The 55585-nt window shown below is 64.1% G+C and carries 57 protein-coding genes (2 of these 57 running past the window's edge); 10 read left to right on the forward strand and 47 right to left on the reverse strand.

Annotated elements, in window-relative coordinates; all coding sequences use genetic code 11:
* The 3 genes in view from Q4T40_10515 to Q4T40_10525 are tightly spaced (at most 15 nt apart) and all read right to left on the reverse strand, a layout consistent with a single transcriptional unit that may run on beyond the window.
* Positions 1 to 147, reverse strand: partial view of a thioredoxin family protein gene (locus tag Q4T40_10515; GenBank protein MDT8901676.1) — the 5' portion only. 90 nt of this gene lie to the left of the window's left edge; the window shows 147 of its 237 coding nt (coding positions 1–147); it begins with the start codon at positions 145 to 147; its stop codon lies off the left edge, out of view.
* Between the two features lie 15 nt (positions 148 to 162).
* Positions 163 to 1110 (reverse strand): permease, encoded by a 948-nt coding sequence (locus Q4T40_10520; GenBank protein ID MDT8901677.1) that lies wholly within the window; start codon positions 1108 to 1110, stop codon positions 163 to 165.
* Between the two features lie 5 nt (positions 1111 to 1115).
* Positions 1116 to 1601 (reverse strand): MarR family transcriptional regulator, encoded by a 486-nt coding sequence (locus Q4T40_10525; protein ID MDT8901678.1) that lies wholly within the window; start codon positions 1599 to 1601, stop codon positions 1116 to 1118.
* A gap of 115 nt (positions 1602 to 1716) precedes the next feature.
* On the opposite strand from Q4T40_10525, the gene Q4T40_10530 reads away from it, so the two are divergent.
* The 4 genes from Q4T40_10530 to Q4T40_10545 all read left to right on the forward strand — a co-directional run bounded on the left by Q4T40_10530 (position 1717) and on the right by Q4T40_10545 (position 3433).
* The gene (locus Q4T40_10530; protein MDT8901679.1) at positions 1717 to 2334 is read left to right on the forward strand and encodes a sigma-70 family RNA polymerase sigma factor; all 618 of its coding nucleotides are present in this window, start codon (positions 1717 to 1719) and stop codon (positions 2332 to 2334) included.
* 79 nt (positions 2335 to 2413) lie between these two features.
* Positions 2414 to 2671 carry a carboxymuconolactone decarboxylase family protein gene (locus Q4T40_10535; protein MDT8901680.1) on the forward strand — a complete coding sequence of 86 codons (258 nt, stop codon included), beginning with the start codon at positions 2414 to 2416 and terminating at the stop codon, positions 2669 to 2671.
* Positions 2672 to 2702: 31 nt separating this feature from the next.
* A complete protein-coding gene (locus Q4T40_10540) occupies positions 2703 to 3176 on the forward strand; it encodes a putative zinc-binding protein (GenBank protein ID MDT8901681.1) in 474 nt (157 codons plus the stop codon).
* Between the two features lie 20 nt (positions 3177 to 3196).
* The gene (locus tag Q4T40_10545) at positions 3197 to 3433 is read left to right on the forward strand and encodes a hypothetical protein (protein ID MDT8901682.1); all 237 of its coding nucleotides are present in this window, start codon (positions 3197 to 3199) and stop codon (positions 3431 to 3433) included.
* A gap of 192 nt (positions 3434 to 3625) precedes the next feature.
* Here the strand turns inward: Q4T40_10545 and Q4T40_10550 are convergent, their stop codons facing one another.
* From Q4T40_10550 to lgt, 16 genes are all read right to left on the reverse strand, one after another.
* Entirely contained in the window at positions 3626 to 4555 is a 930-nt protein-coding gene (locus tag Q4T40_10550; GenBank protein ID MDT8901683.1) for a D-alanine--D-alanine ligase, read from the reverse strand.
* Between the two features lie 194 nt (positions 4556 to 4749).
* Positions 4750 to 6000, reverse strand: coding sequence for a UDP-N-acetylglucosamine 1-carboxyvinyltransferase (murA, locus tag Q4T40_10555; protein MDT8901684.1), 1251 nt, complete (start codon positions 5998 to 6000; stop codon positions 4750 to 4752).
* A 76-nt stretch (positions 6001 to 6076) separates the two neighbouring features.
* Positions 6077 to 7459, reverse strand: a complete 1383-nt coding sequence (gene murC, locus Q4T40_10560; protein MDT8901685.1) for a UDP-N-acetylmuramate--L-alanine ligase — start codon at positions 7457 to 7459, stop codon at positions 6077 to 6079.
* A 78-nt stretch (positions 7460 to 7537) separates the two neighbouring features.
* The gene (murG, locus tag Q4T40_10565; GenBank protein MDT8901686.1) at positions 7538 to 8659 is read right to left on the reverse strand and encodes an undecaprenyldiphospho-muramoylpentapeptide beta-N-acetylglucosaminyltransferase; all 1122 of its coding nucleotides are present in this window, start codon (positions 8657 to 8659) and stop codon (positions 7538 to 7540) included.
* Between the two features lie 251 nt (positions 8660 to 8910).
* Positions 8911 to 10014 (reverse strand): stage V sporulation protein E, encoded by a 1104-nt coding sequence (spoVE, locus tag Q4T40_10570; GenBank protein MDT8901687.1) that lies wholly within the window; start codon positions 10012 to 10014, stop codon positions 8911 to 8913.
* 11 nt (positions 10015 to 10025) lie between these two features.
* Positions 10026 to 11381: a UDP-N-acetylmuramoyl-L-alanine--D-glutamate ligase gene (gene murD, locus Q4T40_10575; protein ID MDT8901688.1), complete on the reverse strand. Its 1356-nt coding sequence runs from the start codon at positions 11379 to 11381 to the stop codon at positions 10026 to 10028.
* 2 nt (positions 11382 to 11383) lie between these two features.
* Complete coding sequence (gene mraY / locus Q4T40_10580) at positions 11384 to 12355, reverse strand: phospho-N-acetylmuramoyl-pentapeptide-transferase (GenBank protein MDT8901689.1); 972 nt, start codon at positions 12353 to 12355, stop codon at positions 11384 to 11386.
* A gap of 182 nt (positions 12356 to 12537) precedes the next feature.
* Entirely contained in the window at positions 12538 to 13899 is a 1362-nt protein-coding gene (gene murF, locus Q4T40_10585) for a UDP-N-acetylmuramoyl-tripeptide--D-alanyl-D-alanine ligase (GenBank protein ID MDT8901690.1), read from the reverse strand.
* Positions 13899 to 15386, reverse strand: coding sequence for a UDP-N-acetylmuramoyl-L-alanyl-D-glutamate--2,6-diaminopimelate ligase (locus tag Q4T40_10590; GenBank protein MDT8901691.1), 1488 nt, complete (start codon positions 15384 to 15386; stop codon positions 13899 to 13901). The genes murF and Q4T40_10590 overlap by 1 nt, the downstream gene beginning before the upstream one ends.
* A 166-nt stretch (positions 15387 to 15552) precedes the next feature.
* Positions 15553 to 17688: a stage V sporulation protein D gene (locus Q4T40_10595; protein MDT8901692.1), complete on the reverse strand. Its 2136-nt coding sequence runs from the start codon at positions 17686 to 17688 to the stop codon at positions 15553 to 15555.
* Positions 17689 to 17713: 25 nt separating this feature from the next.
* Complete coding sequence (locus tag Q4T40_10600) at positions 17714 to 18157, reverse strand: cell division protein FtsL (GenBank protein ID MDT8901693.1); 444 nt, start codon at positions 18155 to 18157, stop codon at positions 17714 to 17716.
* A 42-nt stretch (positions 18158 to 18199) separates the two neighbouring features.
* Positions 18200 to 19132: a 16S rRNA (cytosine(1402)-N(4))-methyltransferase RsmH gene (rsmH, locus tag Q4T40_10605; GenBank protein ID MDT8901694.1), complete on the reverse strand. Its 933-nt coding sequence runs from the start codon at positions 19130 to 19132 to the stop codon at positions 18200 to 18202.
* Positions 19133 to 19144: 12 nt separating this feature from the next.
* Entirely contained in the window at positions 19145 to 19576 is a 432-nt protein-coding gene (mraZ, locus tag Q4T40_10610) for a division/cell wall cluster transcriptional repressor MraZ (GenBank protein ID MDT8901695.1), read from the reverse strand.
* A 358-nt stretch (positions 19577 to 19934) separates the two neighbouring features.
* Positions 19935 to 20756 (reverse strand): polysaccharide deacetylase family protein, encoded by an 822-nt coding sequence (locus Q4T40_10615; protein ID MDT8901696.1) that lies wholly within the window; start codon positions 20754 to 20756, stop codon positions 19935 to 19937.
* Positions 20757 to 20927: 171 nt separating this feature from the next.
* A complete protein-coding gene (locus Q4T40_10620; GenBank protein ID MDT8901697.1) occupies positions 20928 to 21386 on the reverse strand; it encodes a YbaK/EbsC family protein in 459 nt (152 codons plus the stop codon).
* 13 nt (positions 21387 to 21399) lie between these two features.
* The gene (gene lgt / locus Q4T40_10625) at positions 21400 to 22173 is read right to left on the reverse strand and encodes a prolipoprotein diacylglyceryl transferase (GenBank protein MDT8901698.1); all 774 of its coding nucleotides are present in this window, start codon (positions 22171 to 22173) and stop codon (positions 21400 to 21402) included.
* A gap of 616 nt (positions 22174 to 22789) precedes the next feature.
* On the opposite strand from lgt, the gene Q4T40_10630 reads away from it, so the two are divergent.
* Positions 22790 to 23020 (forward strand): DUF1858 domain-containing protein, encoded by a 231-nt coding sequence (locus Q4T40_10630; GenBank protein ID MDT8901699.1) that lies wholly within the window; start codon positions 22790 to 22792, stop codon positions 23018 to 23020.
* Positions 23021 to 23075: 55 nt separating this feature from the next.
* Here Q4T40_10630 and abc-f read toward each other — a convergent pair whose 3' ends face one another.
* The 6 genes from abc-f to Q4T40_10660 all read right to left on the reverse strand — a co-directional run bounded on the left by abc-f (position 23076) and on the right by Q4T40_10660 (position 29782).
* Entirely contained in the window at positions 23076 to 24701 is a 1626-nt protein-coding gene (gene abc-f / locus Q4T40_10635; protein ID MDT8901700.1) for an ABC-F type ribosomal protection protein, read from the reverse strand.
* 242 nt (positions 24702 to 24943) lie between these two features.
* Positions 24944 to 25183 (reverse strand): FeoA family protein, encoded by a 240-nt coding sequence (locus tag Q4T40_10640; protein ID MDT8901701.1) that lies wholly within the window; start codon positions 25181 to 25183, stop codon positions 24944 to 24946.
* A gap of 66 nt (positions 25184 to 25249) precedes the next feature.
* Entirely contained in the window at positions 25250 to 27169 is a 1920-nt protein-coding gene (feoB, locus tag Q4T40_10645; GenBank protein MDT8901702.1) for a ferrous iron transport protein B, read from the reverse strand.
* A gap of 174 nt (positions 27170 to 27343) precedes the next feature.
* Positions 27344 to 27667, reverse strand: coding sequence for a thioredoxin (gene trxA, locus Q4T40_10650; protein MDT8901703.1), 324 nt, complete (start codon positions 27665 to 27667; stop codon positions 27344 to 27346).
* 34 nt (positions 27668 to 27701) lie between these two features.
* Positions 27702 to 28100, reverse strand: a complete 399-nt coding sequence (locus tag Q4T40_10655) for a CoA-binding protein (GenBank protein ID MDT8901704.1) — start codon at positions 28098 to 28100, stop codon at positions 27702 to 27704.
* Between the two features lie 83 nt (positions 28101 to 28183).
* On the reverse strand, positions 28184 to 29782 hold the full coding sequence (locus tag Q4T40_10660) for a peptide ABC transporter substrate-binding protein (GenBank protein ID MDT8901705.1): 1599 nt from the start codon (positions 29780 to 29782) through the stop codon (positions 28184 to 28186).
* 122 nt (positions 29783 to 29904) lie between these two features.
* Between Q4T40_10660 and Q4T40_10665 the strand changes: the two genes are divergently transcribed.
* Positions 29905 to 30708: a serine hydrolase gene (locus Q4T40_10665; GenBank protein ID MDT8901706.1), complete on the forward strand. Its 804-nt coding sequence runs from the start codon at positions 29905 to 29907 to the stop codon at positions 30706 to 30708.
* Positions 30709 to 30726: 18 nt separating this feature from the next.
* Positions 30727 to 31635, forward strand: coding sequence for a C40 family peptidase (locus Q4T40_10670; GenBank protein ID MDT8901707.1), 909 nt, complete (start codon positions 30727 to 30729; stop codon positions 31633 to 31635).
* Positions 31636 to 31680: 45 nt separating this feature from the next.
* Here Q4T40_10670 and gluQRS read toward each other — a convergent pair whose 3' ends face one another.
* The 3 genes from gluQRS to Q4T40_10685 are packed head-to-tail and all read right to left on the reverse strand — an operon-like array spanning position 31681 to position 34648.
* The gene (gene gluQRS / locus Q4T40_10675; protein ID MDT8901708.1) at positions 31681 to 32634 is read right to left on the reverse strand and encodes a tRNA glutamyl-Q(34) synthetase GluQRS; all 954 of its coding nucleotides are present in this window, start codon (positions 32632 to 32634) and stop codon (positions 31681 to 31683) included.
* 39 nt (positions 32635 to 32673) lie between these two features.
* Positions 32674 to 33849 carry an MFS transporter gene (locus Q4T40_10680; protein MDT8901709.1) on the reverse strand — a complete coding sequence of 392 codons (1176 nt, stop codon included), beginning with the start codon at positions 33847 to 33849 and terminating at the stop codon, positions 32674 to 32676.
* A gap of 13 nt (positions 33850 to 33862) precedes the next feature.
* Positions 33863 to 34648, reverse strand: a complete 786-nt coding sequence (locus Q4T40_10685; GenBank protein ID MDT8901710.1) for a GNAT family N-acetyltransferase — start codon at positions 34646 to 34648, stop codon at positions 33863 to 33865.
* 187 nt (positions 34649 to 34835) lie between these two features.
* Here Q4T40_10685 and Q4T40_10690 point away from each other — a divergent pair, with 187 nt between their 5' ends.
* Positions 34836 to 35924 (forward strand): ATP-dependent 6-phosphofructokinase, encoded by a 1089-nt coding sequence (locus Q4T40_10690; protein ID MDT8901711.1) that lies wholly within the window; start codon positions 34836 to 34838, stop codon positions 35922 to 35924.
* A gap of 45 nt (positions 35925 to 35969) precedes the next feature.
* On the opposite strand, the gene Q4T40_10695 is transcribed toward Q4T40_10690, so the two are convergent.
* The 14 genes from Q4T40_10695 to Q4T40_10760 all read right to left on the reverse strand — a co-directional run bounded on the left by Q4T40_10695 (position 35970) and on the right by Q4T40_10760 (position 48822).
* A complete protein-coding gene (locus Q4T40_10695) occupies positions 35970 to 37304 on the reverse strand; it encodes a TIGR00341 family protein (GenBank protein ID MDT8901712.1) in 1335 nt (444 codons plus the stop codon).
* A 56-nt stretch (positions 37305 to 37360) separates the two neighbouring features.
* Positions 37361 to 38305 (reverse strand): DMT family transporter, encoded by a 945-nt coding sequence (locus Q4T40_10700; GenBank protein MDT8901713.1) that lies wholly within the window; start codon positions 38303 to 38305, stop codon positions 37361 to 37363.
* Positions 38306 to 38719: 414 nt separating this feature from the next.
* Entirely contained in the window at positions 38720 to 39982 is a 1263-nt protein-coding gene (locus tag Q4T40_10705) for a DUF1343 domain-containing protein (protein MDT8901714.1), read from the reverse strand.
* A gap of 170 nt (positions 39983 to 40152) precedes the next feature.
* The gene (locus Q4T40_10710; protein ID MDT8901715.1) at positions 40153 to 40416 is read right to left on the reverse strand and encodes an HPr family phosphocarrier protein; all 264 of its coding nucleotides are present in this window, start codon (positions 40414 to 40416) and stop codon (positions 40153 to 40155) included.
* A 16-nt stretch (positions 40417 to 40432) separates the two neighbouring features.
* Positions 40433 to 41188 (reverse strand): carbohydrate deacetylase, encoded by a 756-nt coding sequence (locus Q4T40_10715; protein ID MDT8901716.1) that lies wholly within the window; start codon positions 41186 to 41188, stop codon positions 40433 to 40435.
* Positions 41189 to 41199: 11 nt separating this feature from the next.
* A complete protein-coding gene (locus Q4T40_10720) occupies positions 41200 to 42519 on the reverse strand; it encodes a 6-phospho-beta-glucosidase (protein ID MDT8901717.1) in 1320 nt (439 codons plus the stop codon).
* A complete protein-coding gene (locus Q4T40_10725) occupies positions 42516 to 42848 on the reverse strand; it encodes a PTS lactose/cellobiose transporter subunit IIA (protein ID MDT8901718.1) in 333 nt (110 codons plus the stop codon). The genes Q4T40_10720 and Q4T40_10725 overlap by 4 nt, the downstream gene beginning before the upstream one ends.
* A complete protein-coding gene (locus Q4T40_10730; GenBank protein MDT8901719.1) occupies positions 42845 to 44101 on the reverse strand; it encodes a PTS sugar transporter subunit IIC in 1257 nt (418 codons plus the stop codon). Before Q4T40_10730 ends, Q4T40_10725 begins: the two co-directional genes overlap by 4 nt.
* A gap of 155 nt (positions 44102 to 44256) precedes the next feature.
* A complete protein-coding gene (locus tag Q4T40_10735; GenBank protein ID MDT8901720.1) occupies positions 44257 to 44562 on the reverse strand; it encodes a PTS sugar transporter subunit IIB in 306 nt (101 codons plus the stop codon).
* Positions 44563 to 44656: 94 nt separating this feature from the next.
* The gene (gene murQ, locus Q4T40_10740; GenBank protein MDT8901721.1) at positions 44657 to 45559 is read right to left on the reverse strand and encodes an N-acetylmuramic acid 6-phosphate etherase; all 903 of its coding nucleotides are present in this window, start codon (positions 45557 to 45559) and stop codon (positions 44657 to 44659) included.
* Between the two features lie 52 nt (positions 45560 to 45611).
* Complete coding sequence (locus tag Q4T40_10745) at positions 45612 to 46550, reverse strand: BadF/BadG/BcrA/BcrD ATPase family protein (GenBank protein MDT8901722.1); 939 nt, start codon at positions 46548 to 46550, stop codon at positions 45612 to 45614.
* A 270-nt stretch (positions 46551 to 46820) separates the two neighbouring features.
* Entirely contained in the window at positions 46821 to 47642 is an 822-nt protein-coding gene (locus Q4T40_10750; GenBank protein ID MDT8901723.1) for a D-alanyl-D-alanine carboxypeptidase family protein, read from the reverse strand.
* Between the two features lie 102 nt (positions 47643 to 47744).
* Positions 47745 to 48443: a polysaccharide deacetylase family protein gene (locus Q4T40_10755; protein MDT8901724.1), complete on the reverse strand. Its 699-nt coding sequence runs from the start codon at positions 48441 to 48443 to the stop codon at positions 47745 to 47747.
* Between the two features lie 151 nt (positions 48444 to 48594).
* Positions 48595 to 48822: a hypothetical protein gene (locus Q4T40_10760; protein ID MDT8901725.1), complete on the reverse strand. Its 228-nt coding sequence runs from the start codon at positions 48820 to 48822 to the stop codon at positions 48595 to 48597.
* Positions 48823 to 49001: 179 nt separating this feature from the next.
* Between Q4T40_10760 and Q4T40_10765 the strand changes: the two genes are divergently transcribed.
* Together Q4T40_10765 and Q4T40_10770 are read left to right on the forward strand one after the other, a co-directional pair.
* Positions 49002 to 49520 (forward strand): YeeE/YedE thiosulfate transporter family protein, encoded by a 519-nt coding sequence (locus tag Q4T40_10765; protein ID MDT8901726.1) that lies wholly within the window; start codon positions 49002 to 49004, stop codon positions 49518 to 49520.
* Positions 49517 to 50083 (forward strand): YeeE/YedE thiosulfate transporter family protein, encoded by a 567-nt coding sequence (locus Q4T40_10770; GenBank protein ID MDT8901727.1) that lies wholly within the window; start codon positions 49517 to 49519, stop codon positions 50081 to 50083. Before Q4T40_10765 ends, Q4T40_10770 begins: the two co-directional genes overlap by 4 nt.
* A 117-nt stretch (positions 50084 to 50200) precedes the next feature.
* Here Q4T40_10770 and Q4T40_10775 read toward each other — a convergent pair whose 3' ends face one another.
* From Q4T40_10775 to Q4T40_10795, 5 genes are all read right to left on the reverse strand, one after another.
* Positions 50201 to 51553, reverse strand: coding sequence for an MmgE/PrpD family protein (locus Q4T40_10775; GenBank protein MDT8901728.1), 1353 nt, complete (start codon positions 51551 to 51553; stop codon positions 50201 to 50203).
* A gap of 5 nt (positions 51554 to 51558) precedes the next feature.
* Positions 51559 to 51954: a cobalamin B12-binding domain-containing protein gene (locus Q4T40_10780; protein MDT8901729.1), complete on the reverse strand. Its 396-nt coding sequence runs from the start codon at positions 51952 to 51954 to the stop codon at positions 51559 to 51561.
* Between the two features lie 17 nt (positions 51955 to 51971).
* The gene (locus tag Q4T40_10785; GenBank protein MDT8901730.1) at positions 51972 to 53627 is read right to left on the reverse strand and encodes a methylmalonyl-CoA mutase family protein; all 1656 of its coding nucleotides are present in this window, start codon (positions 53625 to 53627) and stop codon (positions 51972 to 51974) included.
* Complete coding sequence (locus Q4T40_10790; protein MDT8901731.1) at positions 53620 to 55146, reverse strand: succinate CoA transferase; 1527 nt, start codon at positions 55144 to 55146, stop codon at positions 53620 to 53622. The genes Q4T40_10785 and Q4T40_10790 overlap by 8 nt, the downstream gene beginning before the upstream one ends.
* Positions 55147 to 55366: 220 nt before the next feature.
* Positions 55367 to 55585, reverse strand: partial view of a sigma 54-interacting transcriptional regulator gene (locus tag Q4T40_10795; GenBank protein MDT8901732.1) — the end only. Its footprint extends 1335 nt past the window's final position; only the last 219 of its 1554 coding nucleotides appear in the window; its start codon lies off the right edge, out of view; its stop codon occupies positions 55367 to 55369.

A 55585-nucleotide genomic window follows, 5' to 3' on the forward strand; every position in this document is an offset into this window, starting at 1 on the left:
CGGAGTGCGCAGGATGCCCCGGCTTACGGCTTCCAGTGGGTCGGTCGACCTGGCGACTTCCGGGGCGGCGCCGCTTTGGCCGGCAACCCTGAGGACCAGGTCGTACATGCCACTGCCGCAGCATGCTTCGAAAATCTCGATTTTCACGTTTTCCCTCCTGTATTAGACTAGTGCGTTGAATAGATAGCCGGTGAGGATGACCGATACGGCGAGGATACCGGCAAAAACGGCGATGAGCTTCGGTTTGAGCACGCGGCGGAGGATTATCATCTCCGGCAGGCTGATCGCGCTGACCGCCATCATGAAGGCCAGCGAGGTGCCGAGCGGCAGGCCTTTTTCGATCAGGGCGTAGATGATCGGCACCATGCCGGAGGAGCTGTTGTAGAGCGGTACGCCGAGCAGTACGACGAGCGGCACGGCCAGGGGATTGTCGCGGCCGGCGTATTTGACGATGAAGGCGTCCGGCACGTAGCCGTGGATGATGCCGCCGACCGCCAGGGCGGCGATGATATAGGGGCCGATTTTTTTCAGCAAATCAAGGGTGAAATCTCCGGCCGCCTGGCAGCGTTCGGCGAAGGTTGGCTCGTAGATTTCCGTTTCGCCGCTTTTGATCTGGTATACGTATTCTTCGACAAGGTGCTCAAGCTGCAGTTTGCCGATGACGTAGCCGGCGATGACGGCGATGGTTACGCCGGTTACGGCGTAAATGAGGGCCACTTGCCAGCCGAACATCCCCAGCAGCAGGACGAGGGCGATCTCGTTGACCATCGGCGAGGAGATGAGGAAGGAAAAGGTTACGCCCAACGGCACGCCCGCTTCGATGAAGCCGATGAACAGCGGGACGGCCGAGCACGAGCAAAATGGCGTCATGATGCCGATGAGCGCCGCCAGGATGTTGCCGACGAAGGTGTGACGGCGGCTGAGGAATTTTTTCGTCTTTTCCGGCGGGAAGTAGGAGCGGATGACGGTGATGACGTAGATTGCCACGGCGAGCAGCAGGAAGATTTTCGGGGTGTCGTAGACGAAGAAGTGCAGCGCGGCCGTGAGCGGGCTTTCCGGCGCCAGCCCCAGCCACCGGTAGACGACCAGGTCGGCGAAGTATTCGAACATGGGGATTACCTCTTTTCAACGCCGCAGCAGTCGTCGGCAATTCTGAGGTCGCAGCAGTCGGGGCTTTTGATCGCATCGGCGAGCAAAGCGAGGCTGTCGAGGACCTGTTCGCGCTTATCGGCCGGCAGGAAGCCGACGATTTCCGCGAAGTATTTTTCCATGCGCTTTTCGAGGTCGGCAAAGACCTTCCCGCCCTTTTCGCTCAGCGCCAATGTGACGTAACGACGGTCGGCGGCGTCGGTATCCCGGCGCACGAAACCCATGCCGACGAGGTTGTCGACCGACCTGCTTACCGTGCTCTTGTCGAGCTTCAGCAGTTCCGCCAGGTCGTTGAGGGATAATTTTTTCGCCCGGCCGAGCTCTACGATCACGTGGCACTGCGCCATGGTTATGCCGCAGCAGGAAGCCTCGCCACGCTCGAGGATGCCTAGTCTTCTCACCAGCAGGCGCATCGTTTCCCGAAGTTCTCCGGCGTGGTTTTCGTTTGACAAATTATAGCACCTCCTGGTATCATTATAAGCGCACGTCGATGTATAATGCAACTGTTTCTTTTTCAAATATTTGCAACGCACATCGTGTCCGCAATAGGTATAAAGGAGGTGCCCGGTGAAAAAGTCCCTGCCCTTCGACCGCGTATATGCGGAATACCACTCCAGGATCCACCGCTATCTCGTCCGGCTGGTCGGTACGCAGGAAGCTGACGACGTTGCCCAGGAAACCTTTATAAAGGTGGGCCAGGGCCTAGGCGCGCTTGACAGCGAAGCCAGCCTGTCGGCCTGGATCTACCGCATTGCCACAAACGCGGCCACCGACCGGTTGCGCAGCAAGTCATTCAGGCAGGAGGCAGCTACCGTTTACGGGGTGGACCCGGACCGGGGCGAGGGCCTGCCGGACGCAGCCCGGCCGCCGTCTACGGAAGAGCGGTTAATCCGCGCGGAGATGAACGCTTGCATTAGAAGCTATGTAGACTTCCTCCCGACTAATTACCGGGCGGTGCTGGTGCTCAGCGAACTGGAAGGGTTCACGAACAGTGAGATCGCCGCGATCCTGCGCATAAGTCTCGGCAACGTCAAAATCCGCCTGCACCGTGCGAAGGAGAAGCTCCGCCAGGAGCTGGCCGCCAACTGCACCTTCTACCGCACGGACTGTAACCAACTGGCCTGCGAGCCGAAAGGGCCGGTAGTCAAAAAGGTACGGCCGCTGAAGGCAAACCGCCACCCGTAAAAAGGCGGCGTTTTTTTTTGCGGCGGTGTATCTTTCCGAAAGCGGTTCCCGTCTTAAGGGATAGAGGAGGTGATTTTGGATGTCGCTCGACAAACGCACGCAAGCGTTGGTTTCCGTAGGCGCTTCGGTGGCCGCCAACTGCCACCCGTGCCTGGAATATCACTCCGCGCGAGCCCGCGAGACGGGCCTGACCGACCAGGAAATCCTGGCGGCGGCCGAAGCGGGCAGAGCAGTCAGGGCCGGCGCGGCCAAGTCGATGGATCAGCTGATAACAAGGCTGCTGGCCGAAAAACCGGCGACGGCACAACCCGGCTGCGGCGGGGGTTGCAACTGTTGAGAACTAGGATTTTCGCTTAGGAGGAAAGAAGATGTCACAATGCTGTTCGTCATGCGCCCCGGGGCGGATTTGTCCCGACGGGCAGCGCTATGCGACAAAGCAGATGGCTCTGCCGCCCAAGAAGGCGGTGATCGCCTGCGAGGGCGCGTGCATCAAAGGGGAGGTGGCCCGCTCGGCCGCCAACCTGCTCGCCTACCGGCTTAAGGCGGAAAACGCGGTGCGTATCTGCCTGGGCGATGCCGCCACCGGTGATTCCGGGATGACCGAACTGGTGAGGAGAGCGCCGGAGGTCATCGCCATCGAGGGCTGTCCTCTTTGTTGCGGCCTTACCGTGCTGAGGTCGCGCATTCCCAATCTGGCGGCGACCGTCATCGATGCCAGCAAATTGTATTCTTTCGACCGGGAGGCCAATTTTGAGATTTTTGATCTGCCGCGGGAACAGATCGACAAGTACGCCGGCATCGTGGCGGAGCACGCCGCCGGGAAGTGCTTCGCGAATAACTAGGACCCTGGGGAGGATCGTCTATGTTCTGTGCCGGCCCGTTGTGGATCGGCTGGGGAATGCCGTGGCTGATGCTGGTTTTTCCGGTGGCGATGTTGGCGTTCATGTTTCTGGCCTGCCGATTCTTAAGGCCCAGGGGCGCCAGTTGGTGCAGCCGCGGTCCAATGCCGGAGGGCTACCGGGATGAGGAAGTCCGCTGTTTGCGCCAGGAACTTGCGGAACTGCGCCGCGAGGTGAATGAAGGCAAAAAATCTCGGTAATGACAAAAAGACTGCCTATGGCAGTCTTTTTACTGGAGAAACTGCATTCCCTCTCCCCCACTCTCCCGTCTCGACAGGTGGCGAGCGGCGCTAGCCTGGAGATGCTAAGCGCATTGGAGGATTGGCTCGCGGTGGCGTGCTTGGTTGCGTATGTCAGAGCAACACGCCGATGGGAGCGTTATTAACGCGCACCTATTGGGCCATTAAAAGGATTTGTTCGCAAAGGTCGGGGAAGGATATCCCCGCCGCCGCCGCCGCTTTCGGCACCAGGCTGGTGGCGGTCATGCCGGGGATGGTGTTGACTTCGAGGACGTAGGGCGTGCCGTCGGCGTCCATCATGACGTCGACGCGGCCGATGCCGCGGCAGCCGAGGAGGGCGAAGGCGGCGAGCGCTTCTGCCTGGACGGCTTTGGCGGCGGTTTCGTCCAGGGAGGCGGGACAGAGGTATTCGGTGGCGCCTTTGGTGTATTTGGAGGTATAGTCATAGCGGCCGGAACGGGGGACGATTTCGATGACCGGCAGGGCTTGGGGGTTGTCGGTGCCGAGAATGGCGACGGTGAGTTCGCGGCCTTTGATGAATTTTTCGATGAGGACGTGGTCGTCATAGCGGAAGGCGGTGTCGAGGGCGGCGGCGAGGGCCTCCTCGGCTTCGACGATGGTGACGCCGATGCTGGAGCCCTGGGAGGCTGGCTTGACGACGACGGGCAGGCCGAAGGCGGCGATGATTTCGCCGGCGAGGGGCGTTGTTTTCGCCCGGACGGCGGAATAGAGCCGGGAGGCGGGGGTGCTGATGCCGGCCTGGAGAAAGAGGCGCTTGGAGATGCCTTTGTCCATGGCGTTGGCGCTGGCCTGGACGCCGGAGCCGGTGTAGGGCAGGCCGAGGAGTTCGAGGGCGCCCTGGAGGAGGCCGTCTTCGCCGTATTTGCCGTGGACGGCGTTGAATACCACCTGGGCTCCGGCCTCGCGAAGCTGCTCGATGAAGCGCTTGGGCTCAAGGTCGACGGCGACGGTGTCGTAGCCTTTCTCCCGCAGGGCGGCGAGGATGGCTCCGCCGGTGTTGAGCGAGACTTCCCGCTCGGCCGACGGCCCTCCCATGACAACGGCGATGCGTTTGTCTTTCATTGTAAGGACCTCCAGTCGGAAACTTATGTATTATTTCTAGCTATATCGCGAAGTGGCAAGCGGACGTTCAGAAGCCGCCAGATGCTAGGCACGACGAGGCTTGCGCAGCGACGCGTACTCGGCACGTACGCTAGCAAGCAAACGAGTCGTAACGACGCAGATGGTGGCTTATCAACGTCCGCCATAGTATTCAATCAAGGACTGCGACGGACGATTTTGGCACCTACTTGCTGCAACTTCTTCTCGAACGCCTCATAGCCGCGGTCGATGTGGTAGACCTGTTCGATTTCGCTGACGCCTTCGGCGGCGAGGGCGGCGAGGACTAGGGCGGCGCCGGCCCTGAGGTCGTGGGCGGCGACGACGGTGCCCGAGAGTCTGGGGACGCCGCGGATGACGGCGGTGCGTCCTTCGACTTTGATTTTGGCGCCCATGCGGCCGAGTTCGTCGACATGTTTAAAGCGGTTTTCGAAGATGGTTTCGGTGATGATGCTGGTGCCTTTGGCGATGGTGAGCAGGGCGAGCAAGGGGGCCTGAAGGTCGGTGGGAAAGCCGGGGTAGGGCAGGGTCTTGATGTCCACGCCCCGCATTTCGCCGCCGCGGATGCGGACGGAGTTGCCGTCGGGGTCGATGCGGGCGCCGATTTCCTGCAGTTTGTCGATAACGGCGAAGAGGTGTTCGGGGATGATGTTGTCAACGACAATGTCGCCGCGGGTGAGAGCCCCGGCGATGAGGAAGGTGCCGGCTTCGATGCGGTCGGGGATGACGGTGTGTTCGGCCGGGGCAAGGCGCTCTACCCCTTGGATGCGAATGGTGTCGGTGCCGGCGCCGCTTATCCTTGCGCCCATTTTGTTGAGAAGAGTCTCAAGGTCGGCAACTTCGGGCTCGCGGGCGGCGTTGCGGATGATGGTGGTGCCGCTGGCTACGGCTGCGGCCATCATGGCGTTTTCGGTGGCGCCGACGCTGGGAAAGTCGAAGTGGATTTCGCCGCCGGTGAGGTGGACGGCTTCGGCGTCGATGAAGCCGCACCGGTCGTTGACGACGGCGCCGATTTTTTCCAGGGCCTTGATGTGGAGGTTGATCGGCCGCGGCCCAATGGCGCAGCCGCCCGGATAGGAAAGCCGCACTCTGCGGAATCGGCCTAACAGAGGCCCCATGAGGAAGACGGAGGCCCGCATTTCCCGCATGAGGTGTTCGGGGATTTCTTCTTTTGAGACGCCGGTGGTGTCGATGATGAGGGTGCCGTTTTCGCGGTGGATCTTCGCCCCTAGCAGGGTGAGGATGTCTTGCATCATGGTGATGTCCCGCAGCTGCGGGATGTTGTGCAGGACGCTTACGCCGGTGGAGAGCAGCGTGGCGGCCATTAGCGGCAAGGTGGCGTTTTTGGCGCCATTTACTTTGATATGGCCTGTTAATTGTACTTCTCCCGCGACGATAAATTTCTCCATCGTCTTCCCCTCCCCAGAAAAGTACAATCACCCGCAATTGTTCAAATAAAGCAAGCCCGGCCCGGCAGGCCGGGAGTCAGTTGTTTTTTTGGGCAAGTCTGTCGACGAGTTCTTCGCCGCTGAGATATATGTTTCCCGCCCCCATTGTCATGACGAGGTCGCCCGGTTCAACGATCTCGGAGAGATAGCGGGCGATGTTGGCTTTGTCGGCTATGTAGGTGGCGGGTTTGCCGGTCTGGCGCTCGACTTCTTCTTTGAGGGTTTCGCCGTTGATGCCGGGGATGGGCGCTTCGCCGGCCGCGTAGATGTCGGTGAGGATGAGTATGTCAGCTCTGGTGAAGGCGCCGCCGAATTCCTCGCGGAGGAATTTGGTGCGGGTGTAGCGGTGGGGTTGGAAAACGCAGATGAGGCGCTTGGGGTTGACGTCGCGCGCCGCCTGCAGGGTGGTGGCGATTTCGGTGGGGTGATGGGCGTAGTCGTCGACGACCCAGACGCCGCCGACCCGCCCTTTGGTCTGGAAACGGCGCTTGACGCCCTGGAAGTGGCCGAGGCCGGCGGCGACCTGTTCGAAGCCGAGACCGGCGTGGAGGCCGACGACGACGGCGGCGAGGGCGTTGGCGACGTTGTGGCGTCCGGGGACGTTGATCTCGACTCTGCCGAGCGGCTGGCCGCGATGGCGGACCGTAAAGCCGGTGGCGATGCCGCGGCTTTCTATTTCGACGGCAGTGTAGTCGGCGTCGGCGTCGAGGGCATAGGAGATGTATTTGCGGCCGCAGAGGGGCGCGATGTCGCGGATGTAGTGGTTGTCGAAGCAGAGGACGGCAAGGCCGTTTTCAGGGGGCAGCTTGCCGAGGAAGGCGGTGAAGGTGGATAGTATGTTTTCCATGGTGCCGTAATGGTCCATGTGATCGTTTTCGATGTTGGTGACGACGGCGATTTCGGGGTTGAGTTTGAGGAAGGAGGCGTCGCTTTCGTCGGCTTCGGCGACGAGCCATTCGCCGCCGCCCAGTTTGGCGTTGCCGTTGAGGTAGTCGATGTCGCCGCCGATGATGATGGTGGGGTCGAGGCCGGCTTTTTCGAGCATGAGGGCGATCATGGAAGTGGTGGTGGTCTTGCCGTGCGCGCCGGCCACGGCGATGCCGCGCCGCTCGTCCATGAGGGCGGCGACCATTTCGGACCGGTGGTAGACGGGTATGCCGTGCACCCTGGCGGCGGCGATCTCGGGGTTGGTGCCGGCGATGGCGGTGGATACGACGATGGCTTCGGCGCCGTCGATGTTGGCGGCGTCGTGGCCGATGATGATTTTGGCTCCAAGCTGCTGGAGCCTATGTATGGTTTCGGATTTGGCGATGTCGGAGCCGCTGATTGCGTAACCCTTGGCCAAGAGAACTTTGGCTATGGCGCTCATGCCGGCGCCGCCTATGCCGACGAAGTGGATGCGGTTTAGGTTGTCGAGCAACGGATTACTCCCCTTTCCTGCCTGACGGCGCCTCCAGCGTAATGCTATTGTATGCGGGGGGCGGTGTTGATGTGAATTTTAGTTGGGCCGGCCGCCGGCAAGGTCGATGGCAAGCCTGGCGATCGCGGCGGCGGCTTCTGGGCGGCCGAGCTCTCCGCTGGCCTTGGCCATGGCGGTAAGACGGGCCCGGTCGCCGAGGAGGGCGTCGATGGCGTCGGCAAGGCGCGGGCCGCTGAGGGCGGCGTCGCGGATGACGACGGCGGCGCCGCGGCTTTCGAGGACGCGGGCGTTGAATTCCTGGTGGTTTTCGGCCGCGTGGGGATACGGGACGAGGATGGCCGGGATGCCGCGGGCGGTGAGTTCGGCGAGGCCGATGGCGCCGGCGCGGAAGACGGCGAGGTCGGCGGCTGCGAGGGCCTGCGGCATATTGTAAAGGTAGGGGACGATACTAATATTTCCAGTTTTGGTAACGTCTATTCCTCGTTCGGCCAACAGGCCAACTATGTTATTATACTCCGCGCTGCCGGTTGCGTGCAAGATTTGTATTCCCTCCCGACCGGCGAAGCGGGCGTGGACGTCGGCCATGGCGGTGTTGATGCTGCGGGCGCCGCGGCTGCCGCCGGCGACGAGGACGGTGAGTTTTCCGGGGGAGAGGCCGAGGTCCCGGAGGCCGCTTTCGCGGGTGGCGGTTAGGATTTCGGGGCGGACGGGGTTGCCGGTGACGACGACCTTGTCCCTGTTCGCGCCAAAATTATTCGCCGCTTCGGCGTAGCCGACGGCGATCCTGCCGACGAACCGGGCGAGGATGCGGTTGGTGACGCCGGGGATGACGTTCTGCTCCTGGATGACCGCCGGGATGCCGAGGAGGCTGGCGGCGAGAAGGACGGGGCCGCAGACGTAGCCGCCGGTGCCGATGACGACGTCAGGGCGGAAGCGGCGGACGACGGCGAAGGATTCGAGGAGGCCGGCGAAGGTTTTGAGGAGGGCGCGAAGGTTGCCGAGGGTGAGGCGGCGCTCGATGCCGCCGGCGTCGACGGTGGCGAAGGGGAAGCCTTCCTTGGGGACGATGTCGGCTTCGAGGCCTTGCTTTGTGCCGACGAACAGGATGTCGGACGGCTCTATTTCGTTTATGGCGCGGGCGATGGTGAGGGCGGGGTAGATGTGGCCGCCGGTGCCGCCGCCGGAGATTATTACGCGCATGCGATTTTCTCCTCTTACCCAATTATTGTCTTGGGCAGTTTTGATTATGGCTAACCGCAGGACCGCATCCGCCGGCTCCGATGCTCCGGCTGTTACGCGCCGTATGGCGTGGGCCGACACTGCCGTACCGTCCGCAAAAGTCGCATCACGCTCCTTGCGGCTCCGTCAAGCGCGACGCGCCGCGTACTCGGGCGTACGCTAGCAAGCGCTTGGCGGAACAACGCAGCATGCGGAGGCATCAACGGCCTGCCCTATTTTAACGAGACGTACCGCGAGATGTTGAGCAAAATGCCAACCCCGGCGAGCGTAAAGATGAGTGCAGACCCGCCGAAGCTGAGGAATGGGAGGGGTATGCCGGTCACTGGCATGGAGGCGGTGACGACGGCGATGTTCATGAGCGCCTGGACGATGATCATGCTGGTGAGGCCGGCGGCGAGGATGCTGCCGTAGATGTCGGGGGCGGCGATGGCGACTTTGAGGCCGCGCCAGGCGAAGAGGAAAAAGAGGACAAGGACGGTGACGGTGCCGATGAGGCCGAGTTCTTCGCCGAGGATGGCGAAGATGAAGTCGGTGTGGGGTTCGGGGAGGTAGAGGAATTTTTCGCGGCTGCGGCCGAGGCCGACGCCGAACAGGCCGCCGGAGCCGATGGCGTAGAGGGACTGGATGATGTGGTAGCCGCTGTCGAGGGGGTCGGCCCAGGGGTCGCTGAAGGCGAGCAGGCGCCTGAGGCGGTAGGGCTCGACGATGATGGCGACGACGATGCCGGCGACTCCGGTAAGGCCGAGGGAGGCGAGATGGGAGATTTTCGCCCCGGCGGTGAAGAGGAGGACGAAGACGGTGCCGCCGATGGCGAGGGCGGTGCCGAGGTCGGGCTCCTTGAGGATGAGGCCGAAGACGACGAGCAGGATGAGAAGCTGGGGCAGGAGGCCCCGGAAGAAGCTGGTGATTTTATCCTGGTTGCGGGCGAGGCTTTCGGAGGTGAAGAGGACCATGCTGAGTTTGGCGATTTCCGAGGGCTGGAGGTAGAGGGAGCCGAAGCCGAGCCAGCGCCGGGCGCCGTTGACGACTTTGCCCAGCCCGGGGACGAGGACGAGAACGAGGAGGATGAGGGTGACGATGATTACGGGCTTGGAAAGCCGCCGCCAGACGTGGTAATCGAGATTCATGGTGAAGATCATGGCCGCGATGCCGAGGGCGGCCCATACGAGTTGGCGCTTGAGAAAGTAGTAGCCGTCGTCGTAGTTGACATGGGCCGAGACTGCGCTGGAGCTGTAAACCATGACAACGCCGATCGCCAGGAGGACGATCACGGTGAAAAATATGACGAAGTCCGGTGATTTGGGTCTGACCGCCACATTCACTCCTCCTATCTCAGGCGGCGTACAAGGTCTTTGAAGATTCTCCCCCGTTCTTCGTAGTTGTTGAACATGTCGTAGCTGGCGCAGGCCGGCGAGAGGAGGACGAGCTGGGGGGGGCGGGCCAGGCTGTGGGCCAGGGCCACGGCGGCCGGGAAGTCGGCGACACGGCGGATGTCTTTGACGCCGTGGCGTTCGGCGGCTTCGGCGAACCGCTCGGCGGCTTCGCCGATGAGGATGAGGTGGTCGACTTTTTCCCGGGCAAGGGTCATGAATTCGCCGAGGTCGGTGTTTTTGTCGCGTCCGCCGGCGATGAGGATGATGTGGGCCGGGAAGGCTTCGAGGGCTTTGATGGACGATTCGGGGTTGGTTGCTTTGGAGTCGTTGTACCAGGTGACGCCGCTTATCGTTTCCACCGGTTCGATGCGGTGCTCGACGCCGGTGAAGGAGCCGAGGACGGCCGCCATGTCCCGCGGCCGGGCGCCGGCGAAGTAGGCCGCGGCGCAGGCGGCGAGGGCGTTTTCGACGTTGTGGGCCCCGGGTATTTTGAGGTCGGCGAGGGGGCAGATTTCCAGGGTTTCGTCAAGCCAGGACAACTTTATGACGCCGTCTTCGACGTAGACGCCAGTGGGCAGTTTGCCGCGGCGGCTGAAGTAGACGACCTGGGAGGGAGCCCGCTTAGCCATGGCGCGCACTATGGGGTCGTCGTAGTTGAGGATGAGGTAGTCGTCGCTGGTTTGGTTGGCGAAGATGCGCTCTTTCATGGCCTGGTAGGTGGCCAGGTCGCGGTGGCGGTCGATGTGGTCGGGGGTGAGGTTCAGGATGGCGGCGATGTGGGGCCGGAAGGCGCTGACGCCTTCGAGCTGAAAACTTGATATTTCGGCGACGACAACGCCAGCGGGGCTGACGCCCTGCGCTTCGGCGGACAGGGCCTGCCCGATGTTGCCGCCGACCACCGTTTCCCGCCCGGCGGTCTTGAGGATTTCGCCGGTGAGGGTGGTGGTGGTGGTTTTGCCGTTGGTGCCGGTGATGGCGACGATGGGGGCTTTGGTGAGGCGGTAGGCGATTTCGATTTCGCTCATGACGGCGATGCCGCGCTTCTTGGCTGCTTCGACGAGCGGGATGTAGATGGAGACGCCGGGTGAGAGGACGAGGATGTCGACGCCGTCCAGGAGGGCTTCGTCCTGGCGCCCGAGGGCGAGGGTGACGCCGGCGGCCGGCAGGCCGGAGACGTCGTGCTTAAGTTGGCCGGCTTCTTTGGCGTCGCTGAGGGTGACGGCGGCGCCGAGGCCGGCGAGGATGCGGGCGACGGAGATGCCGCTAGTGGCGGCGCCGAGGACGAGGATCTTTTTATTGCTGAATTCCATGTTTATATTCCTCCCTGGCTTGCTACGAGTGTTATTAGTCCGAGCGCGGCGAAGACGGCGCCCGCGAGCCAGAAGACGGCGACGACCTTGGTTTCGGACCAGCCGCCGAGTTCGAAGTGGTGGTGGATGGGGCTCATGCGGAAGACGCGTTTGCCGGTGGATTTGAAGGATATTACCTGGATGATGACGGACAGGGCTTCGATGACGAAGACGCCGCCGACGACGACAAGCAGTAGCTCGGTCTTGGTGAGGACGGCGACGGCGGCCAAGGCTCCGCCGAGGGCCAGCGACCCGGTGTCACCCATGAAGACTTTGGCGGGGTGGGCGTTGTAGCGGAGGAAGCCGAGGGTCGCGCCGGCGAGGGCTAGGCAGAAGGCGGCCAGCGGCTGCTTGCCGAAGGCGAGGGCGATGACGGCGTAGGCGGCGGCGGCGATGGTGGTGGTGCCGGCGGCGAGGCCGTCGAGGCCGTCGGTGAGGTTGACGGCGTTGGTGGTGCCGATGAGGACGAGGAAGATAAGTACGTAGTATAGCGGGCCGAAGTCGATGTTGGCGCCGAGGAAGGGTATCCACAGATCGGTGCCGCGGCCGAACCAGGTTGTGGCAATATATGCGAGGGCGACGGCCATGATGATCTGGCCGAGGATTTTCTCGCGCGCTTTGAGGCCGAGGTTGCGTTTGAGGACGACTTTGATGTAGTCGTCTAAAAAGCCGATGAGGCCGTGGCCGAGGGTTACGAAGAGGGCGAGCCACACTTCGGCGCTTTTGCCGGCGAAGATGAGGGCTGGAACGGTGAGGGCGACGAGGATGAGGATGCCGCCCATGGTGGGGGTGCCGGCTTTGGCGAGGTGGCGCTGGGGACCTTCCTCGCGGATGCTTTGGCCGAATTTGAGGCGGCGCAGGACGGGAATGAGGACAGGGCCAAGAGCCAGGGCGATGAGGAAGGCGGCCGCCGCCGGGTAGAGAAGATTCTGCATTGCGTGGATACCTCCAAAGATACCGGAACTAACGTCGTAATTTATGTACCGTGCGATGCTGTCTAGTAAGCTCCAGATGCAAGGCGCACCGGAGGATGACACCGGAAGCGTACACGTTAGTACGCTGAGGATGGCATCCGAGGAGCAACGCCGGAGATGGACTTTCTAGGCAGCATCCCCTGTTATTTGAAGACCGATAACATTTTTTCCATCTTCATGCCTCGCGACCCTTTGACCAGCACCGTATCCCCCGGGCGGAGGAGTTTGCGGAGGGCTTCGGCGGCTTCGCCATGGCCTTCGCAGGCGACGGCGACCTTGACGCCGCCCGCGAGGGCGGCGGCGGCGATGTGGCGGGCCTGCTCGCCGACGGTGACGACGACTTCGACGCCGTTGTCGGCGAGCTGCTCGCCGACCTGGCTGTGGGCGGCGGCGGCGAGTTCGCCGAGCTCGAGCATGTCGCCGAGGACGGCGACTTTGCGGCCCCTGGCGACCGTGCCGAGGGTCTCGACGGCGGCCTGCATGGAGAGGGGGCTGGCGTTGTAGGCGTCGTTGATGACGGTGTAGGGGCCGAGGGTTTCGATGGCAAGGCGCATGGCGCTGGCCTGGAAGGTGGCGAGGCCGGCGTTGATTTCGTCGGGGCTGAGACCGAGTTCGAGGCCGACGGCGATGGCGGCGAGGGCGTTGTAGATGTTGTGTTTGCCGACGGCCGGCACGGTGACGGAGAAGTGGCCGCCGGGGTGGACGCAGTCGAAGGCGGTGGCGCGTTCGCCGGCGACGATGTTTTCGGCCCGCACGCCCGCTTCGGGGCCGAGGCCGTAGAGGACGACGCGGGCGGCGGTCTTGGCCTGCATGGCTCTGACGAGGGGGAGGTCGGCGTTGAGGATGGCGACGCCGTCGGCGGCGAGGGCTTCGACGAGTTCGCCTTTGGCGGCGGCGATGTTTTCGACGCTGCCGAGCACTTCGACGTGGGTTTCGCCGACATTGGTGATGACGGCGACGGTGGGAGCGGCGACGGCGGCCAGGCGGCTTATTTCGCCGCGGGCCCGCATGCCCATTTCGACGACGGCGGCCTGGTGGCCGGCGTCAAGGCCGAGAAGGGTCTGCGGCAGGCCGATGTCGTTGTTGTAATTGGCCTGGGTTTTGAGGACGCGCAGGCGGCCGGACAGCACGGCGGCGGTCATGTCCTTGGTGGTGGTCTTGCCGTTGGAGCCGGTGATGCCGACGACGGGGATGTCGAAGCGGCGGCGGTGGTAGCGGGCGAGATCCTGAAGGGCGGCGAGGGTGTCGGGCACGAGGATGGCAGTGGTTTTTTCGGGGACATAGGTCTCGCGGCCGGAGACGATGACGCCGGCGGCGCCGTTTTCGACGGCCCTGAGGATAAAGTCGTGGCCGTCGAAGTTGTCGCCCTTGAGGGCGATGAAGAGATCGCCGCGCTTGATGGTGCGGGTGTCGGTGGATACGCCGCCGAAGGTCTGGCGATGGACCGCGCCGACCAGCGTGCCGCCGGTGGCTTCGAGGATTTGGCTGACGGTGAACTCGGCCATCAGTTCAGCTCCTTGATGATTTCGCGGGCCACGGCCCGGTCGTCGAAATCGATGGTTTTGTCTTTGAGGACCTGGTAGGTTTCGTGGCCTTTGCCGGCGATGACGACGACGTCGTCGGGCTCGGCGATGCGGAGGGCGCGGGCAATGGCTGTGCGGCGGTCGACGATTATTTCGTAGCCTTTGGCGGCAGTCTGTTTTTCCTTGAGGCCGACCTCGACTTCGGCGAGGATGGCGGCCGGGTCTTCGCTGCGGGGGTTGTCGGAGGTGGCGATGACGATGTCGCCGTAGTCCATGGCCAGCCGTCCCATGATGGGGCGTTTGGTGCGGTCGCGGTCGCCGCCGCAGCCGAAGACGACGATGATGCGCCGGGTGGCGAACTGGCGGGCGGTGCGAAGGATGTTTTCGAGACCGTCGGGGGTGTGGGCGTAGTCGACGATGACGGTGTAGGGCTGGCCGGCGTCGACGAGCTCGAAGCGGCCAGGGACGCTGGCGAACTCTTCGAGGGCCTGTTTGACGACAGCCGGACTGACCCCTTCCACAAGGGCGGCGCCGACGGCGGCGAGGACGTTGTAGACGTTGAAGACGCCGGTGATTTTGAGGGCGAGGGGCAGGTCGCCGAACGGCCCCTTTACGGTGAAGGAGGCGCCGCGGGCCCTGACGCTGATGGCGGCGGCGGTAAGGTCGGCGGGGTTTTCGACGCCGTAGGTGAGCTGCCGGCAGCGGCAGGCGGCGAGCATGACGGCGGCGGCCGGGTCGTCGGTGTTGACGACGGCGGCTTTATTGCCTTTCGTCGCGCCAGGGGCCGAGACGAGGCTGAAGAGCTCGGCTTTGGCGGCGATGTAGTTTTCGAAGGTATGGTGGAAGTCGAGGTGGTCGCGGGTGATGTTGGTGTAGACGCCGGTGTCGAATTCGCTGCCGCTGATGCGGCCGAGGGCGATGGCGTGGGAGGAGACTTCCATGATGACGTGGGTGACGCCGGCGACGACCATGTCGGCGAACAGAGCCTGGAGGTCGATGACGTCGGGGGTGGTGTTTTTGACGGGGAGGGTTTTTTCGCCGATGACGGTGTGGATGGTGCCGATGAGGCCGACGCGGTACCCGGCGGCGCGCAAAATGGCGCGGATGAGGTGGGTGGTGGTGGTTTTGCCGTTGGTGCCGGTGACGCCGATAAGCCGCAATTTGCGGCTGGGATAGTCGTAGAAGTACGGGGCGATAGACAGCATGGCGGCGCGGCTGTCGGGGACCTTGAGGACGACGACGCCCGGGTCCACGGGGACGTCTTTGTCGATGAGGACGGCGGCCGCGCCCTGGCGGCAGGCGGCGGCGACGAAGTCGTGGCCGTCGGCTTTGGAGCCGGCGAGGGCGACGAAGAGGGCGCCGGGCTTGACGGCCCTGGAGTCGTAGGCGAGGGAGGTGATCTCCCGGCCGGCATCGCCAGTGATGTGTACGTCTTTGAGTTGTGCGGCGAGCTGCTGGATGGTTTTCATGGTAGCCTCCTACGGTAACTATAGGTCTCTTCTGCCGCAAGCGGTTCAGAGGTCCCAGATGCAAGGCGCACCGGAAGAGCGTGCCGCGCCGCGTACTCGGTTGCGTACGCAAGCAAGCGCTCTGAGGAGCAACGCCGCAGATGGGGCCTATCAACCGCTTGCCCTGTTATGGGGCTTTTATAGTAGTATTACCTGAATTACCAATATTAGCCGGCTTCTCCTGGAAATGCACCGTCACCTTACTGCCTGAGGGAGCTTTGCCGCCGGGCGGCGGGTCCTGACGGTCGGCGACGCCGCCGCCGCCTTCCGGCCCGATGAGGAGGCCGAGTTCGGCGAGGAGGGCGGTCGCTTCGCGGAGGGTGAGGCCGGTAAGGTCGGGAATGGTGATTTCACCGTCGCCATACCGGGGGGTCCGGGTGTAGAGGAGGATGCTGGCGCCGGCGGGGACGCGGCTTGAGGGTTTGGGAACCTGGTCGGCGACCCGCTCCCCTTCTTCCTCGACCCTGGCGGCGAAGCCGGCCTGCCGGAGCTGGCTGACGGCGTCGGCGACGGGGAGGTTGATGACGGCGGGGACGGTGAGGTGGGTTTCCTGGTCGTGCTTACCGGTCGGGGCGATCTTGGGCGCGATCTGGAGGTATTGGAGGATGTCGCGCATTACGGCGCCGAAGACGGGGGCGGCGATGAGGCCGCCGTAGTATGGCCCTACAGGTTCGTCGATAATGACGAGGAGGGCTATCCTGGGACTGTCGGCGGGGGCGAAGCCGACAAAGGAGGCGACGTAGCGCCCCTGGGCGTAGCCCCTCTCCCCCACTTTCTGGGCGGTGCCGGTTTTACCGGCGATGCGGAAGCCTTCTATGTAAGCGTTTCTGCCTGTTCCTTCTTCAACAACTTTTTCCAAAATTCCTTTTACGGTTTGAGCGGTATTGGGGTCGAGCACTCTGGCGACCGGGTCTGGGGCGAAGGCGCGGGTGACGCGGCCGTCTTTGTCGTGCACTTCCCTGACGATCTGGGGTCTGAGGAGCTGGCCGTCGTTGGCGATGGCGGCGGCGGCGGTGATGAGCTGGATAGGGGTGACGGCGATGCTCTGACCGATGGCCATGGTGGCGATGTTGATGGGCTTGACTTTGGCGTGGTCGACCATGAGGCCGCGGGCTTCGCCGGGAAGGTCGACGCCGGTGGGTTTGTTGAAGCCGAAGGCGGCGATGTGGCGGTAGAAGGCGTCGGCGCCGAGCCGCAGGCCGACGTTGACGAAGCCGACGTTGCAGGAGTTTTTGACGACTTCGACAAAGCTCTGGCTGCCGTGGCCGCCGTGGCGCCAGCAGTGGATGTGCCGGCCCTGGACCTCGACGGCGCCGGGGTCGAAGAAGCGGTCCTCGGGGTGGACGACTTTTTCGCCCAGGGCGGCGGCGGTGGTGATTATTTTGAAGGTCGAGCCCGGTTCGTAGGCGTTGGAGACGATGTTGTTGCGCCACAGCTTGGGGCTGAAGGAGGCGAAGGCGTTGGGGTCGTAGTCGGGTTTGTTGGCGAGGGCGAGGATTTCGCCGCTGGCGGGGTCGACGGCGATTATGCTGACCCGCTGGGCCTGGGTTTCACGCAGGACTTTTTCGAGTTCGCGTTCGACGATCTGCTGGATGACGGTGTCGATGGTGAGATAGATGTTCTGGCCGGGAACGGGCGGGACGTAACGGTGGGTGGCCTGGGGTATCTCCCGGCCCCGGGCGTCGTATTCGATGACCACGGCGCCGGGGCGGCCGCGCAGGTAGCCGTCGAAGGTAAGTTCCACGCCGTCGAGTCCCTGGCTGTCAATCCCGGTGAAGCCGAGGACGTGGGAAGCGAGGCTGCCCTGCGGGTAGTGGCGGCGGTTTTCCTGGGTGAGACCAATGCCGGGCAGGCCAAGCCTGCGGACCGCGAGGGCGGTGTCGGGCTCGACCTTGCGTTTGACCCACATGAAGGATTGGCGCTTTTTGAGTTTTGCGGCCAGGTTTTCCTGGTTCAATGTCAAAATAGCAGCCAATCTGGCTGCTGTTTCCTCAGGATTACGTATTTCGGCGGGGATGGCGTATACCGACTCGCTGCTGACGCTGACAGCCAGTTCGCGGCCGTGGCGGTCGTAGATGACGCCGCGCCTCGCTTCGACGGGTATTTCCCTTACCCGTTGGTCGGTGGCGCTTTCCGCAAGCCAGGGGCTCCGGTAGGATTGTAGATAGACGAGGCGGCCGGCGAGACCGGCCATGATTAGGACGACGAACAGAAAGAGCACCGCCGCCCGTTTGCGGATGGTGACGTGCGACGCAGATACCACGCGCTTCCTCCCCCCATCGGTGAGTTTAGCGCCTTTTGCTCGCCTCCGCTTTGTTTAGTCCGAGCATGCCGACCACTTTGCCGCTCTTTTCGCCGGCCACTTTGACGGCGGAGGACGGGGCGGCGGTCGCGTAGTAAGTGTTTTGCGGGGTAACCATGCCGAGTTGTTTGGTGGCGATCTGCTGGATGCGCTGCGGCGATTTAAGTTTGGCGATCTCCAGGCGAAGAAGTTCGTTCTCCCGCTCCATTGTGGCGGCCTGGGCTTTCATTTCGACAAGGTCGTAGCCGGTCCGCACCATCACGGCGCTGTGCATGGTGATGAGCATGGCGAGGGCGGCGGCCAGCAGTACGAGCTGCAAAAATTGTTTCCTGAGGCTCGGATAAGGCCGCGGTTGCGCTATGGCTACGGCGAGCGGGGCCCGTTCGGGTTCCGGCGGCTGCACCCACTCTTGCTTGCGATTCACTAACATAGTATTTGCCCTCCCTGGAGATTAGAACATTATCTTCCCTGATTATACCTTTTCCGCCACCCTGAGTTTGGCGCTGCGGGAGCGGGGATTGGCCTCCAGCTCGGCCGGCGATGGGGGGACCGGCTTGCCGAGGGCCTTGACTTTGGGGGTGTTGCCGCAGACGCAGACGGGGAAGTCCTTGGGACAGAGACAGCCTTTCGCCAGGTCCTGGATAGTCTGTTTGGCGATGCGGTCTTCGAGGGAGTGAAAGGTGATTACGCATAACCGGCCACCGGAGACGAGCCTGAGAGCGGCTGTTTCGAGGGCGGCGCGAAGGATGCCGAGTTCGTCGTTGACGGCGATGCGGATGGCCTGGAAGGTCCGTTTGGCGGGATGGGGGCCTTCGCGGCGGGCGGCCGCGGGGATGGCCTTCTTGATTGTTTCCACGAGCTCGCCGGTGGTGGCGAGTGGGCGGCGGACCCGTTCGGCGACGATGGTGCGGGCAATTTTTTTCGCCCAGCGTTCTTCGCCGTAGTCGAAGATTATTTTGGCGAGACGGTCTTCGTCCCAGGTGTTGACGATTTCACTGGCGGTGAGGGCGTCGCTGGGGTTCATGCGCATGTCGAGCGGGCCGTCGTGCATGTAGGAAAAGCCGCGTTCGGCGACGTCGAGCTGATGGGAGGAGACGCCGAGGTCGAAGAGGATGCCGGTGGCGGCCGGTACGCCGAGGTCGTCGAGGATGGCGCCAAGGCCGGAAAAATTGCCGTGGACGGCGGTAACCCGGCAGGAAGCATTCCGCAGCCGGGCCTGGGCGGCCTGGAGAGCCGCCGGGTCTTGGTCGATGCCGATGAACCAGGCCTCGGGACTGAGGCGCCCGGTGACGGCCGCGGCATGCCCGCCGCCCCCCAGGGTGCAGTCCACGTAGATGCCGGCCGGGTCGGTGACCAGTGCGGCGACCGTTTCTGCGAGAAGTACGCTTGTGTGTTGAAAGTCCATGTATGCCTCCGGCTAGATGCCGAGGTCCACCAGGTTTTCGGCGATGGTGGCGACTTCGGGGCCGATTTTGGCGTTGTATTCGTCCCAAGCCTCTTTGCCCCAGATTTCGATGCGGGTCGACACGCCGATGACGACGACGTCTTTGTCGAGTTTGGCGTGCTCCCTGAGGTTGGCGGGCAAGAGCACCCTGCCCTGCTTGTCGGCTTCGAGCTCGGCGGCTCCGGCGAAGAAGAAGCGGACGAAGGCGCGGGCCTCGGGTTTGGCGAGCGGCAGTTGCTTGAGCTTGTTCTCTAGGATGGCCCACTCTTCGGGGCTGTATACGAACAGGCAGTTGTCAAGGCCTTTGGTGGCAATGAACTTTTCGCCAAGGTCCTCGCGGAACTTGGCCGGGAAAATGAGGCGCCCTTTGTTGTCGATGGTATGGAGGTATTCCCCCATGAACATGGCCTCATCACCACCTCGGTGGATTTTTCAACCACTTTACACCACAATCCACCACTTTTATTGTTTTTTTCTCGACAAACTGAAAAAATCCTTTATATTTTTGAAGGATTTTTTTGCTTTTATTATTTGTTTGGGGCGTTTTACTTTAACAAATAAGCGCCAGACACAAGATGTTGTGGCGGCGCAACACACGACCCCTATATATGCGAGCTGACAGCTGACATATGGGCAAAAATAATTTTTAAATTTTTCTTAAAGCAGGCCCCAAAACCTGATAAGTAATGGCTTTGAGGGCGGTTTCCCCCGGTTGAATAATAGCCGGGGCAATTTAAAAAACCGCTGCCGAGTGGCAGCGGTTTCAGTATCGTGTGCCGAGACGCTCCAGCAGGGGCGCGGCGGTGATCCGGTAGTAGAAGCTGCGGAAGGATTTGCCGCTGTGGTAGAGGGGGATGCGTTCCAAAGCGTAGGGGTCGCTGTCCAGGCCGACCTGGCCGTAACGGATGGTGAAGGCGGCCCGGTAGCCGGCCTTGCGGACGGCTTCTTCGACCTTGAGGCTGTAAGCGCCGGTGGGATAGGCGATGTAGCGTGGCCTGACGCCGAGCTGGCGCTCGATTTCGGCGGCCGATTCGGTAAGTTCGGCGTTAAGTTCGTCGGCGCGAAGTTTGGTGAGGGGCTTGTGGTTGACGGTGTGGGAGCCGAAGACGAAGCCGTTTTTGTGCATTTCGCGCACCTGGTCCCAGGTAAGGTAACGGTTGTCGTGGCCGACGAGGCCGGTGACGATGAAGATGGTGGCGGTAAAGCCGTATTTCCTGAGGATGGGGTAGGCGTTGACATAGTTGTCGCCGTAGCCGTCGTCGAAGGTGATAAGGACAGGTTTGCCGGGCAGGGCGCGGCCGTATTTGAGGTAGGCCATGAGTTGGTCGGGGGTGATGGAGTGGTAGCCGTTTTCGGCCAGGTAGCTGATCTGGTGTTCGAATTCGGCGGGCGTGAGCGAGAGGCTGTGTTCGAAGTTGTCGACTTTATGGTAGTTGAGGATGGGGACGTCGGTGAGGTCGGCCGGCAGGTAACGGCGGCCGGCGACGGCCCTGGAGCCGGTGACGGCGGAGGCGAGGAGAACGAGGAGCAACAGGGCGGCCAGGCACGCGGGAATTATGCTTTTTTTGAAGTAGCCGGTGTACATGCCTCTCCCCTCCCCCCAAGTTTCATCTCGAAAACAAGGGAATTCGTTAAAAAATCCATCTACGGCGTTGCTCCTGCGGGCGCTTGCTAGCGTACGCCCGAGTACGCGTCGCTGCACGTCCTCGGTGCGCCTTGTATCTGGAGCTTTTTAACGAATTCGTATAAACCAATGTTATTTACAGACGTCTATTACGGAAGCCCCCGTTATTTCCTTTAATCGGTCCGGGCTGACGGGCAGGGCGGAATTGGCCGTCCCGGCGGCGGCGTAGACGATGTCGAAGTCCCACAGGCTGCGGTCGAGGTAGAGGGGCACGCCGGGGAGGATGCCGACGGGGGATACGCCGCCCGGCGGGAAGCCGGTTTCGTTCAGGACGGTTTCGGCGTCGGCGAATTTGACTTTCCTGGCGCCTAGTTCACGGCCGAGGGCTTTGACGTCGGTTTTCTTGTCGCCGCAGGTGGTGAGCAGCACCGGCCGGCCATCGGCGAGGAAGCAGAGCGTTTTGGCGATCTGGGCGGGGGTTACGCCGAGGGCCTGGGCGGCGAGCTCGGAGGTGTGGGTGCTGCTGTCGAAGAGGATGATTTCGAGGTCGGGGAACTGGCTGAGGAATTGTTTGACGCGTTCGAGGGGCAAGACGGGTACCTCCTTATTGTTCCTCCGCCCGGGGACGGCGGCCGCCTAGGAGCAGGCCGAGGGCGGCGACGGCGGCCAGGACGCTGAAGATTTGGGCGAGGCCGATGCCGAGAATGGTTTCGCCGTCGAGGCGCAGGCCGGCGAAGTAGTAGTGCCCGGCCGAGTAGAGGATGATGTATGTGAGGAAGATGGCGCCCGGCCGGAAGCGACGCAGGACCCGGCCGGCGGCGAGGAGCGCGAGCAGGAGGAATAGGTTCCAGCCTGATTCGTACATGAATACGGGGTGGAAGAAGTCGAATTGTTCGTAGCCGGCCGGTCGGAGGGCGTAGTCGATGTAGACGCCCCAGGCGAGGTCGGTGGGGGGACCGAAGGCTTCCTGGTTGAAGAAGTTGGCCCATTGGCCGACGGCTTGGCCGCAGGCGAGGGCGGGGGCGGCGAGGTCGGCCCACTCCCAGAAGGGGATGCGCCGCCGCCGGGCGTAGATGTAGAGGACGAGGATGAAGGCCAGCAGGGCGCCGTGGATGGCCAGCCCGCCCTGCCAAAGACAGAGGCTGTCGAGCGGCCGGTCGCGGTAGAGGCTCCAGTTGGCGGCGACGTAGTAGACGCGGGCGCCGATGACGCCTGCGGGCACGCTCCAGAAGAGGAGGTCGACGACGGGCTCGACCGGCCGGGACTGGCGAGCGGCCTGCCAAAGGAAAACGAGGAAGGCGGCCGTAACGGCGACGGCGATTATCAGCCCATACCAGTAGAATTGCAGCGGTCCCAGGGTGAACGCTATTTTGCCCATTGTTCAAAGTCACCTTTTTCGCTCGGCCGGATTCGTCCCTGGAGGGTCCGATTTTCCGATAGTGTAATTTTAACTCCTGGGCAAAAAAATTACTAGCTTTTTGACGTATAATTGTGTCGGACTGAGCCATAATAACAGCGAGGGTTCGTAATGGTCGAGCCAAGATCGGTATCGGATCCTGCGCCGGGTTCGGTATCGGTCGGCCAAAGATTGGTGTCAGGTCTGTCGGGCTTGGCATCAGTCGGCGGGCAGATCGCTGTGTGTCTTGTAAGGCTGTACGGTAGCCCAACTGTTGCCGTGTGGTCAAAAGGGATGTGCAGCGGTCGAGCTAAGACTGCCAGGGGTTCCGTAGATCTTCCGGGAATCTTGCAGGGGTCTGCCGTTGTCGGGAGATTGCGGCAGGTTTCGTAGGTATCCCTGGCAGTCGAGCAAAGGTCGGTGTTGGTTGTGTAATGCTTGTGCGTAGCCGAAAGGTTGCGTATAGGTATGTAGTGATCAGCATCGGCTGTAGCGTAGATCATTACGGGCTCTCTTCATTTTCCCGCTATGAAACTTTCTTCCTTTTGTGGTATAATGTCCTTGCGTTGACAAACTTGTCCCGAAAGGAGGAACATCGATGGTCATTGACAAGAGCATGAGCATCGTAGATGTGGTTCAGAAATACCCGAAAACCGTGGAGGTTTTCCGCAGCTACGGTATGGGTTGCCTGGGCTGCGCCGCCGCCCGCTTCGAGAATATCGAACAGGGCGCGACCGCGCACGGCATCGACGTTGAGGCGCTGATCGCCGACCTGAACAAGGCGACGAGCGAGGGCTGCGGCGGCGGATGCTGCAACTGCGGCAGCTGATAAGGCGAACGAAAAAACAGGGTGATTAACCCTGTTTTTTTTTTTTTTGCGTTTTTTATGCCTTCATCATCGGCAGCAGTTCGCGGTATTCCTTTTCCAGCCTGGCGGCTTCTTCCTTGTCCCCGGTCACCGATAGTCTGGCGAGGATAGCCGACAGTCGGTATTCGAGGACCATTCGGCTTTCGGTGGCCGCAGCCCGGTTTCGTTCATCCTCGTGTTCGAGGTATTGGCGGTAGTTGCCGGGGAAAAGGCGCAGCTTTCCGGAGTCGATGATAATGAGACTGGTTGCTATTCTGTCGATAAGCTGCCGGTCGTGGGAGACGAACAGCATCGTGCCCCGGTATTCGGCGAGGACTTCTTCGAGCGCCTCCATGGAGGATAGATCGAGATAATTGGTCGGCTCGTCGAGCAACAGGAGGTTGGCGCCGCCGGCGATGATCCTGGCGAGGCTTACCCTCGCCCGTTCGCCGCCGCTGAGGACGCGGACGGGTTTGAAAACGTCCTCACGGCGGAAGAGCAGGCGCGCCAGCAGGCTGCGGACGTCGCCCTCGTTATGGACGCTTCCGGCCATGACATTGGCGAGGATGGTGGCTTCGAGCTCGAGATCGTCCATTTCCTGGGCAAAGTAGCCGAGTCGTGCGTTGGGCGACACCCATACGGACGACTCGCCCCTGAAAATCATGTTGAGCAGGGTGCTTTTACCGCAGCCGTTGCCGCCACACAGCGCTGCCTTCTGGCCGTTAGCGAGGCTGAACGCGGCGTCTTCGAATATAACCCGGCCGCCGAAGCGTTTGGTGATCCCGTCGCCACGAACAACGATTTTGCTGTAAAGGCCGCCGGTATTTTCGAAAGCGAATGAGGCTGGCGTGCTTTCCCAGGGCTTTTCCGGTACCGTCAGTTTTTCGAGCCGAGTCTCCAGAGCTTTTACGGCTTTATCGAGGGTCGCCTTGGCTTTCTGGTTGCCCATTTTGTGCAGCCTGGCTTCGGAGTTCCCCATTCTGGAGGGGGTTTTTCTCGTAGAGACCGAACGGGCTGCACGGTCGGCAATCGCGCTTTGCAGGCATTTCTTTTTTTGGACGTACTGCTCATAGTCCCGCCGCTGTCGTTTACGGACGTTTTCCTTTTGGGCAAGGCAGGCGGCGTAGTTGCCGGGGTAGACAGTGAGGCGGCCGTTTTCCAGTTCCCAGATGGTGGTGCAGACGGTGTCGAGGAGCCGGCGGTCGTGAGAGACGAGGACGAGCGCGCCTGGGAAAGCCCGGAGTTTCGCCTGCAGGATCTCCCGGCCGTCTAGGTCGAGGTTGGCCGCCGGTTCGTCGGCCAGCAGCAGCGGCCGATCTTCGCCGAGAGCGACGGCGATTTTGTAGCGGGCCAGTTCGCCGCCGCTCATGAAGGGCGCATACTGCCGGCTGACGGACAATTCGCCGGCTACGGCCGGGTCCGGTTGCCCGCCTCCCGGCACGGTGTGATCCAGCTGGGGAATATAGGCGACAGGGCAGTTGCGGTGAACGTACCCTTCGTCAGGCTGGCTTTCGTCGGCCAGGATGGCGAGCAGGGTCGATTTGCCCGCGCCGTTGCGGCCGACAAGCCCGATCTTTTCGCCCTGGTGTATTTTTAGACTGTCTATTTCGAGGAGACGGCGGTCTTGGGCGTATGTGACGATGTTTTTCAGTTCCAGCAACAAAAAAGACCCCTCCTTTTTGGGAGAGGACGGGCAATAGACAAACGGGCGTGAAAAAACATGGTCTATCGCCAATCCTCTTTAGAATCGCAGCCGAGCACAAGTTAACACTCCTGCCTGAAGCAGGGTTCCGGTGCCCACTGAAATTGCTAAAAAGAATTGTTAGATCATGTCTGCTCCTTTCCAGCCCGTTGTGATGCTTTCATTATACCCGGCGGCAGCGGGCTGCGCAAGGGTAAAAGCTGTCACACAGGAGTATTAGGGACGCCGACGAGAATACCGGCGGCGATTTTTCGGTCGATGGCCAGACGGGTGTTGCCGACGGCAAGCACGTAAACAGGGAAGATCTGGAGGATTTGGATGTCCGTTCCCGGCAGGATGCCGAAGGCGAGCAGCCTGGCCAGGTCCCGGCGGCCGGCGGGCAGGGAGGCGACGGTTGCCTTTTGCCCGGCGCGCAGGCGGGTGAGCGGCATTTGTTTCCCCATTGTTTCCCCTCTTCCCGAGGCTGCCCGAAAAATCCCCCCGCGGATGGATTTTCCGGGCAGCCTCCGCTAGATGACGAGCGGGGCCAAGAGGCTGGCGAGCCAGCCCGCGGCCAACGCGACGACGGCGATGATGGCGGTCATTATGGCGGCGGCTAAGGGGCCGCGCTCCTTAACGATAACCATGAGCTGGGCGACGCAGGGGACGAAGAGGGTGAGAGCGACGGCGGCGACGAGAAGCTGGCGGGGACCGAGGAGGCCGGCGGCAGCCATGTCGTACAGGCCGGCGGCTCCGTAGTCGCGCCGGAAAAAGCCCAGCAGGAATATCGGGGCGGTGGCGGCCGGAAGGCCGAGGCCGGCCATAAGGGGCTCCACCGCTTTTATAATATATGCCAGCAGGCCGCTGCGGTCACCGAGCCAGAGGAGAAAGCTGGCGAGGAAGAAGACGGGAATTATTTCCACGAAGTACCAGATCATGCGGGTGGAGGCTTTGTGGAGGACGTTGGCGGGGTCGGGTATCCGGAGGGGCGGGAGCTCGATGTAGAAGGGGCTGCGTTCGCCGGGCAGGAGGCGGGCGGCGAGCAGGCCGGAGAGGATGAAGACGGCGAGGATGATGGCGGCCCACAGGGCGACGGCGCGGCCATCGCCGGCGAGGATGGCGAGGACGACGCCGAGTTGGGCGGAGCAGGGGATGGTCAGGGCGAGCAGGAAGGTGGCGAGGAGGCGCTCGCGCTTGGTTTCGAGGGTACGGACGACGAAGACGGCCATGGTGCCGCAGCCGAGTCCGAGGGTGACGGGAATGACGGCCCGGCCGTTGAGGCCAAAGCGTTTGAAGAGGCCGTCGACGAGCATGGCGAGGCGGGGCAGGTAGCCGCAGTCTTCGAGGAGGGCGAAGGCGACGAAGAAGGTGCCGACGATGGGGAGGATAATGGCGACGGCGTAGCGGAGGCCGAGGGTGAAAAGGCCGTATTCGCCGGCCAGGAGGGACTGCAGCCATTCCCAGGGTATCCAGGTGTGGCAGGCGTGGTGGACGGCGGGGGTGATGACGCGGGCGAAGACGTTGTCGTCGATGTAGTCGACGAGGAAGCCGGCGCCGAAGCCGCCGACGAATTTATAGAGCCCCCAGTAGAGGACTAGGGCGAGGATGGGGATGCCGGTCAGGGGCTGGCGGGTAAGAAGGTCGAGGAAATCGGCCGTCCGGCGGCGGCCGGCCGGGCCGCGGGTGACGACGGCGGCGGCGAGCCGGTCGGCCTGGGCCTGGCGTTCGGCGGCGATCAGTTGGGCAAAGGGCTGGACGCTTTTCCGGGCGGCGTCCTGGGCGGCGGCGACGGCGGCCGGGTAGGCGGTATCGTTTTTCAGCTGCGAGTGGGTGACCGGGTCGCCGGCGAGCAGGAGAAGGGCAAGGATGCGGACGGCGGGGCGGCGGTCGCCGAGCGGTGTTGTCACGGCGGCTAGGGCTGCTTCGAGGTCCGGGCCAAGGAGGAGGGGCGGCTGCGGTTGCCGCCGGTAGGAGACGATGGCGTCGCGGAGGCGGTCAAGGCCGATTTTTCTGACGGCGGCCGCGGCCACGACGGGGATGCCGAGGAGGCCGGCGAGGCGGGCGGTGTCGAAGGCAAGGCCGGCGGCGGCGGCTTCGTCGATGAGGTTGAGGACGAGGATGACGGGCAGGCCGGCGTCAAGGAGGGCAAGGGTGAAGGGCAGAGAGCGGGCGAGGTTTTTGGCGTCGGCGACATGGACGACGAGGTCGGGCGCGCCGGCGAGGAGAAATTCGCGGGTGACGCGCTCTTCGTCGGTAATGGGGGCGAGCGAGTAGATGCCGGGGGTGTCGACGATTTCGCACGGTACGCCGCCGAGGCGGGCGTAGCCGCGGGCGACTTCGACGGTGGTGCCGGGGTAGTTGGAGACATTGACGTATTTGCCGGTGAGGTTGTTGAAGATGACGCTTTTGCCCACGTTGGGAGCCCCGACCAGGACGATTCTGCGCTGCATGCCTCTCCCCCGCCTTTCTTTTGCTCGATGGTATCTCCTATTCGCGGGACGGGGGGATTATGAAAAAGAAAAAACCGCGAACCTTGGAAGTTCGCGGTGGGTAGAGAACAGTTCAATACTGTCTAGAAAGGCGTTCCGGGATAACGCCGCGAGGCGGCCTTTATCGCCGAGCGCCTACAGGTGGGCTTTGATGCGGTCGGCCAGGCTGCCCTTCGGCTGGAAACCGACGATTTTTTCCGCCTGCTCGCCGTCCTTGAACAGGATCATGGTGGGCAGGCTCATGACACCGTATTTCTGGGCGAGGGAACGGTTCTGGTCGACGTTGATCTTGACGATTTTGTATTTGCCGCCGGTTTCGCCGGCAAGCTCGTCGAGGATGGGGGAAAGACGCTGGCAGTAGCCGCACCACGGGGCCCAGAAATCGGCGAGCACGGGGACGGCCGCGTCGAGCACTTCTTCTTGGAAGTTCGCTTCGTTGACATCCGGGGCATTGGCCATTTTCATCTCTCCTTTGTTTTTGACATTCGCCCGGTCAGCCCGTAATGCCGCGCTTGCGGCACTCGGCCATAACGCAGGCTTTGATGACGGTAAGGCCGAGGTCTTCGCCGAGTTTGGCGACCGCCGGCGCGTCGGCTCCCGGCTGGAGCCAGACGTACTTGATGCCGGCGTCGGCGCAGTCGCGCATGATCTGCTCGCCGACCTTGGGTGGCACGACAACGTCGACGACGTCGGGTTTCTCCGGCAGGTCCTTGAGGCCGGGGTAGCATTTCCGGCCCATGACTTCTTCGAGGCCGGGGTTGACGGGATAGACTTCGAAGTGACCGGTGTCGTCCATGAATTTGAATATCTTGTAGCCGAATTTGTCTTTGTTGTTGTTGGCGCCTACCACCGCCCAGGTTTTGAGGGCGAGGGTCTTGTCGATGTCGGTCATGCGGTCCTCCTGATTCAGATTTATCCCATTTTCATTATATTGCCAGCAGGCCCCAAAGGTCAATCGCGGACAGGGCGGCGACATTATTCCAGGTAGGCTTGTTTGAGATAGACGATGCCGAGGACGGTCCTGATCTGGTTCCTGACGTTCGGGCGGACCATGACCGGGCTGGTGCTGAAGTAGACGGGGAGGACGACGGCGTCGGCCAGGAGAATTTTCTCGGCGGCGTGGAAGGCCTCGGAGCGGGTCGTGACATCGGAGGTCTGCCGGGCGGCGGTGAGGTGGCTGTCGTAGGCTGGGTTGGCATAGCCGGGGCTGTTGTTGCCATTGGCTGTTTCGAAGAGCTCCAGGAAGGTCATGGGGTCGATGTAGTCGCCGATCCAGCTGTCGATGGCCACCTGGAAGTTGTGTTTGTCGAGGTTGTCGTAGAATACCTTGAGCTCCTGGTTGCTGAGCTGGACGGTGACGCCGAGGGTGCGTTTCCACATTTCCTGCACGGCTTCGGCGATTAGTTTGTTGCTTTCGCTGGTGTTGTACAGGAGGGTGATGGGCGGCAGGCCCTTGCCTTCGGGATAGCCGGCCTCGGCAAGCAGTTTTTTGGCGGCGGCGGTGTCGTTGTCGGCGAAGTATTGGCCGCCTTTGGCGCGGAAGTCTTTGCCGCCGGCGTCGGCGATGCCCGGAGGCACAAAGGCGAGGGCGGGAGTCTGACCGCCGCGGGCGACCCGGTCAACGAGGCTGCGCCGGTCGAGGGCGAGGGTGAAGGCTTTGCGGACCCTGGCATCGTTGAAGGGGGCTTTTTTGACGTTGAAGGGGAAGTAGCTGACGCCGAGGAAGGGGAATATCTTGAGCTTGCCTTCCTTCTGGAGGCGCGGTATTTCGCTTACGGGCGGGCTGTCGGCCATGTCGAGCTGCTTGTTTTCGAACATGACGAGCCGGGTGGCGGCCGAGTCGACGAGGACGATGTCGACCTTGTCCATGCGGACCTTGCCGGCGTCCCAGTAGTGTTCGTTCCTGACCAGTTCCATTTTGTTGTCGTGGACCCAGTTCGTCAGGCGGAAGGGCCCGTTGCCGACGAAGGTTTTGGCGTCGGCGGCCCAGCGCTGGTTGGCGGCGGCGTTGCGACTGACGGGGTAGAAGGTGCGGAAGGCGACGAGGGACAGGAAATAGGGGGTCGGCCGTTCGAGGGCGACTTCGAGGGTGTCGTCGCCCAGCGCTTTGACGCCTACGGCGGCGGCGGCGGCTTTCTTTTCGTTATAGGCGCGGCCGTTTTTGAGGCAGAATAACTGGTAGGCGTAGCTGGAGGCGAGCTCGGGACTGAGGGCGGATTTCCAGGCGTATTCGAAGTCGGCGGCGGTGACCGGCTCGCCGTTCGACCATTTCGCCCCTTTGCGGAGGTGGAAGGTGTAGGTGAGGCCGTCGGGGGAGATCTCCCAGCGCTCGGCGGCGGCCGGCACGGGGCTGCTGGCGGCGTCGAGGGCGGTGAGGCCTTCGAACAGTTGGGCCTGGATGATGCCGGCGGGGATACTCGTGGCTTTGCGGGGGTCGAGGGTTTCCGGCTCGGCGGCGACGGCGTAGCGTAGGTATTTGGCGTCTTTTTTGGCGCCGAACCAGGAGCAGCCGGACAGGATGAAGGTGGCTGCAAGCACGATGGCGAGGATGAGGGCGGTTGTCTTCTTGGCCAAGGCGGTCTCCTTTCGGTGTCCGTCAGGGATAATTTGCGCTTCCGGGCGCTAAACCATACCCGTGGGCAAGGGTTTTGCCCGGCGGCGGCGAAAACTGCGGTATGGATGAATGAGGTGATACTTTGTCAAAGAAGGCTGAAAGCGATCTGACGGCGGCGATGGCGGCGACGGTGGCCGGCGAGCCGGGCGTTTTTTCGGCGGCGGCGGTCGAGCTGCCGGCCGGCCGGCGCTGGCTGCTAAATCCTAAACGGCTGCGGTCGGCAAGCCTGATAAAGATTTTTATCCTCGCGGAGGCGTTCCGCCGCATCGGCCGGGGCGAACTGGACCCGGAGGAGGCGGTGGCGATCCCGGCGGAGGCGATCGTGGGCGGCGCGGGACAGTTGGAGTTCGCCGCGCCGGGGACGGTGCGGACGTGGCGCGAGCTGCTGGAGGCTATGATCGTGGAGAGCGACAATACGGCGACTAATATGGTGATCGACCGCCTGGGGATGGAGAGCGTGAACGCGCTGGCGGTGGCGCTGGGGTGCCGCGACACGGTGCTGCGCCGCAAGATGATGGATTTCGCGGCCGCGGCGGCCGGGCGGGAGAATTATACGACGCCGGCCGATGTGGCGGCGGTGCTGGCGAGGTTGTACCGGCGCGAGTGCGTTAGCCCCGCGGCCGACGAGGCGATGGTGGCCATCCTGCTCCGCCAGGAGGACCGCTGCAAGCTGCCCCTCCTCCTCCCCGCCGCCGCAAAGGTGGCGTGCAAATCCGGGGAGCTGGACGGCGCCGAGCACGATGCGGGGATCGTTTACGGGGAGGGGCACGATTATGTGCTGGCGGTGATGAGCGACGGCCTGCCGGACGAGGAGCGCGGCCGGGGGGTTATCGCGCAGTTGTCGCGCACGGTTTACGATTGGCTGCATAGTAATATATCAGCGTGATTTCCGGAGGACTGCTTTATGACTGATTGTTCGACAGCCGTTAATGTTTCTGCCGCCATGCTGTGGACCGCGCCAGGGCCGAAACGGGACCACGACCGGCTTATCCTGGGGGCGGCGACCGATCCGGCGGCGTGGGCGGACGGCATGGACGAGGATATGCGGCTGTGGCTGGTGGGCCAGGTGGAGTCGCAGCTTTTGTACGGGGAACGGGTGGCGGTGCTGGGCCGCGAGGGCGAGTGGCTGCGTGTGGCGGCGGCGGAGCAGGCGTCCGGCAGGGATGGGCGCGGCTACCCTGGCTGGCTGCCGGCCGCCCAGGTGAGCGATAACGATGTTTTTCTGGCGGAGCGGGCCGCTTTGCCGGCGGCGGCGGTAACGGCGACGAGGACGCTTTTATACGCTGACGCGGCCGGCCGCGAGCCGGTGGCCGAACTGAGCTGGCAGACGCGCCTGCCGCTGCTGGCCGCTGTGGGCGCGATGCTGCAGGTGAGACGGCCGGACGGGGCGGTGGGCTATATATCGCAGTATGCCGCCTCTCCCCTCTCCCCCGCCCCGTTTGACGGGGAACGGCTGCTGGCGGAGGCGAGGCGGTTCGCCGGGCTGCACTATGTCTGGGGCGGCACGTCGGCGTGGGGGTTCGACTGTTCGGGGTTCGCGCTGCGGCTATACCAGTCCCAGGGGGTGGCAATCCCCCGCGACGCCGACGAGCAGGCGGCGGGCGGGACGGCGGTGGCCGACGGCGACCTGCTGCCTGGCGATCTGCTGTTTTTCGCCGGCCCCGGCGGTCAGGGCGATATCCACCATGTGGGGGTGTTCGCGGGCGATTCGACGATGATCCACGCCCCGAACAGCCGGTCGGCGATCCGCGAGGACGATTTCACCGTCGGGAAGTATGGCGAGGAGTATTGGGGGGCGCGTCGCTACAGATAGGTTTTTCAGCGGGCTCCGCTGTCCTTTGCGGACAGCGGGGCTTTTCTATGTAAAAAGGTTGTTTTCGATGACGACCGGTTCCCGCGGCAGTTTGGCGAGGGAGAAGGCGGCGACGAGGTCGCGGGGCCGTACGGGTTCGGGGGCCGGGATGAGGCCGGCCAGGTGGGCGAGGCGGCCGATTATTTCCGGGGCGGCGACGCCGCGCTCCTTCAGGGCGGCGAGGGCGAGGTCCTGCTGGCGCTTGGAGAGGCGGTGGCCGTCGGGGCTGACGAGCAGCGGGACGTGGGCGAAGGCGGGCGGCGTGAGGCCGAGCAGACTGTAGAGGTAGAGCTGGCGCGGGGTGGAGGCGAGAAGGTCGTCGCCGCGCAGGACGTGGGTGATGCGCATCGCGGCGTCGTCGACGACGACGGCGAGCTGATAGGCGTGGACGCCGTCGGCGCGGCGGACGATGAAGTCGCCGCAGGCGGCGGTGAGGTTCTGGGCGACGGGACCGTGGAGGCCGTCGGTGAAGGCGACGGTTTCGGCGGGGACGATGAGCCGCAGGGCCGGGCGGCGGTCGCCGGAGAACCCTCCCTCCCCTACTCTTTTCCGGCAGGTGCCGGGGTAGGCGCTTTCCGCGTCTGCGTCGCCGGCGTGGGGAGCGGAAGCGGCGGCACGGATTTCGGCCCTGGTGCAGTAGCAGGGGTAGACGAGACCGCGGGCGGCGAGGGTGTCCAGGGCGGCGGCGTAGAGATGGCGGCGCTCGTCCTGGCGGTAGGGGCCGTAGGGGCCGCCGATGTCGGGGCCTTCGTCCCAGTCGAGGCCGAGCCAGGCGAGGTCGCTGATTATCTGGGCGGTGTATTCGGGGCGGCTGCGGTCTGGGTCGAGGTCTTCGACCCGGAGGACGACAGCGCCGCCGAGGCTGCGGATCTGCAGCCAGGCGAGGAGGGCCGTCCAGGCGTTGCCGAGGTGCATTTGGCCGGAGGGGGACGGGGCGAAGCGCCCGCGAATGTCAGTCATATGAACTCCATCGTTCTCTGAATTGTGCGGAGGGGTCTATCAATGGCCTGCCTCGGTATGGGGATCGTCTTTTTCGGTATATAGCGCAAATACCAGTATCCCAGCCACCAAAATAAACCCGGCGGTGGCGAACATAGCGCCAAACCCCGCCTTCTCGCCCACCTGGCCGAGGAGCACCGCGCCGGCGGCGATGCCCATGTCCATGAAGGAGGTGAAGAAGCCGAGGGCGCTGCCCCGTTCGGCGGGGGGCGTCTTGTCGACGACGAGGGCGTTGAGGGTGGGCATGAAGGCGCCGAAGCCGAAGCCGAACGCCAGGCCGATCAAGATCAGGAGGAAGAGGCTGTCGAGGAAGGGCAACAGGAAAACGCCGACAGCCAGGAGGGCCATGAAGGGCAGGACGACACGGCGACGGCCCCAGCGGTCGGAGAGCTTGCCGGCGAAGATGCGGCTGGCGAGGGTGCCGGCGGCGTAGACGGTGAAGAATACGCCGAAGTCGGCCAAACCGCGCTGGGGGGCGAAGACGGGCAGGAAGGCGATGACCGTGCCGTAGGCGGCGGCGCCCGCGAAGAGCGCCAGGGACGGGACGACGACGACCCGCCGCCGGCCGACGGCCAGCAGGCTGACCGGATTTTTGCCGCCGTCGTGGGCGCCGATTTCATCCACCGCGACAACGGCGAGGAAGGCTCCGGCGGCGGCGATTGCCGAGCAGGCAAATAGAACGTCGAAGTTCTGCGTATACTGGATGATATTGATGCCGACAGCCGGGAAAAGGGCCATGGAGACGACGTTGGCGGTGCCGTAGATGCCGATCACTTCGCCCCGCCGCTGAGGAGGGGCGAGGTCGGCTATGTAGGCGGCCGACGCGGCGAGGAAAGCGGCGTGAGCAAAGCCGTGGGCGATGCGGAGGAGGTAAAGGGGGGCGACGGACTGAAGGAAGCCGTAAATCGGAAACAGGAGGGCAAAGAAGCCTGTCCCTAGCAGCATCAGGCGTTTGCGCCCGCGACGGTCGGCAAGCCGGCCGAGGTAGGGCCGGACAAGGACGGCCGCGAAGCTGAACGCCCCCATGACGAGGCCGATCTGGCCGGGGGAGCCGCCGAGGCTGTCGACGTACTGGGGCAAGGTGGGGATGAGCAGGTAGAAGCTGCCGAAGTAGAGGAAGGTGGCGATGCAGACGCAGACGAAGTTGCGCGAGGTCAGGCGGAATTCTTTGTTCATGCAGCCTCCCGGGTCACATGTTGAGGATGTAGGCGTCCATGGGGCAGTATTCGGTGAAGTTAAGGCGGCGATAGACCTCGTAGCCGGCGGGGCTGGCCTCAAGGACGAGCAGCCTGTAGCCGCGGTCCGCGGCATGGCCGATGAGGGCGCGGGTCAGGGCGGTGGCGGCGCCGCTGCGGCGAGCGGAGCCGAGGGTGGAGATGAAGTAGGCGCCGGCGACGCCGCCGCTGCCTAGGAATACGCTGGCGGTGGCGACCGGCTGGCTGCCCCGGTAAGCGAGGAAATAGGCGATTTTGTCGGTGGGGAGGCTGGCGAATAAGACCGGGAAGTCGCGGGCGACGCGCTCCGGCATGGCGAAGCCGGCGGCGGCCGTCCGCCCCCATTCCGCTATGCCGTCCGGGTTGAGGGCCTGGCGGATTTCGAGTCCCGCGGGCGGCGCGGCTGCCGGAGCCGTCCGGCCCAGCGCGAGGGCCATGCCCCGCCAATGCATCTGGTGCCTGAAGCCGTGGTCGAGAAGCCGCCGGCCGAGGTCGGCGGGACGGTCGGCCGGCCCGGTAATCCAGGTGAGCGGACGGCCGCCGAAGATCGCGGCCGTTTCCCGAATCCCGGCTTCAGCCCGGCGGGCGGTATAGCGGGCGGCGAGGACGCGGTTCAGCGCGTCGGTGCCGGTGTCTATCCATGTGATTTCGCCGCCGGAGCCGCTCTTCCCTGTCGGCGCGCAGCCGGCCAGCAGGGCGTATTCACGGAGGTTTTCGCCGATGGCGGCGACGATTGCGGAGGGAGCCGGTCCCGCGGTCATGTGCAGCACCTCGTTTTTTGATCTGTATGGCGGCGTTTTGGCAGGCGGCACAACTGACATATTTTTAACTTCCACAGTATGGAAGCCATCTCCTGCCTCGGAACAACGCCGCCCCTTGTCCCGGCGGCCAATGTATTATATACTTTTGCCAGGCAATGATATTTTATTATCAAAGGAGAGCGGTATTATGGCCAAGTTCAAGAGTGTTGGCGTGCTGACCGGCGGCGGCGACTGCCCGGGTCTCAACGCCGTGATCCGCAGCGTGGCGCGCGCCTGCTTCAGCCACGGCATCAGGGTCTGGGGCGTGAGGAACGGCTTCGGCGGCCTGGTGGAAAATGATATCGTCGAGCTGGCGGACAAGGATATCTCCGGTATCCTGCCCCGTGGCGGCACCATCCTCGGCACGACCAACCGCGACAATCCTTTTAGTTATGCCGTGCCGCACGAAGGCGGCTATGTTTACAAGGACATGTCGCAGCAGGCGCTGACGAATCTCCGGACGAGGGGCATCGAGGCGCTGGTGGTGATCGGCGGCGACGGCAGCCTGCGGATCGCCAACGAGTTCGATCAACTGGGGCTGCCGGTGGTGTCTGTGCCGAAGACGATCGATAACGATATCCCGCGGACGGAGCGGACGTTCGGTTTCGATACCGCGGTGGCGTGCGCCAGCGAGGCGCTCGACCGTCTGCATACGACCGCCGAGTCGCATCACCGGGTGATGCTGCTGGAGGTTATGGGCCGCTACGCAGGCTGGATCGCCTTTTATTCCGGCATGGCCGGGGGCGCGGACGTCATCCTCATCCCCGAGGTGCCGTACAAGATCGAGGCTGTTGTGGCGGCGATCAAGGCCCGCCGGGCCCAGGGCAAGCTGTTCAGCCTGGTGGTGGTGGCCGAGGGAGCCTACCCTGTGGGCGGCGAAATGACGGTGGCCCGCATCGTGGAGAACAGCCCCGAGAAGGTGCGCCTGGGCGGCGTGGGCGATAAGCTGGCCCACGAGTTGGAGGAGCTGACCGGGTTCGAGTCCCGCTGCACGGTGCTGGGGCATCTGCAGCGCGGCGGCAGCCCGACGGCCTACGACCGCATCCTGTCCACCCGCTACGGGGTGGCGGCCGTGGATGCGCTGGTGGCCGGCAAGACTGGCACGATGGTGGCCCTCCAGAAAAATAGCATTGTGACGGTGCCGATCAGGGATATCGCCGGCCAGCCGAGCAACGTGCCGCTGGAAGCGCTGCATGTGGGCCGGGCGATCGGCGTCTGCTTCGGCGACGAAGTCTGAGAATGCAAAAAGCCGCAAAATCGCGGCTTTTTTTGTTTGGTTAGCCTAGCGGACAGCCGGAACCGAAGGAGCGGCCGCGGCCGGAACCAACGGCGGATGGTATTCGAGTCTTACGGCCACCCGCCGCTTGAGCCGGTCCTCAAGGACGGTCTGAATGGACTGGGCCAGCAGTCCGTCGGCAAGCGGCGGACCGGACAGTTTGGCGTTAACGGTGTAGGTGGCCGAGCCCTGGCGGTATTCGAAGGTAAAGTCTTCGAGGATGGTTTGCTCCAGCAGGGAAATTTTTTCGAGAATGGTTTTCTGGATGATTTCCTCGGGGGTGGCGGCTTTCACCACTTCGACTATTTGTTTTTCGGTTACTTTGGGGAGCAGTTGGCCGAAAGAGTCGACACTGCTCTTATCGTCAACTTTCTGGACGAGGACGATGTCGGCGGTAAGCCTTACCGGCTTGCCCAGCCGCAGTTCGAGGAGGTTTTCCATCTGGCGGATGTTCTCGGAGGTAATGATTTTTGTGGTCCGGAAGGCGGCCTCGACGATGTGGGCGCCATCCTGGTAGCGGTGAGCGGAGCTCATGAGGCTGGACTGGGGAGCGATGGACTGGATGGATTCGACCATGGCGGTGCGAATGATTTTTTCGGTGCTGGCGGCCGAATAGGTCTGGTACATGATGTAGGCCAGGGGCACCGAGATAAGGACCAGCAGGGCAACGGGGTACCAAAGCCGGCGGCGGGAGGTGTCGCAGGCGGCGGGGTCGTTTATGTCGAGAACGCAGTCGCTGCTGGAAAACCCGGCCAGTTGGAAGGTGACGATGGCCGATACGTTGATGGCGATAGTGTTGGCCAGGAATAGCAACAACGCTCCCGACATGACGGCGAAGTTCTGGTCGGCCAGGCCGATGCCTACAACGCAGAGGGGCGGCATAAGGGCGGTGGCGATGGCCACCCCGGGCAGGGCCGCGCCCTGGGGCTTGGTGCAGATGGCGTAGGTGCCGGCGGCGCCCGAAGCCAGGGCGATAACCAGATCAAGGATGGTAGGGGTGGTGCGGGCGATTATTTCCACGGTCAGATCGGAACGGGGAACGATGAGGGCCAGGAAAGCCGAAAGGCCGATGGCGACCACGGCCCCCATGGCCTCTGCTTTGACAGCCTGCCGGAGAAGCGGCCGGTTGCCGGCGGCGATGGCCAGCGCCCCGCCAAGGATGGGCCCCATGAGGGGCGCGATCAGCATGGCGCCGATGACGACGGCGGCGCTGCCGGAGATGAGGCCGTAGGTGGCGACGGCGCAGGAAAGGACGATGAGGGTGTAATAGTGGATGTCCGGCTTAGCGTCGCCCAGCACGCTTTTATAAACCGCGCTGTGGTCGGTTTCGATGCTTATCAAGACTGGCGCCTCCATTGCAAGCAAATATAGTATTTTGCTTTCGCCAACAGATAGGGCTACTCCTCCTGCCGGAGGGGGTGGCCGGCGGCAGACGGGCGGATGTCGAAGACGGTGATGAGCAGCAGGCCGCTGATTATCAGCGCCGCGCCGGCCAGATGGGCGAGGGTGACGGTTTCGCCGTAAAAGACGGCGGCGATCCAGATGGCGTTGACGGGCATGAGGTTGATGTAGGCGCTGGCCCGGCTGGCGCCGATGCGCTTGATGCCGACGTTGTAGAGGAAGAAGGCGACAACGGTCGGGAATACGATCAGGTAGACCATTTCCCAGGCGACCTGGGCGCTGACGGCGGGCAGGCGCGCCCAGCCGTCCTCGGCGAGGGTGGCGGCCAGCAGCAGTACGGACCCGGCGAGGGTGGAGGCGCTGGTGGCGAGCAGGGGCGGGACGTCTTTCATGACGACCTTGCCGATGGTGGTGTAGGCTGTCCAGGAGATGACGCCGCCGACCATGAGCAGGTCGCCGCCGGAGAAGGACAGCGCGGCGAGGGTTTCCACGGAGCCTCTGGTGATGGTGGTGAGGACGCCGAGAAAGGCCAGGGCGACGCCGGCGACGAGACGCCAGCTCCATGGCTCGCCGAGGAGGGTGACGGCGACGATGGCCGTGGTGACAGGGTTGACGACGATGACGAGGGCGCCGTTGATGGCTGAGGTGTATTTCATGCCGACGGTGAAGAAGATGTTGTAGAGAAATACGCCGGTGAGCGCGAGGAGCAGCACGCCGCCCCAACGCCGCTTGAGGGGGGCCCAGTCCCATTCGCCCCGGGCCGCGACCCAGGCGGTCATGAGGAGGCCGGCGAGGAAGAAGCGGACGGCGGCGGTGGTGAGCGGCGGTATTTCGGCGACGACGTGCTTGGTGACGCCGAAGGCGCCGCCCCAGAAGAGGGGCACGAACAGGAGAATGAAGTAGATGGGATCGGGGCGGGCGGGTTTGTCAGGCTTTATCACCACGGTCAGCTCCTTGACAGGTAAGAATGGTCCTTGTAAGGGGGGATGCCGGAGGCGGATGGCAGACAGCGGGCCGCCGCCGGCCGCCGCCTATTGCGCATGAGCGGCCGGCCTCACAGAACAAAATACGTATTATCCCCATTTTAGCCGCAATACCGTCGGCGGACAAGGTAAAATACCAAAAAAATACACCGGCGACGCCGGTGTATTTTTTGTTTTGGATTGCCGAGGTTGGCTAGAAGGTCCCAGATGCAAGGCGCACCGAGGACGCGCTGCACCGTTTCCTCCGCGACCAAGTATGCCTACATGGTTTGCACAGGCACGGTTTAACAGCATCGCGCGTACTCGGAACGTACGCTAGCAAGCGTCCGCAGGAATAACGCCGCAGATGGGGCCTTGTCGCCAACCGTTTTGTTATTGGTACAGGTAATAGGGTTTGGCTTTCTCTTTAAATTGCTGTGCTTCCTTATCCCATTCGGCGAGAAGCTCTTCGAGGGTATAGCGGCCGAGGCGGAGGCCGTTGTCGCCGGTGGTAAGATCGATGTAGGGGATGCCCCGGGGGTTGAAGTCGTAGGCGAAGTTGCCGCCGGAGATTTCCTGGATGGTGTAGAGGAGGGTTATGCCGGTGCGGACGGCCTGGTAGGCGTGGCGGTCGGTGATGTGTATCTGGACGCCGCCGAGGGTTTTGCCGGCGTTGCCGCCGAAGCGCGGGCTGAAGTAGGCGGGCCGGAAGTAGGCGCCGGGCAGGTTTTTGGCGTTCATTTTGTCGGCGAGTTCCTCGGCGTTCAGCCAGGTGGCGCCGATGAGCTCGAAGGGCCGGGTGGTGCCGACGCCTTCGGAGACGTTGGTGCCGCCGAAGATGCCGGTGCCGGAGTAAACGAGGGCGGCGTCGGGGGTGGGGATGTTGGGCGAGGTCATGACCCACGGCAGGCCGGTGTCGTCCCAATGCATGTCGCGCGTCCAGCCGGTGAGGGGTACGACGGCGAGGTCGCAGCCGATGGCGAATTCCTTGTTGAAGTAGCGGGCCAGCTCGCCGACGGTCATGCCGTGGCGCAGGGGGATGGGGTACATGCCGATGAAGGATTCGAAGCCTGGCTTGACCAGTCCGCCCTCGACCATGCCGCCGACCGGGTTGGGGCGATCAAGGACGACGAAGGTTTTGCCGTTCTCGGCGGCGGCCTGCATGGCGTAGGCCATGGTGTAGATATAGGTGTAGGGGCGGGCGCCGATGTCCTGGATGTCGAAGGCGAGGACGTCGATGCCTGCGAGCATTTCGGGGGTGGGTTTCTTGGTGGCGCCGTAGAGGCTGTAGATGGGCAGTCCGGTCTTGACGTCGGTGGCGTAGCCGACGTGGTCGCCGGCCTTGACGGCGCCGCGGATGCCATGCTCGGGGGCGTAGAGGGCGACGAGGTTGACCTTGGCCTTGAGGACGTCAATGCTGCTTTCGAAGCTGCTGTTGATGCCGGTGGCATTGGTAACGAGGCCGACCCGCTTGCCCTTGAAGAGGTCGAGGTGTTTGTCGATGTTGTCGATGCCGAGACGCACGGGCTCGCGGCTCTCGCGGACAGGGGCGGGGGCAGGCGGGGCGCTGGCGCAGCCGCTGCCGAAGAGGGGCATGAGGAGCAGGGCGGCAAGAACGACGGTCAGTTTCGCGATGAGGCTGCGGCTTTGGCGCACGGGGCTACCTCCTGTGTGATATTATTTTTGTGGTTTTCCGTTCTTTAGGCCGTTCAGAAGCGTCCAGATGCAAGGCGCACCGGAAGAGCGCGCCGCGACGCGTACTCGGTTCGTACGCTAGCAAGCGCTCTGAGGAGCAACGCCGCAGATGGGCGGTTATCAACGGCCTTTTATTCGTTGAAACCGGCTTTTATCAAGGCCGCGACCGCTTCCAAAGCCTGCTCTTCATCCTCGCCCGCCGCGCGGACGGTGACGGCGTCGCCGGCTTTGACGCCGGCGCTCATGATGGCGAGCATGCTTTTGGCGTTGACGCTTTTGTCGCCTTTGACGAGGGTGATGTCGCTCTTGTAGGCGGCGGCTGTTTTGACGAGCAGGGCGGCCGGGCGGGCGTGGAGGCCGATCTTGTTGGTGATGGCGAGAGTTTGTTCGCGCATTTGTACGCTCCTTCGGTCAGGATGCGCCTAGGGCGGCGAAGCTTACGAGTTCGACGCCTTCGGCGGCAAGGAAGTCTTTCATGGCCGGGTCGGTGAGGACGGCGAGCTCGCGCAGGCGTTCGCCGCTGTAGGAGCTTGTCCCTGCAAGCAGGTCGTCGGCTTCCGCGGGGTGGCACATTATTTCGAGGACGCCGGCGCGGTGGGCGCTGATGATGGCCCGGAGGCTTTCGGCGGTGGCGCCGGGTCCGTAGAAAGCGTCGGAAAAGGCGTCGGGGGCGGGGATGCCGAAGGCGACGATGCGGGCGCGGACGGCGGGGCCGGTCTGGCGGAGAGGAACTTTGAGCCGCCGGGCGAGGCTGATGGCGACATCAAGGATTTCGGGGTAGGAATGGGCGTGGTGGTGGCTGTCGAGGTGGGTGAGGGTGAGGCCGGTGGCAAGGAATTTTTCCACCTGGGCGGAGAGTTCGCGTTCGGCCTCGCGCGGCTCGCAGACGGCCACGACGCGGTTGACGGGCCGGTGGAAGGCGCCGTCCGGCTCAACGAGGCTGGCTACGTCCGCGCCGGCGAGGAGCGGCCGTCCGTAGGTGAGGTTGAGGTGGAGGCCGGCGGCGAGGCCGTGGGCCTTGAGGAGAGCGACGGCGTCGTCGGTGTGGGCGGTGTTGACCATTAGGGTGGTGTCGCTGACGAGGCCGGCGGTCATGGCGCGGAGGATGCCGCGGTTGCAGCCAGGGGTGAGGCCGAGGTCGTCGGCGTTGATGATGAGTCTGCGCATGTTTTCTCCGATCATTGCTGCCCGGCGAAGCGGGGCAGGTATTCGCGGTTGGCGGCGAGGATTTCGTCCAGCAGTTTCCCGGCGACGTCCGCGGAAGGCACAAGGGGGTTGGCGGCCAGGGCGGCCAGGGCGACGGCGCGGTCGCCGGTGACGGCGGCCTCGATGGCGAGGCGTTCGTAAGCTTTGACCTGCTGCGCGAGGCTGAGGGCGTCAGGCGGCAAAGGGCCGACCGGCAGCGGCACCGCCCCCCCCTTCCCCACCCGGCAGTTGATCTCGACGACGGCGTCGGCGGGCAGGCCGGCGATGGCGCCGTTATTGCGGGTGTTGACGGTGTGGGTTTCGTTTTTGTCGTTTTGGATGGCGCTAATGAGGGATACGGCGGCCTCTGAGTAGTAGGCGCCGCCGCGTTTGGCCAGTTCGGGCGGTTTTTCGGCGAGGGTTTCGTCGCGGTAGCGGGCGAAGAGCGCTTCTTCGACGGCCTGGACCTGCTCGGCGCGGGTGCCCGGCCCGCCGGGAGCTGCGGCGGCCTGTTCCTCGCCGAGCAGGCGGTCGGTCATGTAGTAGTAGCGATGATACGGGCTGGGAACCAGGCCGAGGTTTTTCAGGAAGGCGGCGTCCCATTTGAGGTCGGGGATGTTGTTCATGGTGAGGGCGGCGCCGTCGGCGAGCTTTGCGAGAATAACGCCGGTGACGTCTTCGCCTCTAAGGCGGACGGCAAGACCCCAGACGAGGTGGTTGAGGCCGGCGAAGTCGATGGCGACGTCGGCCGGGACGGCGTCGAGAAGCTTGGCGGCCGTCATGACCATGTTGATGGGGACGTTGCAGAGGCCGATGCATTTTACGGCGCTGTGGCCGAGGACGGCTTCGGTGACGAGGCCGGCGGGATTGGCGAAGTTGATGAGCCAGGCATCGGGACAGAGGGCTTCGATGTCGCGGCAGATGTCGAGGACGACGGGGACGGTGCGGAGGGCGTTGGCGAAGCCGCCGGGCCCGACGGTCTCCTGGCCGAGGACGTCGTATTTAAGGGGGATGCGTTCGTCGCTGACGCGGGCGGCGAGGCCGCCGACGCGGAGCTGGGTGATGACGTAATGGGCGCCGGCCAGAGCCTGACGCCGGTCGAGGGTGGTATGGACTTCAATTGCGGAGCCGGCCCGCGCGGCCATGCGCCGGGCAAGGGCGGCGACGACGGCGAGTTTCTCTTCGCCTGAGGGGATATCGGCGAGCCAGAGCTCGGCGACCGGCAGTTCGCCGGCGCGCCGAAGGACGCCGTCAACGAGTTCGGGGGTGTAGCTGGAGCCGCCGCCGATGACGGCGAGCTTGAGGCCGTTCATCGAGCCGCCTCCAGGCGGGCGGCCAGGTCGCGGATGGTTTTTTCCTGCTCGATCATGTGGGTGATGAGGTTTTTCTCGGCGACGGCGGTCATGAGATGGTCCTGGGCGTGGACGAAGAGGAGGGTTATGTCTTGTTTTTCGCCGGCGGCCTCACGCTGGATGGTGTCGGCCTGGGCGCGGTGGGCGACGCCGATCTCCTCTTCCGCGCGGACGAGGTGTCCGGCGGCTTTGGCGAAGTCGCCCGCCCGGGCGGCGGCGAGGGCGTCATAGGCTTCGGCGCGGGCGTTGCCGGCGTGAAGGATGATTTCGAAGATGACGGTTTCGGTCATTGGCTGTCCTCCTGGGCGGACTCTTTGAGCAATTTGCGTTCGTAGGCTTTGAAGAAGGGGTAGTAGATGGCGGTGGCGACCGTGGCGTTGACGGCTACGAGGACGATGGCCCGCCAGTCGCCGCCGGTGGTGAGGTACGCGCCGATGGGAGCGGGCAGCGTCCAGGGCACGAGGATGAAGGGTTTGGCGACGAGGCCGAAATTCATGGCCAGCCAGGTGATGACGCCCATGAGCACCGGCCCGGCGAGGAAGGGCACGAACAGCAGCGGGTTGAGCATGATGGGGGCGCCGAAGATGATGGGTTCGTTGATGTTGCAGACGCCGGGCAGGAAGGAGGCTTTGCCGACGCCGCGCAGGTAGGCGGATTTGGAGAACAGCATCAGGCAGACGAGGCCGATGGTTGCTCCCGAGCCGCCGATGAAGACGAACCACTGGAAGAAGGGCTCGGGGCCGATGTTGGGCGGGGGCTGGCCGGCGGCGGCGGCGGCGATGTTCTGGTCGAGGAGGACCAGCCACATCGGCCGGGCGACGGTGCCGACGACCGAGTCGCCGTGGATGCCGGTGGCCCACAGGAGAGAGATGAGGATGATGGGGGCGAGGACGCCGGCCATGGTGTTGCCGGCGGTGACAAGGGGGGTGAAGAGTTGGGTGACGGCGTGCTGGATGTCGAAGCCGGCAAGGTGGCGGACGGCCCACACGACGGGGATGATGATGCCTGCGGGGACGAGGGCCTCAAAGGAGCGGGCGACGGAGTCGGGAACGCCTTCGGGCATGCGGATGGTAATTTTTTTCTCTTTGGCGAAACGAAGGATTTCGACAGCGAAGATAGCCATGATGATGGCGACGAACATGCCGCCGCCGCCGAGGTTTTCCATGAGGAGGGCCAACCCCTTGTCTTCGACGGCGACAGGCAGGCTGGTAAGGAGGAAGGCGGCGAGGGCGAGGATGCCGCCGGCGACGCCGTCGAGCTTGTAGGAGCGGGCGAGGTGGTAGCCGATGCTGTGGGCGGCGTAGAGGGCCATGAGGCCCATGGTGAGGCGGAAGGGCAGCAGGATCTGGGCGGTGTAGGGCTTGACGAGGGCGGCGAGGGCGGGCACGGGCGGGAAGGCGATGATGAGGAAGAAGCTGCCGACGATGATGAGGGGGATGGTGGAGATGATGCCGTCGCGCACGGCCTTGAGGTGCCGCTGCTCGGAGAGCCTGGTCATGAAGGGGATGAGGTTGCGGTCGAGCCAGGCGAAGATTTTGTCCATGGGCCCTCCTGTAAGAAATAATGCGAGGCCGGAGACTGGCGAAAAAGCTCCAGATGCAAGGCGCACCGGAGGCTGACACCGGAAGCGTACACGAACGTACGCTGAGGATGGCAGCCGAGGAGCAACGCCGCAGATGGGGCTTTTGCGGCAGTCTCCTAGCCTAGTATCTTATCGATTTCGGCGAGGATGATTGCGCCGCCCAGGGGGCTATACCCCTGAGGCGGGATGAGGGCCACAGGCACGCCAGCCTCGGCGGCGGCGGCCTGGAACTCGGCGAGGCGGTGGCGGACCTGGGGGGCGACAAGGGCGATGTCCCAGCCGCCTTTGACGGTGTCGGCGAATTCGCCGCTGCCGACCGATTTGACGGTGAGGTCGCGGCCGGTTTTGGCGGCCTGTTGTTCGATGGCTTTGACGATGATGGCGGTGGACATGCCGCCGGAACAGACTAAGAGTATTTTCATGGCAAGTTGCTTCTCCTTCAGGGGAAGCTGGCGATAAGGTCCATATGCGGCGTGCCTTGCATCTGGAGCCTTCTTGCCAGCTTCGCACATTTTATTAGGGGTTGCCGATGGCTTTCGATACAAAGCCGTCGGCGGCCTGGAGGCGGCGTTCGGCGTCGTCGGCGGCGCAGCCGGTTTTGAGCATCACAATGGCGGTCTTGGCGCTGCGTCCGCAGCGGTTGAGGGCGTCCTCGGCGTCTTCTTTGGAGACGCCGGCGGCTTCGGCGACGATGCGTTTGGCCCGTTCCCACAGTTTGACGTTGGTGGGCTTGAGGTCGACCATGCGGTTGCCGTATACTTTGCCCAGCCGGACCATGGCGGCGGTGGTGAGCATGTTGAGGACCATCTTGGCGGCGGTGCCGGCTTTAAGGCGGGTGGAGCCGGCGATGACCTCGGGGCCGACGACGGGGGTTATGGCAACGCGGGCCGCCCCGGCGACGGCCGAGCCGGGGACGGAGGTAACGGCGACGGTGAAAGCGCCGAGCGCGTTGGCGTATTCGAGGGCGGCGAGAACGTACGGCGTCCGGCCGCTGGCGGCGATGCCGACGAGGACGTCGGCGGCGGAAAGATCGATCTGGCGGAGCTGACCGACGGCGGCGCCGGCGTCGTCTTCCACCCCTTCAGCCGGACGAACGAGGGCGGATTCGCCGCCGGCGATGACGCCGACGACAAGTTTGGGGTCGGTGCCGAAGGTGGGCGGGCATTCGGCGGCGTCGAGGACGCCCAGCCGCCCGCTGGTGCCGGCGCCGATGTAAATCAGCCGGCCGCCGGTTTTCATGGCGCTGACGACGGCGTCGACGGCGGCGGCGATGGCCGGGAGCTCCTTTTCGATCGCGAAGGCGACGGTTTTGTCTTCGTCGTTCATCAGGCGCAGGATGTCGGCGGTGGAGCGGCTGTCGATGCCGACGGTGGCGGGGTTGGGCTGTTCGGTGACGATGGCGTCGAAGTTGAAAGTCATATATGTACCTCGCAGCGAAGTATCTGCCAACAGGCGCCGGTAAGACAGCCTGCTAGGAACCGGCTTTTAGAGATTTAAGATAGTCATATCCAATTTTTAGGGCTCCCATAACCGGCTCCGGTCCCGGAGGAAGAAGTTCGGCCTGGCCGGCCAGCAGCCCGGCGAGGCGTTCCCTGAGAGCCGGGCAGCCCAGAAGAAGCCCGCCGTAAGCGGCGACGGGCACGGGGGCGGCCCCGGGGGCGGCCCCGGGGAAGCCGCGGGCGACGACTGACGCGACGAGGCCGGCGAGTTCGACGGCGGCGTCGGCGATGACCGCGGCCGCGAGCTTGTCGCCTTCTGCGGCGAGAGCGGCGACCGTGGCGGCTAGGGCGGCGATGTCGGCCTTGGCGGTGGCGGGGCTGTGGAGGAAAGCGATGAGGCCGGCGATGTCGGCCACACCAAGGCTGTCGATGATGCGGTCGAGGAGGAGCGAAGGTATCTCGCGTCCTTCGGCGGCTTTCAGCCCGCGGGCGATGGCCTGGCGGCCGATGTCGTAGCCGCTGCCTTCGTCGCTGACGAGGTGGCCCCAGCCGCCGGCGCGGATGATTTCGCCGCGACGCGTCCGCCCGTAGGCGATCGAGCCTGTGCCGGCGATGAGGACGATGCCCTCTTCCCGGTCCCCCAGCCCGGCGGCAAGGGCGATACGGGCGTCGCTGCCGATCAGGCATGGGCAGCCCAGGCCGGACAGGGCGCCGCCGAGCAGCTCGCGGTCGCGGTCGCGGTCGGCGCCGGCCAGGCCGAGGCTGACGAGGGCGAGGGCGGACCTGTCGCAGCCGGCGGCTTCGGCCAGGTCGTCGACGATGCCGGCGACGAGGGCGGCGAAGGCGGACAGGCCGATGACATGGTAGTTGGCGGCGCCCTTTTCGATACGCGCCAGCAGGCGGCCGGACAGGTCGGCGGCGCAGGCGACCGTTTTGGTGCCGCCGCCGTCGATGCCGATGATCCAGCTCATCCTCTCCCCCACCCTTCCGTACGTTATTTCAACTTTATTTGACATTATCCTCGCTCTTTCCTTTTCTGCACCGACAAAGTAATAATTGGCATACGAAAAGCGGGCGAATCGCATCGCCCGCCCGTTCATTATTTTTAGTACTGCACCTAGCCGCAGGCCGCTCAGAGCCCCAGATGCAAGGCGCTCTGAGGAGCAAGTGCGCAAGTTCTTGGCGCTTGAGAGCCTAGAACTGCGGCCTACCCCTTGCGGGTGCGCCGCAGATGGGGGCTATCAGCGGCCCGCCCCGGCAGCAATAGCCGCAAACCCGTAGTCGAGGAGCTTTGCGGCGTCTGCCCACCGCTCATCATCATTGAGCAACACGACGACGAGCTGCACGCCGCCGCGCCGGGCCGAGGCCACCAGGCAGTCGCCGGCCGCCTGGGTGTAGCCTGTTTTGACGCCGCTGGCCCCGGGGTAGGTTTTGAGGAGTTTGTTGGTATTGCTGACGCTTACCGGAGCACGGTTTTTAAAGGGGACGGCATATTCGCGGGTGGCGACGATCCTGGCGAATTCGGGATTCTGCAAGGCTTGGGCCGTTATGAGGGCCAGGTCCCTGGCGGAGCTGTAATGGTTGCGGGGATCGGGCAGGCCGTGGGGGTTGGCGAAATGGGTATTAATCAGCCCTAGTTTTTCGGTCCTGGCGTTCATCAGGTCGACGAAGGCCGGGACAGAACCGGCGACGTGTTCGGCGACGGCTTCGGCGGCGTCGTTGCCGGAGACGAGCATCATGCCGTAAAGGAGGTCGCGTAAGCTCAGTCGGTCGCCCTCCCTGAGCTCCAGGCTGGAGCCTTCGCAGCCGGCCGCGCTGCCGCTGACGGTAACGACGGAATCCGCTTTGCCCCGTTCGAGGGCGACGAGGGCGGTCATTATTTTGGTGGTGCTGGCCGGGTACATGATGGCGTCGGGGTTGATGGCGTACAGTATCCTTTTAGTGCCGGCCACCATCAGCACGGCCGCTTCGGCGTCGACCTTGGGGGCCGGCGACGCGGCCAGGACGACGGTTTGCCAGAGAAACACGAGGATGAGGATAAGTGGTACGACTCGGCGGCGCATTTTACTACCTCCAGTTATGTAGGCCCGGGCGGCGGGCGTCGGGATGTTAACGATAGTATTCGGACAGGAAATGACATTTCCTGCAAGCGCGCGCACCAGAAATTATTGCCGGATTTCATAGTATTGGAGCAGTTCCCCCACGGTTACGAATTCATAGCCGGCGGTGCGCAGGCGGTCGATGATGACGGCGACGGCGGCGGGGGTGGTGATGGCGCATTCGCCTTCGTGGAGCAGGACGATGCTGCCAGGGGAGGCTCCGCTGATGACGGTGGCGGCGACCTGAGCCGGGCTGCGCCGCTCCCAGTCGCGGGTATCGATCGACCAGAGAATGGTTGTGTAGCCCCGGGCGGCGAGGTCGTTGACGAGGGGGTCGTTGTAGCCGCCGCCCGGCGGCCTGAAAAGAACTGGCCGCACTCCTACGGCAGCGACGACTTTCTCGAACCGGGCAAGGTCGTCGTAGAGTTCCGCGCGGGGCTGTTTATTGGGAAACTTGTGATGGTAGCCGTGGTTGGCGATTTCCTGGCCGGCGGCGGCGATCTCCGCGAGCAGGTCGGGGTATTTGGCGGCGTTTTCGCCGAGAAGGAAAAAGGTGGCCCGCGCTTTTTTGTCCCTCAGCACCGCCAGCAGCGCCCTGGTGGTGTGCGGGTGCGGCCCGTCGTCGAAGGTGAGGGCGATGATTTTATGGTTTGTCGGCACTTTTTTGATTGCCCGGCTATGATCCTGGAGGGCATGACCTCCGGCTAACAGGGCGGCGAATACCCCGACAGCGAGAATAAAGCCCCACGTTTTTTTGCGCTTCACGGCCCCGGACCTCCCCCGCGGTCCCGGTCGCGGGCTGCGGCCGGGTCTTCATAGGGAAGCATATGCCGGCCGGGCGACAGGTATGATTCCACCCCGCGCAAACGGAAAAGCCCGGCGGCGTGCCGGGCTCCGGGGCATGCTGGCAACTGCGTTATACGGGGGTGCACGGCCGCGGCAGGCAGAAGCGGCGCGGGAAGCAACTCGAACTTTTGTAGTATTTTCCGGAGAAGACGGAGTAGTTTTCGGGGATGTATTCGTTCTCGTAAAACTGCACCAGCTCGGGGTTGAGTTCGATGAACACTTCGGTGGGGATGAGGGGGTTGAAGGCTTCGGTTATCACCTGCTGGCGGAACGGCACGCGAGGTTTTTTTTGCGACACCGGTTTTCCCTCCTTGTCGGTGGCGGCGCTCCTTTTTGTATCTTATGCGCGGCGGACCGGAAGAGACTACATAAGGCGGAAAACGGGCTGTGATTTTGACGCCGACCGGCGCGGGAGGGGCGGCAAAACGACGTGTCGAAGCATAGGATTATATAGTAATCCAGTAAGGAGGTATCGATATGCAAAGCGGCAAGGGCTGGAACCCCTATTGGGCCGGGGCGCTGAGCGGTCTGGTGTCGATCCTGTCGGTGTGGGTCGCCGGAAAGTACCTCGGCGCCTCGACGACGTTCGTCCGCACGGCCGGGATGATCGAGCAGCTTTTCGGCGCGGAACGGGTAGCCAAAATGGAGTATTTTATCCGCGAGGTCCCGAAGTTTGACTGGCAATGGCTGTTTGTGGCCGGCATTTTCGTCGGCGCGTTCGCGGCAGCCTGGGCGGCGGGCGAGTTCCGCCTGCAGGCGGTGCCCGACATGTGGCGCGAGCGGTTCGGGGCGTCGGCCTGGCACCGGGGAGCGGTGGCGTTCGTCGGCGGGATTGTGGCGATGTTCGGCGCCCGCCTGGCCGACGGCTGACCGAGCGGTCATGGGCTGAGCGGTTCGCTTCAGCTAGCGGTCAGCGGGTATATCGCGCTGGTGTGTTTCTTCGTCGGCGGCCTGATCATGGCCCGCATCGTGTACGGGGGAGGCGGCGGCAAATGATAGGGCTAGTGTACGGATTCGTCACCGGGGTATTGTTCGGCTTTTTCCTGCAGAAGGGGCGGGTGCTCCGCTACGATAAGCAGCTTGGGGCGCTGCGCCTGATGGATTTCACGATTATTAAGTTCATGCTTTCGCACGTTATCGTGGCGATGATCGGCGTTTACCTGCTTTATGACCTGGGGCTGGTGAAGTTGTCGGTGAAACCGACGATCCTGGGCGGCGTGGCGATCGGCGGCCTGCTCTTCGGCCTCGGTTGGGGCCTGGTGGGCTACTGCCCGGGCACGGCGGTGGCGTCGCTGGGCGAGGGCCGCCTCGACGCGGCGTGGGCCATCCTGGGCATGCTGGTGGGAGCCGGTCTCTACGCGGAGGCTTATCCGTGGCTGAAAACGACGGTGCTGACATGGGGCAATTTCGGCAAGGTCACCATTCCCCAGGCTTTAGGCGTAAGCCACTGGGCAGTGATCGCGGTGGTCGTGGCGCTGGCGCTGGCGCTGTTCTGGCTGCTGGAGAGGCACGAGGCCACCAGGCCGGCGCTGAAGCTGCACAAGCGGCCGGGAGAGTGAAGCCAAGCGCAGGGAAGGCGTAAAAAGAGGAGAACCTGGTTTTTACCAGGCTCTCCTTTTTCGTTGGGAACAGGTTCTCCCGCGGCGCCGTTGCAGCTGCGGGGGAAGAGGGAAGCGTTATCCGGGGAAAGCGCCGGCGACACAGGCGAGCGTTTCCAGGCCGGCGACAGTTTTAAGCAGGTCATCGACGATCTCCGGACAGACGCCGCCGGCGAGGAAGCGGAATTTGTCCTCCGTTTCGGCGTATGACACTGGGTTCTGCGGGTCGCCCTTGGGGTAGGCGATGAACTGCTGGCAGCGTTCGCCGTCGTCCATGGTAACGCAGACCGTCGCGGACCATTTCCCGGGGTTGCGCCGGTACTCGGCGTCGAGCGCGGGGTCGACCTCGATAGCGACGCAGCCCATCAGGCGCCGGAGTTCGCCGTCGCCGGCGCGGCCGGGGGCGAATTCCTCGACGCCGACGCGGCCGAAGCGGAGAGCGGCGGCGATGCAGTACTGGAGGCTGAATTTGCTGCCATAGGCGTTTTGGGGGGCGGGGTTGTCGACGAGGTTGGCGGCGACGGAGTTGGTGTGGACGACGATCGAGCGGACGCGGCCGATGTCAAAGCCGGGGGCGCGAAGGAGGAGCTGGGCGGCGTTGATGGCCGGGTGACAGTGCTTGCAGGCGGCGTAGGGCTTGAAGGAGTTCTCGTCGATCTTGTAAGCGCCGCCGCCCAGCCCGGCGGTAAGCTTTTCGAGCCGGGGGACCGGGGAGACGGCGCGGCAGAAACCTTTTTCGCCTTCGAGGATGGCGGTCGCGCCGGTGAAGCCCTCGCGGGCGAGGACGGCCGCCAGGATGCCGTTCATGGCCGCTTTGCCGGCGTGGAGGGTTTTGCTCATCGCCCCTTCGCGGAGAAATTCCCACAGACCGGCGGCCTGGGTGCCGGCGGAGCCCAGACAATGGGCGGTCTGTTCGGCGTCAAGGCCGAGGAGGCTGGCGGCGGCGGCCGCCGCCCCGAAGGTGCCGGCGGTGCCGGTGGTGTGCCAGTAGAAGTAGGCTTCGGGGTTGACCGCCTCCCCCACCCTGGCGCCGACTTCGTAGCCGGCGACAATAGCGGCGATGAGGGCGGGGCCGGAGGCGCCGGTCTGCCCGGCGACGGCGAGGGCGGCGGGCACGACGACGGTGCCGAGGTGGATGATGGAGGCGTTGTGGAGGTCATCCATGTCGAGGGCGTGGGAGAAGGCGCCGTTGGCGAGGGCGGCCTGGAGGGCGGTGGTGCGGAAGGGGGCAGCGCCGAAGACGGTGGCCTCCTCCCTGCCTCCCTGGGCGGCTACGACCCGCCTGATTATCTGCCCCGGCCGCTCGGCCGAGCCGCGGATGCAGCAGGCCAGCCAGTCGAGGATGCATTGCCGGGCCATGAGGCGGGTGGCGGGGGATAGGCTGTCGTACCTGAGGCCGGCCGTGAAGGCGGCCAGTTCGCGGGTCGCCATGTCTGTCACTCCTGTCTGACGTTATTCCTGATGAATTCGGCGACAGCGGCCGTGCTGGCGCCGGGGGTGAATATCTCGGCGACGCCGACCGCCTTGAGGGCGGGGATGTCGGCTTCGGGGATGACGCCGCCGCCGATGACGAGGATGCCGCCAAGGCCCTTGTTCCGGAGCAGCTCGACCACCCTGGGGAAGAGATGGGTGTGGGCGCCGGACAGCAGGCTGAGGGCGACGACGTCGACGTCTTCCTGGAGGGCGGTTTCGACGATCTGCTCGGGGGTCTGCCTGAGGCCGGTGTAGATGACTTCCATGCCGGCGTCGCGCAGAGCGCGGCTGATGACCTTGGCGCCCCGGTCATGGCCGTCGAGGCCGGGCTTGGCGACAAGCACGCGGATGTTCTTCATGCCTCTCCCTCCCTTCCCTATATATCGGCTTCGGCTTTGTACTCGCCGAAGGCTTCGCGCAGGACGCCGCAGATTTCGCCGAGGGTGGCGTAGGTTTTGACGGTGTCGACGAGGCAGGGCATGAGGTTGGCGTCGCCGGCCGCTTCGCGCCGCAACGCATCGAGGGCGGCGGCAACCTTGATGTTGTCCCGTTTGGCCCTAAGGACGGCGAGGCGTGCGCTCTGATGTTCGCCGACGGTGGGGTCGACCTGGAGGAAATCGGCGGCCTGTGGCTCGGCGGCGGCGAATTTGTTGACGCCGACGACGGTGCGGACGCCGGTTTCGATGGCGCGCTGGTAGCGGTAGGCGCTTTCGGCCATCTCGCGCTGGATGTAGCCTTTTTCGATGGCCGCCGGGGCGCCGCCGAGGGCGTCGATTTTGGCGATGTATTCGCGCGCCTGGCGCTCGATGCCGTCGGTGAGGCTTTCGACGTAGTAGGAGCCGGCGAGGGGGTCGACGGTGTCGGCGGCGCCGCTCTCGTGGGCCAAAAGCTGCTGGGTGCGCAGGGCCATGCGGGCCGAAGCCTCGGTGGGCAGGCCGATGGCTTCGTCGCGAGCGCAGGTGGCGAGTGACTGGGTGCCGCCGAGGATGGCGGCGAGGGCCTGCCAGGTGATGCGGACGGTGTTGTTGTCGGGCTGCTGGGCGGTGAGGACGCTGCCGGCGGTGTGGACGTGGAAGCGGAGCATCTGGGACTTGGGGTCGTGGGCGCCGAAGCGCTCTTTCATGATGCGGGCCCACAGGCGGCGGGCGGCGCGGAATTTGGCGACTTCCTCGAAGAGGTCGAGGTGGGCGGTGAAGATCCAGGAGATGCTGGGGGCGAAGTCGTCGATTTTGAGCCCGGCGGCGCGGGCGGCTTCGATGTAGGCGATGGCGTTGGCGAAGGCGAAGGCGACCTCCTGCACGGCGGTAGAGCCGGCTTCACGGATGTGGTAGGCGCCGACGCTGATGACGTTCCACTTGGGGATGTGCTGCGAGCAGTAGGCGAAGGTGTCGGTGATGAGCCGCATCGAGGGCGTGGGCGGGAAGATGTAGGTGCCGCGGGCGATGTATTCCTTGAGGATGTCGTTTTGGATGGTGCCGCTGAGCCGGGCGGGGGCGACGCCCTGTTTTTCGCCGACGGCGATGTACATGGCGAGCAGGACGGCGGCGGGGGCGTTGATGGTCATGGAGGTGCTGACCTTGTCGACAGGGATGCCGTCAAAGAGGGCCTCCATGTCGGCGAGCGAGTCGACGGCGACGCCGACTTTGCCGACTTCGCCTTGGGCGAGCGGGTGATCGGAGTCGTAGCCGATCTGGGTGGGCAGGTCGAAGGCGACCGACAGGCCGGTCTGGCCCTGGCTGAGGAGGTATTTGTAGCGGCGGTTGGATTCCTCGGCGGAGGCGAAGCCGGCGTACTGGCGCATTGTCCACAGCCGGGCGCGGTACATGGTGGGTTGGATGCCGCGGGTGAACGGATATTCGCCCGGCAGGCCGATGTCGGCGGCGTAATCTTTGCCGGCGGTGTCGAGCGGCGTGTAAAGCCGGTTGGCGGCGAAGGCGCCGCGCTCGGGGAATTTCGCCAGGCTCTGTTCGACTTTCTTCTGCCAGGTTGCCAGAGATTGTTCGAGTTTTGCCAGTTCGTTTTCGTTAGCCATTTGTTGGCCCCCTCTGCTGGTTTTTCATCGTGCCGGTGCGGTTGTAGCTGACATGGAAGCCGAAGACTCGCTCAAGGTCGTGCGGGGTGTGGCCGCCGCCCCTTTCGGCCGCGCGGACGTATGCTAAAAGCGGCTCGCGGTAGTCGGGGTGGGCGCAGTTGGCGATGATGACGCGGGCCCGCTCGCGCGGGCAAAGGCCGCGGACGTCGGCGACGCCCTGCTCGGTGATGAAGACCATGGCGTCGTGCTCGGTGTGGTCGCAGTGGCTGACCATGGGGACGATCCGCGAGATGGCCCCGTCCTTGGCGACCGACTCGGCGGTGAAGACGGTGAGGTAGCCGTTGCGCATGTAGTCGCCGCTGCCGCCGATGCCGTTCATCATACGGGTGCCCATGACGTGGGTGGAGTTGGCGTGGCCGTAGACGTCGAATTCGAGCGGGGTGTTGAGGGCAATGACTCCAAGCCGCCGGATGACTTCGGGGTGGTTGCTGATGTCGAGCGGCCGGAGGACGACGGCGCGGCGGTAGAGCGCGGGGTCGCGCCGGAAGCGTTCCAGGACTCCCGGCGACGGGGTGAAGGCGCAGCCCGAGGCGGCGACGACCTTCCCCGCGTCAATGAGGGCGAAGACGGAATCCTGAAGGATTTCGGAGTACATGTGGAGGTTTTCGAACGGCGCTTTGGCCAGCCCGGCGAGGACGGCGTTGGCGATGCTGCCGACACCCGATTGCAGGGGCAGCATCTCGGGCGGGATGCGGCCGCGCCGCTGTTCGTGCTCGAGGAAGCCGATGAGGTTGGCGGCGATTTTTTCGCTGAGCTCGTCAGGCGGTTCGAGGTTGCGGACTTTGTCGGGGATGTCGGATTCGACGATGCAGGCGATGCGTTCGAGGCCGCAGGCTACGTAAGGTGAGCCGATGCGGTCGAGGGTGCCGTAGATGGGTATCTCGCGCCGCCGGGGCGGCCGGGGCTGGATGAAGATGTCGTGCATGCCTTCGAGCTCCAGGGGCTGGGCGGTATTGACCTCGACGATGACGGTGGCGGCGTGCTTGACGAGCATCGGCGTGTTGCCGACCCCGGGGCCGAGGACGAGGCCGCCGTCGGCGGTTACGGCGACGGCCTCGACGATGGCGACGTCGACCGGACCGAGGAAGCCGTAGTCGATCTGCTGGGCGAAATGGCTGAGGTGGACGTCGGTGTAGCGGATGTCGCCGCTGTTGATGGCGTCGCGCGTGCTTTTGTTGGAGGCGGCGTAGTAGGGCGCCCGCCGGGCGACCGCGCCGGCGGCGGCCAGTTCCTCCTCGATTTCCGGCCCCACCGAGGCCCCCGACCAGATGTTGACCCGGCATTTGCGGCCGGCCCTGACGGCGGCGGCCAGAGCCTTGGCGACCATCTTGGGGTATCCGGACGGGGTGAAGCCGCTGACGCCCACCGTCATGCCGTCGCCGATGAGGGCGGCGGCTTTGTCGGCGGTGACGACCTTGTCGAGCAGCGCCGGATGGCGGAGTCGTTCGGATGTTAGCATTGTTTACCCCCTCTCGTCTGTTCGCCGGCAGGTGTTGCATAATACGTGCCAGGCCAGGCAGAACAGGGCTTTTCACCCCGTAGGCGGGGGCTGGCCGGGCGCAGAAAAGGCCGCGAGCGTTCATTTCTGAACGCTCGCGGCCTTTTCTGCCTAAGAATTTCGTTATTCGCTCCGGGGGAAGCATGGTGTTCATTTTTGCAACATCGTTCAATAATGAACATTAGTCGTGTTTGTCGAGGCCGTGACGGGCGATTATCCGCCAGAGGGTGGTGCGGTTGACGCCCAGCCGCCTGGCGGCCTCGGCCTTGTTGTAGCCGCACAGTTCCAGGGCCCGGTGGACGATTTCGCGTTCGGCGCGGCGCATGTGCTCGTCATAGGGCGAGAGGGCCGCGTCGCTATCGCCGCCGGCCGTCACGGCTGGCGGCAGGTGCTCGGGGGC

This window comes from Selenomonadales bacterium 4137-cl, from assembly GCA_032334055.1.
Lineage (GTDB): Bacteria > Bacillota > Negativicutes > Sporomusales > UBA7701 > Anaeroselena > Anaeroselena agilis.

Bases quoted from the DNA above. Each gene is read 5' to 3' on its own strand.
- Q4T40_10725 (MDT8901718.1), bottom strand. From the start codon at position 42,848: ATGACCGAAACCGTCATCTTCGAAATCATCCTTCACGCCGGCAACGCC.
- Q4T40_10780 (MDT8901729.1), bottom strand. From the start codon at position 51,954: ATGAAGAACATCCGCGTGCTTGTCGCCAAGCCCGGCCTCGACGGCCAT.
- murQ (MDT8901721.1), bottom strand. From the start codon at position 45,559: ATGACTTTCAACTTCGACGCCATCGTCACCGAACAGCCCAACCCCGCC.
- rsmH (MDT8901694.1), bottom strand. From the start codon at position 19,132: ATGGACTTTCAACACACAAGCGTACTTCTCGCAGAAACGGTCGCCGCA.
- Q4T40_10685 (MDT8901710.1), bottom strand. From the start codon at position 34,648: ATGACCGCGGGACCGGCTCCCTCCGCAATCGTCGCCGCCATCGGCGAA.
- Q4T40_10550 (MDT8901683.1), bottom strand. From the start codon at position 4,555: ATGAAAGACAAACGCATCGCCGTTGTCATGGGAGGGCCGTCGGCCGAG.
- Q4T40_10540 (MDT8901681.1), top strand. From the start codon at position 2,703: ATGTCACAATGCTGTTCGTCATGCGCCCCGGGGCGGATTTGTCCCGAC.
- gluQRS (MDT8901708.1), bottom strand. From the start codon at position 32,634: ATGACTGACATTCGCGGGCGCTTCGCCCCGTCCCCCTCCGGCCAAATG.
- Q4T40_10715 (MDT8901716.1), bottom strand. From the start codon at position 41,188: ATGCGCAGACTCATCATCAACGCCGACGACCTCGGCCTCACCCCTGGC.
- murG (MDT8901686.1), bottom strand. From the start codon at position 8,659: ATGCGCGTAATAATCTCCGGCGGCGGCACCGGCGGCCACATCTACCCC.
- Q4T40_10655 (MDT8901704.1), bottom strand. From the start codon at position 28,100: ATGACCGACATCGACAAGACCCTCGCCCTCAAAACCTGGGCGGTGGTA.
- murA (MDT8901684.1), bottom strand. From the start codon at position 6,000: ATGGAGAAATTTATCGTCGCGGGAGAAGTACAATTAACAGGCCATATC.
- murF (MDT8901690.1), bottom strand. From the start codon at position 13,899: ATGGCCGAGTTCACCGTCAGCCAAATCCTCGAAGCCACCGGCGGCACG.
- Q4T40_10680 (MDT8901709.1), bottom strand. From the start codon at position 33,849: ATGAACAAAGAATTCCGCCTGACCTCGCGCAACTTCGTCTGCGTCTGC.
- Q4T40_10750 (MDT8901723.1), bottom strand. From the start codon at position 47,642: ATGCGCCGCCGAGTCGTACCACTTATCCTCATCCTCGTGTTTCTCTGG.
- Q4T40_10785 (MDT8901730.1), bottom strand. From the start codon at position 53,627: ATGGCTAACGAAAACGAACTGGCAAAACTCGAACAATCTCTGGCAACC.
- lgt (MDT8901698.1), bottom strand. From the start codon at position 22,173: ATGGGCAAAATAGCGTTCACCCTGGGACCGCTGCAATTCTACTGGTAT.
- trxA (MDT8901703.1), bottom strand. From the start codon at position 27,667: ATGGCCAATGCCCCGGATGTCAACGAAGCGAACTTCCAAGAAGAAGTG.
- murD (MDT8901688.1), bottom strand. From the start codon at position 11,381: ATGGAATTCAGCAATAAAAAGATCCTCGTCCTCGGCGCCGCCACTAGC.
- Q4T40_10720 (MDT8901717.1), bottom strand. From the start codon at position 42,519: ATGAACGGCCTCAAGCTCGCCGTCATCGGCGGCGGCTCCAGCTACACC.
- mraY (MDT8901689.1), bottom strand. From the start codon at position 12,355: ATGCAGAATCTTCTCTACCCGGCGGCGGCCGCCTTCCTCATCGCCCTG.
- Q4T40_10520 (MDT8901677.1), bottom strand. From the start codon at position 1,110: ATGTTCGAATACTTCGCCGACCTGGTCGTCTACCGGTGGCTGGGGCTG.
- Q4T40_10630 (MDT8901699.1), top strand. From the start codon at position 22,790: ATGGTCATTGACAAGAGCATGAGCATCGTAGATGTGGTTCAGAAATAC.
- Q4T40_10545 (MDT8901682.1), top strand. From the start codon at position 3,197: ATGTTCTGTGCCGGCCCGTTGTGGATCGGCTGGGGAATGCCGTGGCTG.
- Q4T40_10600 (MDT8901693.1), bottom strand. From the start codon at position 18,157: ATGTTAGTGAATCGCAAGCAAGAGTGGGTGCAGCCGCCGGAACCCGAA.
- Q4T40_10775 (MDT8901728.1), bottom strand. From the start codon at position 51,553: ATGGCGACCCGCGAACTGGCCGCCTTCACGGCCGGCCTCAGGTACGAC.
- Q4T40_10670 (MDT8901707.1), top strand. From the start codon at position 30,727: ATGACTGATTGTTCGACAGCCGTTAATGTTTCTGCCGCCATGCTGTGG.
- feoB (MDT8901702.1), bottom strand. From the start codon at position 27,169: ATGCAGCGCAGAATCGTCCTGGTCGGGGCTCCCAACGTGGGCAAAAGC.
- Q4T40_10590 (MDT8901691.1), bottom strand. From the start codon at position 15,386: ATGAAAACCATCCAGCAGCTCGCCGCACAACTCAAAGACGTACACATC.
- Q4T40_10690 (MDT8901711.1), top strand. From the start codon at position 34,836: ATGGCCAAGTTCAAGAGTGTTGGCGTGCTGACCGGCGGCGGCGACTGC.
- mraZ (MDT8901695.1), bottom strand. From the start codon at position 19,576: ATGTTCATGGGGGAATACCTCCATACCATCGACAACAAAGGGCGCCTC.
- Q4T40_10535 (MDT8901680.1), top strand. From the start codon at position 2,414: ATGTCGCTCGACAAACGCACGCAAGCGTTGGTTTCCGTAGGCGCTTCG.
- Q4T40_10735 (MDT8901720.1), bottom strand. From the start codon at position 44,562: ATGAAAATACTCTTAGTCTGTTCCGGCGGCATGTCCACCGCCATCATC.
- Q4T40_10730 (MDT8901719.1), bottom strand. From the start codon at position 44,101: ATGGACAAAATCTTCGCCTGGCTCGACCGCAACCTCATCCCCTTCATG.
- Q4T40_10640 (MDT8901701.1), bottom strand. From the start codon at position 25,183: ATGGGGAAACAAATGCCGCTCACCCGCCTGCGCGCCGGGCAAAAGGCA.
- Q4T40_10790 (MDT8901731.1), bottom strand. From the start codon at position 55,146: ATGCTAACATCCGAACGACTCCGCCATCCGGCGCTGCTCGACAAGGTC.
- Q4T40_10710 (MDT8901715.1), bottom strand. From the start codon at position 40,416: ATGCGCGAACAAACTCTCGCCATCACCAACAAGATCGGCCTCCACGCC.
- Q4T40_10770 (MDT8901727.1), top strand. From the start codon at position 49,517: ATGATAGGGCTAGTGTACGGATTCGTCACCGGGGTATTGTTCGGCTTT.
- Q4T40_10615 (MDT8901696.1), bottom strand. From the start codon at position 20,756: ATGTACACCGGCTACTTCAAAAAAAGCATAATTCCCGCGTGCCTGGCC.
- Q4T40_10745 (MDT8901722.1), bottom strand. From the start codon at position 46,550: ATGAGCTGGATCATCGGCATCGACGGCGGCGGCACCAAAACGGTCGCC.